Origin of the sequence: Dyadobacter soli (genome assembly GCF_900101885.1) — a bacterium.
Taxonomy (GTDB): domain Bacteria; phylum Bacteroidota; class Bacteroidia; order Cytophagales; family Spirosomataceae; genus Dyadobacter; species Dyadobacter soli.
Genome location: NZ_FNAN01000024.1, coordinates 1 through 57,671, shown reverse-complemented (window position 1 = coordinate 57,671; position 57,671 = coordinate 1). Strand labels below are relative to the sequence as shown.

The following is a 57,671-nucleotide window of genomic DNA, read 5'->3' as shown; positions in this document are numbered from 1 at the left end:
GGCATCTTTCTGCGTATGCTGCACCACGCCGGCAATGTCCTGATAGCCCAGGTTGACATACAGTTTCGCGGCCTCGGTCAGCACGGTCGGTAGCACGAGGTTCGGATTCACCGACTCCGGCGCAACGCCGTTCGGGTTTTCATTGAGCTCCGTCAGGTCTTTACACGAAAAGACCATGCATGCCAGCAGCAGCGGTATGATGACGAACTTGTTATGAAGTTTTTTCATGAGTTTATTTATATTAAATAGACTATATGATGCTATATCAGAAAGTTAAACCAAGCTTGAAACCAACCGGAATCACCCAGGGGGTCACGTTGTAGCGCTCGATACCCTGCTTGAACTGCGTACCCGCCTGCGCACCCGACTCCTGCTGGAATGCCTGCTCCGGATCGATACCGATTTTCGCTTTGGTCCAAAGAATGATATTACGGCTGTAAACCGCGACATTGGCATTTTGCAGGCCAAGGCGTTTCACGAATGTGGCCGGAAGGTCATAACCCAGCGATATTTCGCGCAGCTTGATGAAAGAAGCATCGAATGTAGCCGCACGGGTGAAGTCCCACGGATAGTTGTCGCCATAAGGAATGTACTTGGTACCCGCGCCGCCGAGGTTTTCGGTATAGCCGGTAATCTCGCCGTTTTCTCCGTAAGTCGCGATCACACCCGGGTTGAACACCGCGTAATCATAAGTATTGCCGCCGTATTCAAACGGGAAGCCTCCATATTCTTTGGTAGGACCGCCTACGATATTGAACTGGTTTCCGGTAACCGCCACTTTATTGTTGTTTACCAGGTAGTTGCGCAGCTGATCGCCGGTCATGCCATTCGGGTTGATGAGGTTATCCAGAAAGCGCTGCGATTTAAGATCGGATTCGCCGTAACGGTAAGTCTGTGACACGAAATCACCGCCCTGGCGCCAGTCGAACGACATATTCAGGCTGAAACCTTTGTATGACAGCGATGTTTGCAAGCCCATCAGGAAGTCCGGATTGAAGTTACCGATCTTGTTGCGGGTTTTGGAAGCCGCAATCGACTGCCACGAACCGTTTTCATCCAGAATAGGATATCCATAGTAAGGCGAGCTTTTGTCCGTGACGGTTACGAGCTCGTTATCGTAAATATCGCCGATCTTGTCACCTACGTAAGTCCAGGCTCCGCCTTTTGCATCGGTCCAGAGTGTGTAGAATTCAAGACCATCCGAAAGCGACTTGATCGTGGTCCGGTTTCTCGACCAGTTCGCATTGATATCCCAGCGCCAGCCATTCTTGTCGATCGGCGTTCCGCCCAGGGTTAATTCAAGTCCCTTGCTGACGAGCAAGCCTGCATTGATGTTTTTCGAAGTAAAACCGCTCGATCCTGGAAGCTTGGTAGGAATGATCTGGTTGCGGTTTTCCACCTGGTAGTAAGTGGCAGTCATCCGCACGCGGTTGTGATAAAGATTCAGGTCGAGCCCATACTCGTACGATGTCGCGATCTCCGGTTTGAGGTCGGGAAGCAATATCGAACCCGATTTCGACAGGCGGGTGATACCATCCCAGGCGCCTGAGTTACCCAATGTCGCCAGCAAATTGTACGGCTGGGTATCGTTACCCACCTGCGCCCAGCTTCCTCTCAGCTTGAACAAGCTTACCTGATTCGGCATCGGGATCATTTCGTTCAGCAACACACTCAATGAAGCCGACGGATAGAAGTACGACCGGTTGGCTTTCGGCAGCGTGCTCGACCAGTCGTTGCGGGCTGTCAAATCCAGGTAGATCATGTCTTTGAAACCAATGTTAGCCAATCCGTAGACGCTGAAAACCGCCCTTTCGGACAAGTAGCTGGAATACCGGATATTGGCCGGCGCGATGTTCGACAACGTGTAAAGTCCCGGAATCACTAGCCCCGTACCGTTTCCGCTCGCATTGTTCACATCCATATTCTTCTGGTAGCGGGTATTTCCACCGCCGGACACCGAGAAGCTGAAATGGCTGACATCGCGTTTGTAGCTGAGCAAGAAATCGGCGTTGCGCTCGAACCGCGTGAGGTTGATCAACCCGTAACCTCCGCGGCTGTCGTTGGTATAGCTGTTACCGATTTTGGTCTCGCGTTGCTCACGGTACGTATCGAGCGCATAGCGGCCCATCAGGCTCAAATGCGGGGTGATCTGCCAGTCGGCCTTCAGGTTACCGAAAACACGGTCGCGGACGAAGCTGTTGTTGACCTCATAGGCCAGGAACCAGGGGTTGTTATAGTCGCCGGGGCCTTGCGAGAGCTGCTGCAAACCTTCCTGACCGGGCACCCAATAATTGCGCAAATCGCGGATATCGATGTGCGGAGAAACGGCGTATGCCCATTGCAGCGGGTTTGTTCCCCGGTTGGTTGCGGGACGATTGTTGGAGTTGTTACGGCTGATATCGACATTCGTGCTCAATGTCAGCTTCTTGGAGAGCTTAACGGACGAGTTGATATTCAACGAATTGCGAAACAAATCCGAATTAGGAATGATGCCTCGGTTGGTCATATTCGAATATGAAAGACGGTAACTTACGAGGTCATTGCTGTTCGAAATCGCTACGCCGTTGGTGGTCGTGATACCGGTTCGCACGAAGTTCTTCACATTATCGGGGTGCGAAACGAGGTCCGTCGGGATAGGGTTTCCCTTGTCGTCTTTGGGGCTGTTCCATTGAATGGCTTTATAACCTTTGTCGAGCTCGGGGCCGACACCGCCGGCGGAACCCTCGTCAATCATCAGCACGCCGCCCGGATACGGATTGTTGTCCGGTGTAAAAGGAAGGATACCTGTCGCAAACTTGCTGTGCATGTTCAGGTATTTGTAGGGTTTCTCAAAAACGGTGTTGGAGTTGATAGAAACCGTCATTTTTTTCGACTTGGCACCGCTTTTAGTGGTAATCAACACGACCCCGCGGCCTGCGCGCGAGCCGTAAAGTGCCGCCGCGTTAGGTCCTTTCAAAATCGAAACATTCTCGATGTCATCGGGGTTAAGGCTTGAAATTGCATTACCGTAATCGACGCGGTTGTCGTTACCGATCTGGCTCACGTTGTTCAGCGTGTTGGCAATGGGCACGCCATCTACCACGAAAAGCGGCTGGTTGTCGCTGCTGAGGGAGGTTGCGCCGCGAATGATCATGCTCACCGACGAACCTGCGCCGCCTGTGGAACTGATGGTAACCCCCGGCACTCTTCCGGAAAGCGAGTTCAGCACGTTTTCCTGCGCTACGCGACTGATATCCTTCCCACTGACTTCAGCAACGGAATATCCCAGCGAGCGCTTTTCGCGCGACAGGCCCAACGCCGTCACTACGGTTTCGTTAAGCGTTTCGACACCCTCGACCAGCACCACATCGATTACCGACTGGCTTCCGACGGTAACCTCCTGGGTTTCGTGCCCGATGTAGGAAAAAACCAGAACCGGCTTGGAAGCTTCGTTGACGTTGATGGAATAGTTGCCTGAGGCGTCGGAAGAGGTACCTACCTGGCTGCCTTTCACGATAATGCTGACGCCGGGAAGCGCCGCGCCGTCGATTTTGGATGTAACCTTTCCTTTGATTGTCCTATCCAGATTTTTCCCCGCAAATGCCGGACTCACGAGAAAAACAGCCACAAAAGTGCATAAAAGCAACCTTCGCAGGCTAGCAGTAAAATTTGGATCCATAGTTTTTGTATTTAAGGTGATGGGCACTGTACATGATACTGGTAATTAGAGTTTTATGTTAAAAAATTGAACACGACAGACTTATATAATCCGTGTCAGCGGTATTAAATAACATGGTATCAGGTGAGTGGCGGATCACCCCGGTGCCATCAATCCTTCGGCCCGGCTTCCCCGTTTGGCCGGCTTTCCTTCAACAGGCGGTTGAAATAGATTTCGAGGGCGTCGGAGTACATTTTACCCCTTTCGTCATCGGAAATTCCCGCGAGCACCTCCGCCAGTTCGTCCTCGGATATCTTATTGCTGATTAGCTTGTTAATCAATATTTCAGCCCGGGAGAATGACATGGTGTTAGTTAGTTTTGGTATGTGACAAGGATACTTGCAAAGCATTGCAACAGACTATTCCCGCAGCACGGATTTTTCATACGGCTCCCCTCCTTTTTTCCAAAGCCCGCAACCCTGAAAATTTCCAGCTTTCGTTGGTGATGACCGAAAGCTGCATTATGTTTGTATTTTTATTTAGAATATTTACAAATAATATGAAAAAAGACTACCCACACCACGTAAGTGCCCTTCCACGTGTGATTTTTCTGGCAGCTATTTGGCTAATTTCGTTTCAATGCGCATTCGCGCTTGATCCCGACAAAGGCCGTGGTAATGTGCGCGGGCTTGTGCAGACTTCCGACGGCCAACCGGCCGGTTTCGTGAATGTATCTATCAAAGGCTCTTCCAAAGGCGCGCTCACGGGCGAGCAGGGAGAATACCTGATCCGGAATGTGGCCGAAGGGGCCCAGACGCTCGTCGTGCAGTTGGTCGGTTATGCGGCCGTTGAAGTGGCTATCCAGGTGTTGCCCGACGAGACGATCACCGCGCCGGTCGTGAGCCTGAAAGAGAACTTCAACCAATTGGAAGAAGTGCAGGTAAAAGGGAATATCAATCGCTTTGCCGACAAAGAAACGGATTACGTGGCACGCCTCCCACTCAAAAACCTGGAAAATCCACAGGTTTACAGCGCGGTCAACAAAGACCTGATCAGCGAGCAGGTGGTGACTGATTTCAAGGATGCATTGCGCAATGTGGCCGGCGTGGCACCGGTAAACAACCCCGCGGGCGGCACAGGCGCAACTATTCGCGGGTTTTCGGCCACTACCACCGTCCGGAACGGCATGGCGGTACAGATTTACCAGTCGGACCCGATTAACCTGGAACGCGTCGAGGTGATCAAAGGGCCGTCAGGTACATTGTTCGGTTCGAGCCTGGTGAGCTTTGGAGGGCTGATCAACCAGGTGACCAAAAAGCCTTTCGAGACATTCAAAGGAGAAGTTTCATACACGGCAGGCAGTTACGAGCTCAGCCGGTTCACAGCCGACGTTAACACGCCGCTCAATGCCGGCAAGACATTACTTCTGCGCGTAAATGCGGCTGCGCATTCGGAAGGTACCTGGCAGACTTTCGGCCATAACCGCCGCTATACCGCTACACCAAGCCTGCTTTACAAAGTCGATGACCGCCTGACGCTCACCTTCGACGCGGAACTGAATGCGACCAACCGCTCGACCGTCGCCTATTATCAGAATCTGAACAAAACTTCCTATACCAATTTCAAGGATATCCCCATCGGCAGCAAAACTTCACTGGGCGGTGAAAACATCGATGCCGATCTAACCGCATTGAACTACGCCCTCGGCGCGAGGTATACTATTAATTCCAAATGGACGTCCCAAACGAACGTTACCATCGGCAACAACCGCATCGAGCATAGCAACCAGATTTACCCTAACTGGATCAGCGACACGACTTTTAACCGCAACATTTCCAACTACGGACCACGGATTTTCACTTCTATTAATGCGCAACAGAACTTCACCGGCAACTTCAACATCGGGCGCCTGCGCAACCGCCTGCTCGTAGGGCTGGATGTGTACACATTCACGAGCCAGCTGCGCTTCACCGATGTGGGTACATATGATGTGGTGAGCACCAACAAGCCTATTCCGGGTATTAACCTCGACAAGGTGAATGCCATTCTTGCTACCAAAACCAATTCCAACAACCAGACGCGCCTGAGCACTTACAGCGCTTATGCTTCCGATGTGATCAACCTCACCGAGCGGCTGATTGTAATGCTGAGTGTGCGGATCGACCGCTTTGTCAACAATGCGACCATTACCAATGGTGTGAAAGGCGCCAACGACTACAAGCAAACCGCCGTTTCGCCGAAATTCGGTTTTGTGTACCAGGTCGCTCCCGAGCAGCTTTCGATTTTTGGTAATTATATGAATGGCTTCCAGAATGTGGCCCCGGTCGTTCAGCCCGACGGCTCTACCTCGACTTTCAAGCCATTGAATGCCAACCAGTGGGAGTTTGGTTTGAAAGCGGAAGCATTCAACCGTAAACTGACCGGTACCGTGAGCTACTACGACATTTCGATCAACAATGCGACCCGCGTGGAAGACAGCTTTACGATCCAGGACGGCCAGCAGAAAAGCAAAGGCTATGAGTTCGAAGTGGTGGCCAACCCGGTGGCGGGGATGAATATCGTGGCAGGTTATGCCAAAAACGATAATAAGGTCGTCAAAGCCGCTGCATTCGAAGGCAACTACGTGGCGCAGGTACCTACCGACTATGCCAACGTGTGGATCAGCTACAAGTTCACCGGCAAAACGCTGCGCAATTTCGGCCTCGGCCTCGGCGGTAACTATGTTTCCGACTGCTATTTCGAAGCGGCCAACCTGATCACTATTCCGGGTTACACGCTCATTAATGCTTCGCTCTTCTACGATCAGCCCAAATGGCGTGTGACGCTCAAAGGCAATAACCTCGCCAATGAGGTTACCTACTCCAACTGGGGACTGCCGCAGCCGCTCCGCCAGCTGGCCGGCTCGGTTACTATCAAATTCTGACCCGTTCGGGGCGCGTGCTGCGCCCCGATTCATTTTCATCACCATGATCACAGGAAAATCATCCGAAAAGCCCAGGCGTTCGCTGTTCAGGCGCATTAATGAATGGCTGCATCTCTGGCTGGGGCTCGCCTCGGGCATTGTCGTATTTGTAGTATGCCTCACCGCCGCATTGTGGGTGTTCCGGTACGAGGTTTGGTATTTTACGGAGCCTTACCAGCGCGTGGAGGCACAGAACCAACCATTTCTGCCACCTTCGGCATTAATGGAAAAGGCAGCTGCATTCGCGCAGATTAAAGAGGGTAAACCTGTCGAATTCACCGGCATTACTTACGGTACTTCCAAAAAATCGGCAATTGTGAACTACAAACCGGGCGAAGGCAAGTTTTACAGCATTTACGTTAACCCGTACGACGGCAAAGTACTTTACCACAAAACCGGTCCATCGCCGGCCGAGGCATTCTTCATATTTGTGCGGAGCGGCCATCGTTTCTTTTTCCTGCCGCAGAAAATCGGTAGCCCGGTGGTTGGCGCTTCCTGCATTATTTTCGTGATAACCCTCATTACCGGGCTGATCTGGTGGTATCCCAAAAAGTGGACGAAATCGATGCGCGACAAGAGTTTTAAAATCAAATGGAACGGCAACTGGAAGCGCGTCAACCTCGACCTGCATAATGTGCTCGGTTTCTATGCTTTCCTCGTAGCCATCGCATTGACCATCTCCGGCATTGTGTACAGTTTCGACTGGTTCGACAAAGGTTACCAATGGCTGCTTACCGGCAAAGCCACCGCCTCGCACGGCCATTCCGATCACCATCCGCATTCCGACACCACCATTACCCGCGCATTGTATTCCCAGCCGGCAGACATTCTCTGGCAGCGCATCCGCAACGACCATCCCGGAGAGCTCGGCCGGCTCAACATCAGCTTTCCCGAAGAAGCCAACGATCCCTACGAAATCGCGATCAATCCCGAGGACGGCACCATTTACAGAACCTTCAACCGTTTTTTTGACAGGAATACATTGAAGGAACTACCTTCCGAAGAATCGAGAAAGTTTGAAGAAATGTCGGCCGGTGAAAAACTCTACGCGATGAACTTTGACATTCACGTGGGCCAGATTTATGGCCTTCCGACACGTATTCTGGCATTTTTTGCGAGCCTGATTGGCGCCAGCCTACCTGTTACCGGGTTTATCGTCTGGTGGTTCAGGGGGAAAAAGACCAAAACCGGTAAAAAACGGAAACTGCCCGAAAGCCCAATTTCCGTTACGTGAATGTTGTCATTCTTCACGAACCCCTATTTTTGTTAAAATTTTATCATATTAACAGGAAGTATCGTTTCTATACCGAAACACGGACCGTGAAGAATGAACCCTAAGAAGTGCTGTCAGGAGTTTTACTTTCTGCTTTTTACCCTGCTGATCCCTTATTTTACCTCCGGCCAGACGGTCGTTGCCGATACAACCGGCAATGTGATCGTGGGCGATATCACGGTGGAAGGGAACCATCGTACCCGTACGGGCATCATCATGCGCGAGATGGCGATCCGCAGGGACGATACGCTTACGACCGAATCCCTCAAAGAAAAACTCGAAATCGACCGCAGGAAAGTCGTAAATACCAATCTGTTCGTGACGGTAGACCTGCTCACCAAGCCTAATCCCGACTCGGTCCATACCGATATCCGCATTGTCGTGAAGGAGCGCTGGTACTTCATTATGCTGCCCGTTTTCCAGCTTGCCGACCGGAATTTCAATGAATGGTGGTACGAACGAAAGCGGGACCTCTCCCGAACGACCTACGGCGTATACCTAAGCTACGGTAATGTCACGGGCCGCGCAGACAAGCTCCGTTTTCTAGCGGAATTCGGGTTTGTACCAAAGTTCGAGGTAGCATATACGTTACCTTACATCGATAAGGCGCAAAAGACAGGCATTACCATCGGCAGCTCGTACTCTATTAATAAGAACACTGCATTCAGGACCTGGCGCGACAAGCTGCAATATCTCAGCAGCGAGGATATTAACCGGAGGCGATTTTATACTTACGTCAGCCTCACGCGCCGCAACAAATACTACACCTTTCATTCCTTGGACCTTCGTTGGAGCTACCTGTCGGTGTCCGACACCATCGCGAAGCTCAACCCCAATTACCTGCTGGATGGGGATAAACGGCAACGTTATTTCCAATTAACCTACACTTACAGCTACGACAAGCGCGACAATGTTCAGTACGCATTGCAGGGCCAAACTGCCGGGGTGCAGATCTCGAAAACAGGCCTGCTGCCTTCCGATGACGTCAATACATTGTATTTGTACGGCTCGTACCGGAAATTTATACCATTGAGCAAGAAATGGTTTTTCAATACCAATGTCCGGGGACGGATTTCGTTTCCGAAGCGCCAGCCTTACACGCAAACAGTGGGCCTCGGCTACCGCAACGACCTCGTGCGCGGGTACGAGCTTTACGTGATCGACGGGCAGGATTATGCATTGGTCAAGAATGAATTGAAATACAAGCTGTTTTCGATTCAGAAGCATTTTTCATTCATACCTGTGAGGCAGTTCAATACGATCCCGCTGGCGGCTTATATCAATACTTTCGCGGATGCAGGTTATGTCAAAAACAGCTATCCGGAGTTCAGCAATACGAGGCTGGGTAATTCCACATTGTTCGGCGTCGGGGCCGGCGTTGACCTCGTAACGTTCTATAATATCGTCGCGCGGTTTAATGTCACATTGAACGGTTTGGGAGAACGCAGGTTCTTTTTTAACCTTGCAAGAGAGTTTTAAACGGATTTTGGGAAGTGATAAATATGTATAAATTGCAATGAAGCAACCGTCGAATTAGTTATAAGGCACGATAATTTCTCAACTTTATTTAAACCGAATGGTTCAACCTCTACGCTTATGAACACGCTGAAAAATGGGATCGCATTGCTTGTGATGGCAGTAATGGCATCGGCTTGCGACACTAAGACTAACGAAAAAACCGAGGCCGCGGCCGACTCCGTCGTTCTGCGCGAGCCTGCTCCCGCCGAGCTTAACAGCGACCAATCGGCATTGTTGAAAACGATCCTGGGCCCGGCCGAACAAAATCCGGCAGGTGTCGTTTTGAGGGGTATTGCATTCGGCGACGCGATCGCCAAGGTGAAAGCGACCGAGACCTTCGAAATGTTTGAAGAAACGCCCGACCACCTGGGTTATACCTCGGAAACGGCGCAGCTCGAAACGATCGACGTGCAATACTTTCTGACCCCCGAAAAAAAGGTAAATAAGATCACGATCGACGTTTATCTGAACAGTCCGGAAGCTACCAAACAGCTCTGGAATGCCAGCAAGCAGTATTTTAGCGAAGCCTATGCTGCTCCGAAAGAAGACTCCAAAAAGATTTCCTGGAACAACAAAACGATCCGGGTGAATATGGAGGATGTTTCGGAGGGTAAAGATTATGGCTTGAAATTTCAATTCTTCCCGGCCGACAAAAACGTTCTGGCCGCCAAATAACACCTATGAAAACCAAAAGATCGATTATCCTGGGCGCATTGTGCCTCATTGCGCTGAATGCTTTTGCACAAAAACCATCTAAAAAAGACGAAGTAATCACCATCGATACCGACAAGGGTACGATGCGCTTCATTCTTTTCGACGAAACACCGAAGCACAAAGCCAATTTCATCAAACTCGCCAAGGACAAATTCTATAACGGGCTGCTTTTCCACCGCGTGATCGACGATTTCATGATCCAGGGAGGCGACCCCGAGTCACGTAATGCCAAACCCGACGCTATGCTCGGCCGCGGGGATAACGGTTATAAAGTACCGGCGGAATTCAACGGCAAACTTTTCCACCAGAAAGGCGCATTGGCTGCCGCACGTGACAATAACCCGGCAAAAGAATCCAGCGGATGCCAGTTTTATATTGTAGAAGGCCGCAAATGGAGCAAAGCTGATCTGGAAAAACAATCGGCACGGGCAGCGCGCAAACTCACCGACGCCCAGAAGAAAGTGTATGAAACCGTGGGCGGCACACCCCACCTCGACGGCGCATATTCCGTTTTCGGACAGCTGATCGACGGCATGGATGTGCTCGACAAGATTGCTTCGGTAGAAAAAGACGAGCGCGACCGGCCGGAGAAGGATATTTCGATGAAAGTGTCCGTCAAAAAGATGAAAAAGAAGAAGATTACCCGCAAATACGGCTGGAAATACGAAGCTTAAATTGGAAAAGAAAAAGATCCTGATCACCGGCTCCAACGGGCTGCTGGGCCAAAAACTGGTGGAACTGCTGGTATCGAAAGCACACATCGAAACCATCGCCACGGCCCGTGGTGAAAACCGGTTACCATTCCACAAGGGTTACCGGTATGTTGAAATGGACATTACCGACCCGGCGGCGGTAGACGAGGTGCTCGGTACCGAGCGCCCCGATGTACTGATACACACCGCCGCTATGACAAACGTGGACCAATGCGAAATGGAGAAGGATGCGTGCTGGAAACTGAACGTCACCGCCACCGAAACGCTGGTCGCCGCCTGCGCGAAGTACCGGATATTTCTAGAACACGTATCCACGGACTTCATTTTCGACGGAACATCCGGCCCCTACCGCGAAGAAGACATCCCGAACCCGATCAGTTTCTATGGTTGGAGTAAATATGCAGCCGAGAAAGCCGTCAAATCTTCGGACATCGAATGGGCCATTGCGCGCACGGTACTCGTGTACGGGATCGCGCACGACATGAGCCGGAGTAACATTATCCTTTGGGTTAAGAAATCATTGGAAGAAGGTAAGGCCATCAAAGTCGTGACGGACCAGTTTCGTACTCCTACCCTGGCCGAAGACCTTGCATTAGGCTGCTTCCTCATCGCCGACCAGGAGGCGAAAGGCATTTACCACATTTCAGGCAAGGACTTCATGACGCCCTACCAAATGGCACTCGCCGCCGCGGATTACTTCGGGCTGGATGCTTCATTGATCTCGCCTACGGACGCTTCCGCATTCACGCAACCTGCACGCAGGCCTCCGCGTACCGGATTCAATCTGACGAAATCACGGAATGTGCTGGGGTATGAGCCGCATTCGTTTCGGGAAGGGATTGCTATTTTGGCTTCGCAGATTTAAGCTTTTAATGCATTCGTGGCATTCGTCACTTTTCTATTTCTGCTAAATTCAATACAAATCCAGGGAAAAGCGGCTCTCCGGAAAGCTGAATATCGAGGCTATCATATTGACGGATCGCACAGCCCGGCTCATATACATAAACCTTTTCCTTATACCGGTCGATCAACCAGCCCAGGCGACAACCATTGTCAAGGTATTCCTGCATCTTATCCTGCAAATAGCGCAGTGAATCCGATCGGGAGCGGATTTCGATTACAAAATCAGGACAGACATGACCGAAACGCTCCTGTTCATCCCTGGACATTGCATCCCAGCTTGTGCGGTTGACCCAAGCCACATCCGGTGATCGTACCGCGCCATTCGGAAGAGTGAAGCCCGCCGATGGCCCGAAGGCCTTTCCGGGAACCTTATTTTTGCGCAACCAGGCGGCGAATTCAGCGAAAATATCGCCATTAAAGCTATCAGAAAGCATTCCAGCAGGTGACATAAAGATAATGTTGCCTTCGCTGTCACGCTCCAAGTTGAGCGTATCGTTCATCTGGCAAAAACGAAAGAATTCGTCTTCACTCATGAGATCTCCCACAATGAATGTAACAGGCGTGTCCATAACTTAACGATGTCTTTGGAAGTCTTTCAATAATGCTAATCAAATGTAACGATTTTGCCTCAAAGGCAGAACGGCGGCCGGCAGTCACTTTTCATAGAACGGATTCAGAAGGACCAACTGTCAGCCGCCGCTATCGTGCGGGTGATTTTTTTTAGTTATACAACAACTCATAATATTCCCGCGCCATCCTATCCGAGTTGAATGGTTCGGAGACGTCGTTCATACTGTTCAAAACCATCTCCTGCCACTTCGCCGGTGCATTGTAGTAAGTCGGGATGACGGAACGTTCCAGGGTTTCCATCAGGTTGTCGCAATCCTGCTTGTTGATATCCTCGCCTTTGGCCACGGGCAGCAGGAATGCATTATGCTCATCCTTGGCGAACTCGCAAATCCAGCCATCGAAGGTGGAGAGGTTCAATGCGGCATTCATGGCGGCCGTCATGCCGCTGGTACCTGATGCTTCACGCGTCACGACGGGCGTGTTGAGCCAGATGTCCGCGCCGTCTTTGAGGAGTTTGGATAATGCCAGTTCGTAGCCCGTCAGCACGGCCATGTTGGGAAATAAATGGCTAAGATAGAACAGATGGTTGAATGTCCCCACGGCGCCTTCGTCTTTCGGATAAGGTTTCCCCGCCCAGATAACCTGAATAGGTTGGTTCACATTCGCCATCATCCGTTTGAACCGTTCGATATCCCACACAAGCATATCCGCGCGCTTGTAAGCCGCGAAGCGCCGCGCCCAGACGATCGTGAGTACATCCGGATCAAACAGCTTGCCGCTCTGATCGGCGACGGTTTTGAAAAGCACCTTTTTGAGCTCCTTCTTGCGTGCCACGATCGCCTCGACATTCTTTTCCACGCGTGCCTTTTCCAGTACCGGATCAACCCAGTAAGCATTGTTCTGCGCATTGGTAATGTGGCCGATCGGCGCGATTTTGGGATGCGCTTTCCACATTTTACGGGAAACCTCCCCATGCAGCTTCGAGACGCCGTTCGCTTTGTGGCTCAGACTCAATGCAGCCAGCGAGTGGTTGAATACCCCATCCCGGATGCCGCTGATTTTGCGGACCGTTTCCAGGTCAAGGCCGGAGAAGAAGCCAAGTTTATCGAGGAAATGAATGTCGTGTTTTTCATTACCCGCCTCTTCCGGCGTATGCGTCGTGAAAACGACCTTTTTCTGCACATCAGCGACTTTCTTGTATTTTTTGTACAAATGAAAAAGGGCGGATACGGCGTGCGCCTCATTCAAATGGTACACTTCCGGCTCATATTGCAATGCTTCGAGCAACTTCGCGCCACCGATACCCAGCACCATGCATTGCGCTACTTTATAGGTAACGTCGGCGTCGTACAATGAATAACTGATCGCGCGTGTGGCCTCGTCGTTGCCGTCGGTATCGGTGGTCAGCAGGAATAATGGGGCCGAGCCGAATGTCTCCGGATCAAGGTAATAGGCTGCTACCCACACGTTTTTGCCCATCATCGGGATTTGGAAGCGGATCTGGGTGTCGGTGAGAAAGGAATACATTTTCTCCCGGAACTCGGGCTCCATACTGCCGTCTTTCTTGCGGCCCTGGTCGTAGTAACCGTATTTCCACAGCATTCCAATCCCGACCAGGTTCTGTTTGAGTGCGTACACGCTGCGCATATGCGAGCCCGCGAGGAAGCCCAAACCGCCCGAGTAGATTTTTAATGCCTGGTCGACGGCGAATTCCATCGAAAAGTAGGCGACTGATTTTTTGTATTGACTATCCGCGACAAACGGGTGATGGTAGGGAAGCTTGAAAGTTTGTTGTGACATCAGTAGCAATTTTGGTTTAACAAAAAAACTGCATAAAAAACCCGGCCTGTTGGTAAAGGCCGGGTTGTATTGTTGGTGATTTTATTTGCCGAAAAGCCGTGCCCAGAAGCCTTTCGCCTTCGTTTTCGTCTCGCCGACTTTCTCCGAAGCCTCTTCTTTCAGTTCGGCTATTTCCGCTGTCGCCTTCGCTTTCAGCTCCGCGGCCTTGGCTTGTGCTTCGGCCAGTTTTTCGGCGGCTGCTTCTTTCGCATCTTCAAATGCTTCGGCGGCATCTTCCTTAATGTCCTCGTATTTGTCTGTCGCGACTACTTTGATATCTTCAAACTTCTCCGAAGCCACTTCTTTAATATCCTCAAATTTTTCGGTTGCAGCCTCTTTCAAATCCTCGAATTTCTCCGCTGCTGCCCCTGTGAAACCGGCAATTTTCGCCGCAAAGCCCGACTCCGCCTCTTCGGCTTTCTCCACAACTTCTTCTTTCACAGCTTCTACCTTCGCAGCCGCTTCTTCTTTCACTTCCGCTACCGTTTCTTGTGCCGCTTCCGCTTTTTCCTCGATCAGCGCTTCGGCTTCTGTGGCTTTGGTTTCGGCTTGCGCTTTCAGGTCGTCGAGCGTTTCGTAGACTTCGGTTTTAATGCCGTCCGCAGCGTCTGCCACCTCTTCCACTTTATCCTCCGCCTTGATTTCCAAAGCATTGGCTTCCTCTTTCACTACTTTCGCCGCCTCGTCCTTAATTCCCAGCGCCTCTTCCACGATCTCGTCTTTGGCATCTGTGGTAGTGGTTTTGAGTTCTTCCACTTTATTTTCCAGTGATTCTTTTGCGTCTTCTGGAGTAGGTTCGGTATTCTCGGCCATGGGGAATGCAGGTTTAAGGTAAAGGACAGTTGATTCGTTGAATGTGTAAGCTACAAATGTAATGCCAGGGTTGCAAGCAATGCAGTCAGCTTTGTACTAGGTTAACCTTCTAACCATCAAATTTTTAACCAACTCGTAAAACGGCTCGGGCTGTAATGTACGCCAATTGTTGAGGTGCAGCGTTCCCCCGAAATTGATGTAGTAATCGAGGCGGAATTTCTTCCATTGCTCCTCCACATGCTCCCGGAAATTAATCGCCACGATCCAGCCATCCTCCACGTCGTCGAACCATTCGGAATAGTAATCATCCTCATTGCCGCCGTGAAAATCCAGGACGTTTTCACCCAATAGAATAAACTGGTTAATACCCTCATTCACAAGCGGATCGATCACCTGTCGTTTCAGGAACATGATGTCGTTGTGCAGCGCATCGTTCCATTCCCCGAACATTTCGATGATTGCAAAACGCTTCTTATAGTCGGCAAAAAGGATTTTCACATACAATGTCTCCGACCCGATATCGTCCCAGAGCGGGTGGATATAGTAGCCGTAAATCGTATTCTCGTAATATTCCAGGTTGTAGGTACGGCCATAAAACGGCGAACGCTCGTCGTCACTGGCAATGTAATGTTTCTCCCAATTGTAGTATGGCTCTATTTCCTGCATGGGTTTAAAGTTCAGAGTTTAGAATTTAAAGTTCAGAGTTTAGAGTTTAGAGTTTAAAGTTTAGAGTTGGGAGTTTAGAGTTCAGAGTTTAAAGTTAGAGTTGGGAGTTTAGGGTTTAAAGTTCAAGATTAGAATCATAAGTCTCAACATTTAACGCTAACATTTAACGCTCTACTAAAATTCTAAACCTTACACTCTAAACTTTCAACTCTAAACCGTGAACTCTAAACCTTAAACTCTGAACCCTAAACTCCGAACTCCAAACTTTCAACCCTAAACCCTGAACTCTATTTGGACTTAATATAAATAGTATCGTAGCTTTGCGGCGGACATCGCTACCCTACCGCATTGGCCGATTTACACGAAAATACAGCCCCATTGCTCATTCAAACCGACAAGTCGTTTGAAGAACTCTACCATTTGCATTGGGAAAAAGTATTTGCGATATGCTACCAGGGCACTCGCGATACCGAACAGGCGGAAGATCTGATGCATGAGATTTTCCAGTCGCTCTGGGAGCGCCGGAGTGAACTGCGGGTGCAAGGCCCGGCAGCGCATTACCTCGTACGCGCCGCGAAGCTGAAAATCATGGCCCACCACCGCGATTCAGCTAACCGGCGGCAGATTTTTGATCAGGTAGTTGATAAAAAAGCGGGTTCGGAAGAGACCACTCAGCGCCAGGTCGACTACCACCTGCTTTCCGAACGCGTAACCGAGCTCGTGGCCGACCTGCCGCACCCCTGCCAGGAGGTTTTCGTGATGAGCCGGCAGGAAGGCTTGTCGAACAAGGCCATTGCCGCATCGCTCGTTTTGTCCGAAAAAACAGTTGAATACCACCTTACCCGCGCATTGCGCTTCCTCGGCAAGCACCTGGCCGAGTACCAGCATTAACTTTTTTCACATTCGCGCAAGGGTAGCATTCCGGTTGCGCAACAATATGGGCAGGGGCGCTATGTCCCGCATCAGCCCATGAACATTACACCAGAACTTTTACAACGTTACAACGCGGGAGAATGCACCCGAGATGAAATTCACGACGTGGAACAATGGCTGGACGATCCCGGCGTAGCTGCCGACGCCATTGCCGAAATACCCGAAGAAACGCGGCATGCCTCGGGCGCACGTGTGTGGGAACGCTTGCAGCCACGTGGCGCGGAGCCGTTCCGGATGCGCTACCGGTATTATCTGTCAGGAATGGCCGCCACATTGTTGCTGGTAAGTGGTATTGTCTGGTATTTAACTAAACACAATCCTTCCCGGGAAGCGCGTCCAATAGCTACTATTCAAACCATTCGCACCCAAAAAGGCGAAACCCGTCAGCTTGCATTGCCCGACGGGTCCGTGGTGATGCTCAGCTACGACAGCGAGCTTCGGTACCCATCCGCATTCAGCGATTCGGTGCGTCGTGTGGTGCTGATCGGCGAGGCGCAGTTCTCGGTCAAAAAGAATTCCAAACAGCCATTTATCGTCGAAACCGCCGCTGCGCAGACGCGCGTGCTGGGGACGGTTTTCGATTTGAAGGAATATCCCGGCGAAGGCAGCACTGCATTGCTGGTTACGGAAGGCAAGGTCAGGTTCTTGAATAAAACATCGGCAAAATCGGAGATCGTGACCGCCGGAAATGCGGGACTGATCGCAGGCAGGCAGTTAACTACGCGCGCTGTTTCGGGCGCGGAAGCACAGGTTTCGTGGCTAAACAATGCATTGCGGTTCGACGACATCCCGCTTACGCTAGTGGCGCGCGAGCTGGAAAGAAGGTACAATGTCACTATCGACGTGCGTTCGGACGCATTGAAAAAGGAGCGTTACACCGGCGCATTCAAAAACCCCTCGCTGAATGCGGTACTGGGCAGTTTGAGTATCGCGGTGGGCTTTCGCTACGAGGTCAAAGGAGAAAATATCAGTTTATATAAATAGTAACCCTATCAATTTCATGAATAAATCGCCCTAGCTGCGGAGGATGAAAAAACCCGATGCGCTGTCGCCAAACTTTACACCGGGTCAAATGCCAATCAATCGCAGATCAATCAACATTTAAACAAAAATATGCAGCTCCATTCTACTTCGCCCCAAACGGGCATTAAAAACTGCTTCACTCCCCTTAGAAAATGCATGGCCGCCGTGCTTTGCGCCACTGCCATCCTGAATGCCAACAGCGCGCACGCACAGGCTCCCGTACTCGCGAAAGCCGTTAATCTGAAATTGCACGATGTACGCCTTTCCGACGCCCTCGCGCGAATCGGCGATCAAACGGGCACTTCCATTTCGTATAGCAGCACACAGCTGAATGTAGCCAAAAAAGTGAATGCCAATCTTGCCAATGTACCTGTGAAAGACGCGCTGCACCGTGTGGTAGGCTCGGCCTTGAAAGAGCTGCACGTGCAGGAAAACGTAATTACCATCGAAGCTAACGAAGGCCGAGGCGCATTGCGTGGTACATTGAAAACCTCCGACGGAAAGCCTGCCGAGTTTGTGAACATCACGGTGAAAGGCACCGGAAAGGGTGCGCAAAGCGATGCCAACGGTCAATTTATCATCCGGAATATCCCTGCCGGCGAGCATAAGGTTGTGATCCAGTTACTTGGTTACGAGGCCATCGAGCGCGATGTGACGATCGAAGCGGATCAGACGGTGACATTCGAACCGATATCCCTCAATGAGGACAGTAAAGCATTGCAGGAAGTAGTGATCAGTGGGGATATCAATAAGTTTTCCAAAAAAGAAAGCGAGAATGTGGCCAAGCTGCCCATTAGCAATATGGAAAACCCTCAGGTTTACAGCGCATTATCGAAAACACTTTTCACCGAACAGCTCATTACCGATTTTTCAAACATCGTCAAAAATGCGCCGGGTGTTTACAAAATCCAGGCTAACCGAGGTATCAACTCGGATGGCGCGACATTCTACGCATTGCGCGGCTTCCGTACCGAATTGTCGGTGGTGGACGGATTACCCGTGCAAACCAACGGCGAGTTCGACCCGATTAATGTGGAAAAGGTGGAGGTGATCAAAGGGCCATCGGCGACGCTTTTTGGCAGTTCGGTAACCTCATTCGGCGGGTTAATGAATATTGTAACTAAAAAACCGGTTGAAATAGCGGGAGGTGAGATTGGTTATACTACCGGCAGCTTTGGTCTGCAACGGCTCACGGCTGACATTTACGGGCCTATTAATGCTTCAAAAAACCTTTTATTGAGGGTTAATGCGGCTTATCAGTACCAGGGCAGCTTTCAGGACGCGGGTTTCCGCAGAAGCCTGGTGATCGCGCCATCGCTGGAATACCGTGTAAATGAGCGGATGACGGTGCTTTTCAATGCAGGCATTTACCAGGGCGAGATGACGAGCCCATCGGCTGTGTTTCTCAACCGTACCCGCCAGTTTGTTGCCCACACGCCGCAGGAACTGGGCTTCGACTGGGAGAAATCCTACACCAGCAACGACCTGACGATGAAAACGCCGACCATTAATGTGTACGGTCAATTGAAATACAAACTTTCAAATAATTGGACGTCGCAAACCGCATTTTCGAGCAATACCCGCAAATCCGACGGTTTCTACCAATACCAGTTTATCCGCGGTACAGTGGCCGATACCTTGCTCGAACGCAACATTTCATTGCAAAACACGACCAACAATGCGATCGACATTCAGCAGAATTTTATCGGTGATTTCAAAATTGGCACATTGCGGAACCGCGTCGTCGTGGGCCTCGACTACCTGAACCGCACGGCGCATAACAACAACTCGCCCTACATTGTGTTCGACAATGTAAGCGGCATTCACAACGATCCGAATTACCTGAAAATTAACCGCACGTCTGTGGAAGCACGCCTGGCTGTGGACAATGGCGCGCCTACACGTAACTATAACTCCGGTAACGTGTACAGCGCCTATTTCTCCGACGTCCTCAATGTAACCGACCGCCTGCTCGCGATGATCAGTCTGCGCGTCGACCGTTTTGATAATAAAGGCACATTAAATCACGCCACGCGCACCTACGTCGCCAATACGCAGTTCAAGCAAACGGCAGTTTCGCCCAAGTTCGGGGTTGTTTACCAGCTGATCAAAGACCGCCTTTCGGTTTTCGGTAATTATATGAACGGCTTTTTCAATGTAGCCCCTGTAACCCAGCCGCTACCGGACATTTCGGGTGTTTTCAAACCTCAGCAAGCCAACCAGCTCGAAGGCGGTATCAAACTGGAAAGCTATCAGGGCAAGCTGAATATGACGGTCAGCTACTACGATATCAAGGTGGACAAAATCACGCGTACGGACGTTCTCGTTCGCGAGGGCAAGAACTACAATATTACAGTGCAGGACGGCACACAATACAGCCGCGGCATCGAGGTGGAAATCATCGCCAACCCTATTACCGGCCTGAACCTCGTGGCAGGTTACAGCCACAACGACAGCAAGCTCACCAAATCGACGGTAGCGCTGGAAGGCCGTCGCCCGGCGAATGCAGGCCCGGCGGACCTGGCGAATGCATGGGTGAGCTATGCATTGCCCGTGAGCAAGCTGAAAGGCCTGGGCGTGGGCATCGGGGGTAACTATATCAGCGAGCATTTGACGGCGAACTCGGCAGTGACGGGGATTTTCACGATTCCTTCCTACACCGTGCTGAACTCGACTGTTTTTTATAATACCAAAGCATGGCGCATCGGTTTGAAGTTCGATAACATGCTGGACAAGAAATATTTCGCCGGGCAGGGCGTGCTGACGCCGCAGATGCCGAGGAATTTCTCGGCTAATCTGGCGATTAAGTTTTAGTTAACGCTAGTGGATTATAATCAAAACGGGCTGCCTCATTTGAAGCAGCCCGTTTTTGCATTCTATATCTTCTGAAATCTTACAACTCGCGGATCCAGATGTTGCGGAAGCTTGTCGTATTGTTGTGGTCTTGCAATTTGATTGGACCTTTTCCGTGCGGCTCGATCGTCGGCTGACCTACGTATGGAGTCGTTCCCTGGATCATGGTGTGGTTTTGAACCAGTACGCCATTGTGGATCACGGTAATGTATGGCGGGTGGGTCATGTGGCCGTCTTTGTTGAAATGCGGTGCGGTGTAAACTACATCGTAAGTCTGCCATTCACCCGGGCCAACTGCCGCGTTTACGAGCGGCATAGTTTGCTTGTAGATCGAACCTGCCTGACCGTTGGAGTAAGTCGGGTTGTTATAGCTGTCGAGTACCTGCAGTTCGTAGATTCCCTGCATGAAAATACCGCTGTTGCCACGGCCCTGGCTGTTACCTTCTACTTTCGCAGGTGTACGCCATTCGATGTGCAGCTGGTAATCGCCGAAAGTTTGTTTGGTTTGAATGTCGCCTGATTTGGGAGCCACGGTCATCGCACCGTCGCCTACTGTCCAGGGCGCAGCCGACTTGCCGTCTTTACCGGAAACCCACTGATCGAGGTTTTTACCATCGAACAATACGATTGCATCGGAAGGAGCTGTGAAGCCTGAAACGGCCGGAGAACCTTTGCCTGGCGTTACAACACGGGGTACCGGATTCCACAATTCACTGGATTCGGGGGTTTGCTTCGCAGGTTGCAGTTGCGCGTGTGCGGCGAAGGCTGCTGCCATGCTGAACGCGGTAAGCATCAATTTTTTCATTTGAAAGGTAACAGTTTTAGTCTAATAACTCTTTGATATTATATCAAAACACAACATTAAGTAAAAAGCAGCAACAAAAAGGATTCTCATCTATATAAATGTAATTTTCCCGATTCTTATCACGTAATTTGCAGGGCTAAAGGCATTCCTGGCCTGATTGCTAATCTAAAACCGACTAAGCTTACCGCAAGTATGTTTAAAACCAACCGTTCACTTTTTCAATTAATCGCCTCTGGGGTAGCGGCTTTCGCTATGCATACCGCCTACGCCCAGCAGCCCATTCCTCTCAACGACCTCAGTGCTTTTACGACCAAATCCAGTGACTGGAAGATCGTCGGCAATGCATCGGCTGACCTCGCCAAAGAAAACGCGCTGACTACCAGCCCGGGCAAAGGTGTGCTGGCCTGCCTTCACGAAAAAGGCAAGTATGGCAGCGACTACGAACTGATTTCCAATTTCAAACATGGCGATCTCGACATTGAAATGGATTTCATGATGAGCAAAGGTTCCAACTCTGGAATCTATCTGCAAGGCAACTACGAAGTACAGCTTTTTGACAGCTGGGGTAAAAAAGGCGCTAAATACAACGACTGCGGTGGTATTTACGAACGCTGGAACGATTCCAAGCCCGAAGGCGAAAAAGGCTACGAAGGATATGCACCGCGCTTCAACGTGGCGAAAGCGCCGGGGTTGTGGCAGCATATCAAAATCTCTTACCAGGCACCGCGTTTCGATGCCAACGGCAAGAAAATCGCGAATGCGGTATTCCTTTCCGTGGTGCTGAATGGTATTACAATCCATGAAAACGTGGAAGTAAGCGGCCCTACCCGCGGTTCACTGACTGCCGAAGACGTGCCAATGGGCCCGATCCGTATCCAGGGCGACCACGGTTCGCTGGCGATCCGCAATATCGTGGTTAACAATTTTGACAAAAAACCTGCGACCCTTTCGGAGCTTACTTACAAGACCTATTACGGCGGCTTGTCGGAAACGGAAGACCTTTCAAAACTAACCCCTGCGGAAACCGGCAAATCAGAATCGCTGAACTGGGAGATTTTGAAAGAAAACAACAACTATTCTTTCGTTTACAACGGTCGTTTCAATGCAGCCAGCGAAGGCGAATACACTTTCCGTTTGCAAGCTTCGGGTAATGCTTACCTGAAAATCGATGGCAAAGATGTGATCAAGCCGGAGTGGAAATCGAACAACGAATTCCGCGTGGCCAAAGTAAACCTGACTGCCGGCGATCATAAACTCGAATTTTTCAACAACAAAAAAGACGGCTGGATGCGCCCGGTACTGGGCCTCTGGATTAGCGGACCCGGTTTCCGTGAAATCGCTTTCCATTCCAAAAGCTCGTCAATGGGCGGAAATTCTACCGACCCGATCCTGATCCAGGCATCTACCAACACCATTACCCGCTCTTTCATGGATTTCCGCAAGGACGAAAAAGCGAAAAGAACCCGCGTGGTACACGCAGTTTCGGTGGGTAGCCCTGCGAGCCTGCATTATACTTACGACCTCGACAAAGGCGCCATCCTGCAAGTTTGGCGTGGCGAATTCCTCGATGCTACCCCAATGTGGCACGAACGCGGTGACGGTTCTTCCCGCCCGCGCGGCAGCGTAACGTTGCTCGGCGACGATATGTTTTTGGGTAAATCAGGTAAATCTAAATGGGAAGCAGATACGACCGGCAGCGGCTACCGTCCGAAAGGATACGTACTGGACGATACCGACGTACCTACATTCCAGTACCAGGCATACGGCTCGGCGATCACCGACTACATTTCCGTTGTGAACAACCAGTATTTCGAGCGTATTTTGAAGGTAAATAATCCTGCAAAAGACCTCGTAGCACGCCTGGCAGACGGTTCTTCTATCGAAAAAATCTCGGAAGGACTTTACGCGGTAGACGACAAATCGTACTACATCCAGCTGGCCGACAAAAAATTGAAACCAGAAATCAGAGGCGCCAAAGGCGAGCAGGAACTCATCGTGCCTGTTACCAACGGCGAAGTGAAGTATTCTATCCTGTTCTGATTTTAACCTTATTATTTCTGATTGACAATGAAAAAACTTGCTCATATAGCATTCGCTCTTTTGGCCTCCCTGTCTACGCTTAAAGCGCAGGAGTCTCCGAAAGAAGAAGATTTTTACAAGATCGTTACCCCACCGATTCCTGAGGGCATTATCCTCGAAGTAGGTGGTTTGACAACCATGCCGAACGGTTCACTGGCGATTTCAACGCGTCGTGGTGAAGTCTGGATCGTGGATAACCCTACCAGCCGCACGCCGTATTTCCGCAAATTCGCGACAGGCTTGCATGAAATCCTCGGTCTGGCTTACAAAGAGGGCGCATTGTACTGCGCACAACGTGGTGAATTGACCAAGCTGATCGACAAAAACGGCGACGGCAAAGCTGATGTTTACGAAACAGTTTACGCATGGCCATTGTCGGGTCACTACCACGAGTATTCGTTCGGCCCTAAACTGGCTCCGGATGGCAGCTTCTTCGTGAGTGGTAACGTAGCATTCGGTGACGAAGAATGGTGGAGAGGCGAAAGCCGTGTTCCTGGTCGTGGCTGGATTTTCCACATTACCAACGACGGCAAATACGAACCTTACGCAACCGGCGTGCGCTCCCCTGCGGGTATCAGCATGCTGAACGGCGAGCTGTTCTACACCGACAACCAGGGCGACTGGATGGGTACCGGTGCGATTTTCCAGGTTAAAAAAGGCGGCTTCATGGGCCACCCCGCAGGTTTGAAATGGGCCGGACTACCTAACTCACCTGTGAAACTGACCGAAAAGCAATTCTTCGCTGAGCGTGACAACCGCCAGCACCGCAATGCACAGGACCGAGCGATCAAGCCTGAAAACACAATGGGTGAAGAACCACAGTTCTTGTACCAATTGAAACAGAAATACGATATGGTACAACTTCCGGCAGTATGGTTGCCTTACGGTGTACACGGTGTTTCCACATCTGAATTAATCCTCGACAATACACAAGGCAACTTCGGTCCTTTCACAGGCCAGGTTTTTGTAGGTGACCAGGGACAAAGCAACATTATGCGCGTTGTTCTGGAAAAAGTAAAAGGCGAATATCAGGGCGCTAGTATCGGTTTCCGCAGCGGATTCCAGTCTGGCGTATTGCGTATGGCGTTCGACAAGGACGGATCGATGTTCGTAGGTGAAACCAACCGTGGTTGGGGATCGGCCGGTGATGCCAACCAGGGCTTGCAGCGTCTGGTTTGGAATGGTAAAATGCCTTTTGAAATGTATACTGTGAAGGCTCAGCCAGACGGTTTCGAAATTGAGTTCACCATGCCAGTTGACCGCAAATCGGCGGAAGACCTGGATTCTTACAAAGTGAGCAGCTACCTCTACAAGCATTACCCTGTTTACGGTAGCCCGCAAATCAACCTGGAAGACGTAAAAATCGCTGGTGTGAAAGTATCCGACGACAACAAGAAAGTACGCATTGTACTCGACGGCATGAAGCAGTATTATGTTCACAAAATCTCCCTGGAAGGCGTTCGCTCATCTTCAAACAGCTGGTCGCTCGTACACCCGGATGCATATTACACGTTGAACAACATCCCTGACGGTGAAAGATTGAAGGTTTCTGACCTGAAAACGACCCGTTCGGGCAAAGCACAAGCTTCGGTTTCAACTGAGCCTGTAAAAGAGCACGTTTCTCCAGACGGCAAAGGCAAAGCAACCCCTGCGAAAGCCGGAGCTGCTGCGAAAGCGCCAACCTGGGAAGAAGTGAAGCCTTTGCTGGCGAAAAACACCTGCCTTGCGTGCCACGCGCCTGACAAGAAAGTGGTAGGTCCTTCGTACGCCGATGTTGCAAAACGCAAATACAGCAACGAGAAGATCGTAGAACTGATCTACGCGCCGAAGCCTGAAAACTGGCCTGACTACGCGACGCCAATGGCGCCAATGCCTCAGGTTCCGAAGGCAGAAGCTGCTAAAATCGCGGCGTGGATCAATTCACTAGCGAAATAATTGCTTCGAAACGGGCTTTGCCCTGCCAATAGCTTCAAAAGGCTGCTTCCATGTCGGAGGCAGCCTTTTTAGTTGACCGTCAGCCTGTCCGGAATACATTTTAATACATTATATTCACATAACGAACCGGAACTAATGCAGCGCAAATCGCACGTTTTACCATTGAAAATGCGTTAGTTACTATTGAATGTGACTCAAAACTATGTTTACTCTGCGTGGCCCGTCTTTCTTGAAATCGGTAAAAGGAAAAGTCGTCGTAGGCTTTTTCATTGCCTCTCTGGCTCTTGCGGCATCCTGGTTTACCAGCAAGGTAGCATTTGATAATATGCTCACCACGCTGGATACCCTTTCCACGCCGGACGACAAGATGCGGCTGGTAAACAAGATATTCCAGGACATTCTCACACTCGATCACCTTCAGAACGAACGCAAACTCAAAGGAGAAGAGCTTAACGACGAGGTACTCGCCCAATCCGTGGAATTGATTGCCACGCTCGATTCGCTCAGCATTATGAGCATTGAGGATCCCTTGCAGGTAATCCGGATCGATTCCATGAAAAAGATCCTTAAAGAGCGGGAGAAAATTTATGGCGACTACGTCAAGGTCCGAACGAAGCTCGTGAGTAACAAGGCACTGGAAGACGAAGTAAAGTCGATTTCCGGGCTGATCACTACGAATACGAAGGTTAAACCCGATAGCACGGTTGTAAAAACCGAAAAACGCACTACTACCACCACCGTTTATACCGAAGTGCCCGACACAAGCCAGAAGGCCACTGCAAAAAAAGGCTTCCTAAGCAGGGTATTTCGCGGAAACAAAAAGAATCAGCCGCCGGTAAAAGAGCCCACCAAGCTTGTCCAGAAGCAGGAAGTAAATGTACAGGTAGATACGATCCGTGTCGCCAAACAGGATAGCACCATCGAAAAGGTGGGTGAAGCTGTCCACGCCATCGAAAAATCACAGAAAAAACGTGCAGTAACCTTCGTCGACCGCGAACAGGAGCTTGCAACGGCTGGTAATTCGCTGGTAAAGCAATTACTGGGTGTAATGCAAGACGTGCAGAGAGATGTCTTGAAAGATTCCAATGAGAACAATGCACGGGCAAAAGGAATGGTGGAAGGCAGCGTCGATCACCTCGAATGGATCATGCTCGGCTTCCTTTTCCTGACCGCCGTAATGGCCTATTTCATCTTCACCGACATTGCAAAAAGTAACGACTACCGCCACCAGCTTGAAGAGGCGAAAGAAGAAGCGGAATACCATAGCATGGCGAAACAACGCTTCCTGGCCAATATGAGCCACGAGATCCGCACGCCGCTGCAATCCATCATCGGTTATGCGGAAGCGTTGAAAAACGAGGAAAAACCCAAGAAGCAAGACCTCGAAACGCTGCATTCGGCCTCGGAACATTTGCTGTACCTCGTCAATGAAGTGCTCGATTACAGCCGCATTATTTCCGACCGCTTCACCTTCGAAGACCGGGTATTTTCCATTAATCCGCTGTTAAATGAAGTAATACAGGTGCTCAGGCCCAATGCATTGGCCAAAGGATTAGTACTAAGGCTTGATAATGCCCTCAAACCAAATCTGTACCTGCACGGCGACCCGTTCCGACTGCGGCAGGTTCTGTACAATTTGCTGACTAATGCAATAAAGTTCACCGAAAACGGTGAGGTGGTTCTTAAAGTGGCCGGCCATGAAAGCGGTAATCTTGCCAAAATCGAATTTCAGATTTCGGATACGGGTATCGGGTTATCGAAAGAGCAGACGGAACGCATTTTTAACCAGTTCGAGCAGGCAGATCCGTCTATTCAACGGCGGTATGGCGGTACGGGACTCGGTCTCAGCATTGTAAAAGCATTGGTGGAAGGCATGTCGGGCAGTATACACGTTAACAGCAAGCAGGGAGAGGGCACGACTTTTTTTGTCACCACCAGTATGAAAAAGGCAGACACACTGGAATTGGCAGAGGAAGCGCCGGAAAAAAGTTATCAGATCAATGGCAAGGTCTGGCTGGTGGATGATGACGCCTTCATCCTCAAATGGTGCTCTTCCGTGCTCGAAATGAACGGCATTCAGCATGCGGCATTCTCCTCGGCGGAGGAAGTTCTCAACCGGCCATGGAACAGTGAAGTGAAGTTCGTGCTCACAGATATGCGTATGTCGGGCATGAACGGGGCCGAGCTCGTGAAACGCCTGCGCAAATCGGCACCGGCCGACGTTAAATTCTTTGTGCTTACCGCACAGGCATTGCCCGAGGAACGCAAAAAACTCCTGGGTATGGGCTTCGACGGTTACCTCATGAAGCCATTTCATTCCAGGGATTTGCTGGAACTGCTCGAATCGTCCTCTGCGCCAGCAACAACTCAGCCGGAAATTGTATCGATTTCACCAATCGAAGAGGTAGCTGAAAACGACCATTCGGCCCACAATCTCGATTTCGATTTTTCAATGCTTACCGAAATGACTTTCGGCGACGAAAGCCTGCTGCGCGAAATTCTTGACCAGTTTGTGAAAGATTGCCGAACGGACATCGATTCGCTACGTCACCATATTGCCGCCAACGAACCCGACCATACCCAGGAGCTCATGCACCGCATGGCCGGCCGCACGGGCCAGATCGGCGCACGCGACTTGTCGGCGCGGTTCAGGAACATGGAAATCGCATTGCGCGAAAACGCTTCTGAAGTGTCGGAAAAAGAAATGACGCAGGTCGTAAACGACGCTGCGTCAGTGATTGAGCAAGTGGAGGAAAAAGCGCTCTCCTACTCGATATGATATTTCTCGATTTTGTAATATAAAGTCTTGCGGTCGATGTTAAGCAGCTTCGCGGCCTTACTTTTGTTGTAGCGCACTTCCTGCAATACCTTTTCGATCATTTCTTTCTCGTGTGTTTCCTGTAATGCCTTCAAATCGGAGCCGGGAGCGGGTTTCTGCTGATCTTCCATAGCCGTGATCATTTCCGTGGGCAATGCGCTCAGGGTCGCCACTTCTTCTTTTGAAAGGAGCACCAGGCGTTTGATCACATTATTCAGCTCGCGCAGGTTACCCGGCCAATCGTATTTCTGGAAAACATCCATTACCTCTTTTGAAAGCTCCCGCACGTTGCGTTCGAGCTCTTCATTGGCCTTATCCACAAAATGCTGTACGAAAATCGGCAGGTCCTCACCGCGCTTGCGCAATGCAGGTACTTCGATTTTAAATTCGTTCAATCGGTGATAAAGGTCCTCGCGGAAATCACCGGTAGCGGCATTGGCGATCAGGTCTTCATTGGTTGCCGCGATGAGGCGTACATCCACTTTCACCTGCTGCGTACTGCCGATAGGCACGATAATGCGCTCCTGCAATGCACGAAGCAGCTTGATCTGCACATCGTAGCTCAAGTTACCGATTTCATCGAGGAACAATGTACCACCGTCCGCCGCTTCGAACTGACCGATTTTATCCTGCAATGCACCAGTGAATGCACCTTTTTTGTGCCCAAACAGCTCACTCGCTGCCAGGTCTTTGGACAACGAACCGCAGTCGATCGCCACGAATGGGCCATCGGCCCGCTTGCTGAGGCGGTGGATCGACTTCGCCACGTGCTCCTTACCCGTGCCGCTTTCGCCCTGGATGATCACCGACATATCCGTAGGTGCCACCAGCCGCACATATTCGAAAAGTTGTTTGGCAACTTTACTTTTTCCTTCAATATAATCGAGCGATTGTTTCTCTGCTTTCGAGTTACTTTTGGCCTTCGGCGCAGTTTTCACGCTCGTAACCTCTCCCTTATTCAGCGCTTCTCTCAGTACCATAAGCAATTCTTCCGGGTTCACCGGTTTAGTGATATAGTCGAAAGCCCCGATTTGCATGGCGGTAACCGCAGTCCTTACATCATGAAAACTCGTCATGATGAATGCCGGTGTGCGGTTGCCTTCGCTTCTGAGTGTTTTAAGAAAATCCACAGAATTGCCATCAGGCAGGCGGTAATCGAGCATAAGCACTTCAAACGGGCCTTCCGGATTGTTCTTCCCGAGCGCTTCTCTTGCCTCTTTAATGTTTGTACAAACCCTTACCTGATGACCATGCTTGCCGAGAAAATTGGTGAGCAATTTTGAAAATGTAGAATCGTCTTCAACGAGGAGCAGATGAGCCATGGGTGATACTATTTCTAAGAAAAATAAATACTGTTAAACGAGTGGGTATTATGTAAAAGTACAAAAAACAAACACCAAAAAGCCGGAGAAGTCTCCGGCTTTTCATTATGAGCCTGTCAGACGCCGGGAACGACGATTTGCTAGTCGATCTTCTTCCCGTACTTGTCCAGATTGAGTGTAGATGTTTCTTCCGCCCGCTTGATATTTACTTCATAATACTGTGAGTTATCGTCCCTGGTGACCAGGTAAGCGCTGGTTACTTTCCATTCGGCATAGGAGCCGGACAGCGTGCTTTTGACAGGTTCCGGCAGGTCTTCCGGCCGCACTGCAACCTTACTTTGTTCGGCATTAACGGTCATGTTTGTAGAAGATTGTACAGACGCGTCAACATCCGGTGTAACAGCTGCAAGTATGAGGGCGATGGCTATCGGGGTTATTCGCATGATGGGTCGGGCATTTGATTTTTAATATAAACTGAAAGAGATATTCGTGCCAATGGAAATATGTTACAAAAAAAGTTGATAATCAGATATTAAACAATTTTTATTCACAACTGTGTAACCGGAAGGAACGGGAGCTCTGCCTCAGGTTGTGGAATTTCACACCAGCTATGTGAAATTTAATAACCACTTTGCCCATATACTCGTTTCTTATTACCTGAACTAAAAAAAATTCAAAATTTTTTAAATTTTATTGTTTGGTTAAAATCATATTCCCTTATATTTGCGTAGAAATTATTTACAAGTGAAAAGTAGCACAACTACTACACACCGCTAGAGACTTAACGCTATACATTCATTCTATTGAATTATATCTCAGGCATTATTTACTCAACGTTATTTAAGAATACCATCGGTTCAGTCTGAAACATCAAGAGTCCCCACCCGGGACTCTTTTTGTTTTTACCTCTGTCCTCCCATTCTACATTCTCCATTCCTCCCTATCTTCCATCCTCCCTTCCTCCCTTCTCCTTTTTCAACCCCATTGATCTAAAGTAATCCGCACCGCGTAGGTCTGTCAGAACTCCTGCGACACACGGGGAGCGGCTCAATAACCTTTTATTGCTATGATCAAACACACAAACACGAAGCACAGCTCCGGCAATGCAGACAGTGAAATCACCGTCGTGAACAGACGCCTGTTTTTGCGCTCCGCCGGATTAGCCACATCATTGGGAACGATCATTATCGCGGCCGGATGTAGTAAAGACGACCACCCGATGATCCCGGGAGGGGAAGAAGTAAACCTGGGTTCAGGCGACATAGGTGTGCTCAACTATGCATACGCGCTGGAACAATTGGAAGCGGCATTTTATGCAAAAGTGGTTGACTCATTCTATTCCGGTGCCACCGATGCTGAAAAAGCGATCCTGACCGACATTCGGGACCACGAGATCGTACACCGTGATTTTTTCAAGGCTGCTTTGGGCAGTAACGCTATTAAAGGACTGACCCCTAACTTCGACGGCATCGACTTCGGCAGCAGGGCCGCGGTACTCGGTGCGGCAAAATTATTCGAAGACACCGGCGTAGCCGCCTACAACGGTGCAGGAAGACTGATCAAAGATCCTAACTACCTGTTGCTTGCAGGAAAGATCGTTTCCGTGGAGGCACGCCATGCCGCTGTTATCCGTGACCTGATCAACCCGAAATCCATGGATTTTGCCGGTGACGACATTATCGACATGAACGGAATGGACAAAGCTGTTGCGCCGGGCGACATTCTCGCGGCGGTTAAGGGCTTCGTGAAGGACATGATCAATGGCGCCAACGTAGGTAAATAATCATTCACACTTATTAGGATCAGACACAATGGATATTTTCAAAATCATAGATAAGTTTCAGCAAATCGACGGCGACGCCGTGGGGAGACTTGAATACGCGTCACGCCGTCATTTCATGAACAAGGTGGGGAGCAAGCTGGCTTCCGTCGCTATACCGACAGCCTTTGCGGCCGTCGTGAACAAGGCATTCGCACAATCGGCAGCGGCCGTGGATGTGCTCAACTACGCATTGACGCTCGAATACCTCGAAGACGAGTTTTACAAAGCCGGCCTTGCGGCTGCCAACCTGATTCCGGCGTCGGACAAAACGATTTTCATGCAAATCGGTAAGCACGAATCGCAGCACGTTGCATTCCTTGTGAAAGCATTGGGCGACAAGGCTATCAAGAAGCCGACTTTCGACTTCCAGTACGGAGGCGCTTTCGGTGATGTATTTACCAATTACAAAACGTTCGTAACCGTTTCGAGCGCATTGGAAGACACGGGTGTGCGTGCATACAAAGGACAGGCGGGCGTATTGATTGGCGATCCGCAAATCCTTGAATACGCATTGCAGGTGCATTCGGTAGAGGCACGTCACGCTGCCGTAGCACGCCGCCTGGCTGCCACGTTGCTCGGCTTGCCTGCCATGAAGGGCTGGATTACCGGTAAGGAAGGTGCAGTGCCCGCGATTTATGCCGGGGAAGATAACATGACCCAGGGAGGTGTAAATATCAAAGGCCTGGCTTCCAAATCGGACGCTGCTGTTACCGAAGCGTTCGACGAGCCATTGACCAAGCAGGCGGTTCTGGACATCGCCGGGCCGTTTATCAAGGCTTAATCTGCGTAATTAACGTAAACTTTCCCTGTTAGACTTTATACATGCACTTTTGGTGAGCCATGCTCCGGGTGCCCGGTTACACACTATTATGAATCAGGAGGTTACTGGCGACGGTAGCCTCTTTTTTATAGGTAAACTGCCCGAAATGGCGCGATATAATGGTTTAAGCCGCGTGGTTTATGTAAATTTGGAAATAATGTTTTACAAGTTTTCCTGAACCAGTTGATGAATTCCGATTTTAACAGAAGAGATTTTCTCCGGCAGGGCAGCCTCACCGCGCTGGCTACCGCAATGGGCAGCCAGATCGTTTTCGCAAACAAAATGCCGGCAGGTTACCGACCCATTTTCCTTGATGAAAAAGATGCATTGAAAGGCAAAAGCACGGAAATGATCGTGCAGGGCGACAAACCCTGGAACGTGGAAACGCCGTTGCATTTGCTCGACGACCGCATTACCCCGGTGGAAAACATGTTCATCCGCAATAACGGCCTCGTTCCGGAGAAGATAGATGTTGCCAACTGGACGCTCACCATCGACGGCGAGTCGGTGAAAGCGCCGAAAACCTACTCTCTGGCCGATCTTAAAAAGAAATTCAAACAATATACTTATCAACTCGTGCTCGAATGCGGCGGTAATGGCCGTTCGGGTTACCAGCCTCAGGCTTCGGGCAACCAATGGGGCCAGGGTGCGGTGCATTGCGCGCAATGGACGGGCGTGCGGTTGAAAGATATTCTGAACGATGCAGGCATTAAAAGCGACGCTGTATATATAGGTTACCACGGCAAAGACCTTCACCTGAGCCGCGACCCCAAGAAAGAATCTATTTCGAGGGGTGTACCTATCGCGAAAGCACTGGAAGACGAAACGCTCGTCGCCTGGCAAATGAACGGCAAAGACATTCCCGAGTTCCACGGTTACCCGTTGCGGCTCGTGATCGGCGGCTGGCCCGCGTCGGTTTCAGGAAAATGGCTGAGCGGTATTTCGGTGCGTAATAAGGTGCACGATGGCGCGAAAATGGAAGGCCACAGCTACAAGCTGCCCCGCAATCCGGTAGCGCCCGGCACAGAAATTCCCGCTACCGATGAATATTACAAAATCATCGAGTCGATGCCTGTAAAATCGCTGATCACCTATCCTAAGACGGGTGCAATGCTCGATCCCGGCAAGGAGCTCGCATTGCGCGGGCACGCGTGGGCGGGTGACCATTCGGTGAAAAAGGTGGAAGTTTCGATCGATTTCGGCGCTACCTGGAAGGAATGCAAGCTGGAAGCACCTGCGAACAGGCTGGCGTGGCAGCATTGGAATACTAACATTAAATTTCCGGTGAATGGCTACTACGAAATTTGGGTAAAAGCGACCGACGATAAGGGCAATGCACAGCCAATGCTGACACCTGCGTGGAATCCCGGTGGATATTTGAACAATGCCTGTGAGCGAATCGCCGTCAAGGTAGGATAATGTACATTCCCGCCTCCGGGCCAATCTGATATTTTATGAAGACCCTATTGATTGCCATGCTCGGCGCAGGTATTGTATATCAAACCTTGCCCGAAACCTCGGCCACATATAATAATGTAAATGCGGCGCTCGCTGACACCACGAAAACCGACCCTGAAACGGGCCTGATCGTGGACGAGAACCTCTATATGGTGAAAGCGCAATGCACCAACTGCCATTCTACCAAACTCATCACCGCCAACCGCTTCACGCGCGACGGCTGGAAGCAGAAAATACGCTGGATGCAAGCCAACCATAACCTGTGGGAGTTGGGCGACGCGGAAAAACCCGTGCTCGATTATCTGGAAAAAAATTATTCGCCAACTGCCTCAGTGGCAAGGAGGGCGCCATTGAAGGACATTAAGTGGTATAAGCTGGATCAAAACTGATCGGAAACAATACCTATCTTTGGCATTCAAACTTTATGAATATTCCGCGTGCCTGATTTCCGCTTCCTGATTTCCCGATTTGCATTTTCCAGCCTGCTGTTCCTCGTTCTCACAAGTGCCCCGACCATGCTCGCCTCGTGCGCGCTGACATCGGAAGAAGGCCAGCAACTACGCAGCAACAGCGATTTACCCAACCCGCTCAAAGCAGAAGTGATTGGTATCCAGGACGGTGACACGATTGAATTGAAGTATATTTATTCGGGTAAAAAAGCGGGACGCCGGATGGGCAAAAATGTGCGGATACGCTTTTTGCATATCAACTGTCCCGAGCGCGGCATGCCTTTCTACAATAATGCGAAGCAGTTTACGAGCGAGAAATGCTTCCGGAAGATTGTCAGCATTCGCCACAAAGGCGAGTTCGATAAATATGGCCGACTGCTCGGCGAAGTAGTGCTGTCGGATGGTAAAGTTTTGAATAAGGAATTGGTCAAAAAAGGGCTGGCCGTGCATTTCAAGAAATATTCCAAAGATCAGGAATATGCCAAACTTGAAATAGCCGCCCACAAACAGAAAATAGGTATCTGGACCCAGCCGGGCATGGAACTCGGGCATCTATAATAACTAATGGAGCATTCGTCGGCAGCACTTTTTCAGATCCTTTACCAAGATGAAACCTTGTTTCAGCTGGAAGACTACGTGCTTGCGGCAACGCCTTCTGTCGAGTCGGTCGAGCAAATCGAGCCGCCCATACCCGCTCCCGCGACCGTACAGGCGGATACGCCCACGCTGCATGCGACACCGGCAATACCTGCGTCTGTCGCACAGCCAACACCCGGCGCGCTGGCTCAGTCGGCATTGCCGCCCACCCCGGCCATTCCTGCGCCGCCCCCCGCGCCGGAACCTTTACAAAAAACAGCTCCCGCATTCCCTGCATTAAAACATAAAGTACTCGTCCTCACCGACGAATCGAAGCAAAAGGAAATGCTCATGTCCGAGGCATTATTCCTCGACAACATCCTCAAAGCCGTGGGACACTCGCTGGAAACGAGCGATGTTTTGAATTTCAGTTTCATGCCCGGGCAAGATGCACGCACGGTGCTTGCCGGTAAAAAAACCAATTATTTTATCTCCTTCGGCGTACCGCTGATCAAGCTCCATCTTGATCTCTTACTCGTTCCCTACACGCCCAAAAATCTGGAAGGAATCTGGTTCCTGCTCGTGGATCCGCTGGTTGTCATCGAGGCCGACCGGAATTTGAAGAAAAAACTCTGGCAAGCATTACAGAAGATGTTTGAAATGTCCTAATCCCCAGCGCCTTACCTTTTTTAATGGCCGGTCATCACAATATAATAGCGATTTTGTTTGTTTTCATGGATAATCGCAGGCTAACCCATGAAAACTATGGCCAAACTGACTGAATTAATTGCCGGCTGGTTTCGTCCGAGAGAGTCCGACGAAAACGATTTTTACGATGATGAGCCTGTTCAGGCGAACGACACCCCTACCCAATCAGTGGAACAAAATCCAATCACGCAAACAACCGTTGCCCAAACCAGGCAACCTTTAATGGCTGCTGCGCCACAGCCCCAGCAACCCGCATTTCAGGCGCCTGTACAGGCAGCGCCGATGCAGGCCGCATCTCAGCCGGGCGTTTACCAACAAGCCACGCCTGTGCAGGTCGCGCCTATGCAGGCCGCGCCCCAATCGCTTCCAGAGCTGGAAAAAGTGGAGGTAGCGATCCCCTACTGGCTGGAAGACGAAGACACATTACGCGATGAGGGCGTACTGTTCGGCCTTTCGGAATCGGACCCGAACGAGAAAACCGACATTATCCACAAATACTTCTCGAACCTGGCCGCGTCGCATATTGCCGGCATCGAGCAGCATAACGAGCGCATCCAGGAGCTGAACCTGTTTATCGGCCAGAAACAAAACCGCATCGACGAGTTGCAGGAGCGTTTGAAAAATCCGGGCGCGCGTACGGAAGGCGAGCATCACCTCCCGCGTACGCTCATAGGCATTACGTTATGCGCGGCCATGTGCGTGGGTAACTTTTTCCTGATACGCGAATCGCTGAAACCGGCATTTGCGGATAACTCATGGATCGCGTTGGGCGTGTTCCTCGCAGGTATGTTCAGCCTTTTCGGCCGCATTTCGCTTTTCCACGATACCGATTCGAAAGTAACCTGGAAATCGCTGCTGGAAGAAATAGGGTTGCCATTTGCGGCTGCGTTGTTCGTGTTTGCGAATGTGATCACTTACCAAACCTGGTGGCAGGCATTCGCGCTGTTCGTTTTTGTGTTTTTCCTCTTCCTTTTTGCGGGAAAACTGCTGCTCAGTAACATTACCGTACTGCGCAATGACCTGAAAATCTGGTTAAATATTCGTCGCGACCGTCAGGATTTTGTTGAAAATAACTACAACTGGGAATCGGAATGCCAGACGTTGCAGGAGGAGATCGACGACCTCCGTGTAAAAAAATGGCAGGTACTACGCGAGCAGAGCCACGCCGAGACCGAGCGCGACCGCCTTTTTGCCAAAAGGGACATGCTTATCAAGCTTTTTGAGAGCGAATTCTACCTCGCACGCCGCATGAAAAACGAACTCACCACCCGGCAGCTCAACCTGATCCAGAAGGGCAAATAGTGGCGGAAAGATGATCAGGAAATGCGCTGATGGCGCGGTTTTTTACCCAAAACTAATATTCGATCAACCCTAAACAGGACCATGAACGAGCAAAATCCAAATGAAAACGGAGATTACCAACACGGTTACACGCGTGGAATGGAAGGTATCGACCGTGAAGTATATGAAAACTATTTGTCCAGCAATGTAAACCACGGCTGGATTCAGGACCGGCTCAATGAAAAGAAACAGGAGCTGTCTGAAACAAGAGGCAGGAACCAGCAGGCGCTGGCCGAGCACAAAACTGCGTACGGCAAATTGCAGAATGAGGTAATGGGCCTTAATAATGCAGCCACGCAAATGAAGGACATGGAGCGCTCGATCAACGAAATCGACGCACAGACCGGGGAGTTGAGGGAGAAACGTGCGGAAAAAGCGCCTTCCTACTCGCTCATTGCCGGTTTGATCTTCCTTGCGGCGGGTATTTCCTTCATCGCCGGTGACTTGATCATTTCGCACGAAATCGTTGCCTACGCGCTGAATATCCGGAATTCTAACGAAGCCTGGGCATTCGCCATCGGTTTGGCGATGCTGTCGGTGCTGTTGAAACCGGCTTATGACCGGCTGGTGGAAGAGCCTTATCACAAAGAGGATTCACCCAAAGCGAAATCGCGGTATGCAGGTTTCAAACTGGTATTATCGATTTTCGCGATCGTCACGTTGATCGTGCTGGGCTGGTTCCGTTACGAGGCCTACCGTACCGACAAGCTGAAAGAGGCGATCAACAAATCGGTAAAAAACCTGCAATTGAATGCCGTCGACCCGCTGACTGGCGCGCCGGTGGATAGTCCTGCATTGACCAAGAAAATCGAGCAGGCATTACAGAACTCCGATCAGCTGAACCTCGACCTCGTCAATAGTCCATGGGCATTGCTGTCGTTCGTATTGAGCGGTGTGCTGTTCGCAATCGCGGGTGCGGTGTCACTGGGTATGGCGCTGCCGGTGCTGCAAGGTTTCTGGTACCGATGGTTGCAAATCGACCCGAAACTGGCCCGCCTACGCAGGAGAAGAAAGCGGATTTTGAAACAAATGGAGCCGCTGCAATTGCTGGTAACACAGCATATGACGCAAAAAACGGTTCTCGAAAACGACATCGAGCTTTTGCCTAAATTGGAAGAGCTGAAAGCGGAAGAAGCCAAAATCAGGGCGGAAATAGAGGCACTCGAAAACGAGCGGAAATCTGCATTGACCGACAGCCGCGTACAGTCGTTCGGCGACGGTTATGCGCACGGGCAGGTAACCCGGGACGTCATGAACGAGGAAGAATACGACGCCTGGCGCAATAGCCATCTGACGGTTTCGAACCTCGCATTGCGCGCCAAATCGAACGCCTCGGCCGATCGTGCCGTGCCTCGTACGCGCAGTACGGGAATGCGCCCGCACCAGGCCATCCGCAAGGCAATTACCGACCGTTTTGACGAAAACAATTTATAGTTCTTAAATTGGGGGGCTCATTTCCAATATTATGATTCTGACCCCCCATTTAAGAATTATCTCCTGCGACGATACACTTTACGACGCTATCCGCATGGGAAACAATACATTAGCCCGCGTTATGGGCGTAAACGTCCCCAAAAAGTGGACGGAATTCCGCGATACTTTCACACCATCTTATCACCGTTGGAAAGCCCACCCGCCGCTGCGCGACTGGTGGGTTTATCTCATTATACACGTCCCCGATAACATGCTCATCGGCTCGTGCGGCTACAAAGGAGAGCCCGATGCGAATGGCATGGTAGAGATTGGTTACGAGGTCATTCCATCTTATCGCGAGAAGGGATTAGGAACCGAAACCGCCAAAGGATTACTGGATCATGCATTTCAGCATGCGTCCGTGCGCAAAGTAATCGCGCATACGCTGGCGGAAGAGAATGCTTCCGGGCACATTCTGGAAAAATTGGGTTTTGCACAGACGGAGGATATCAACGACCCCGATGAAGGTTTGTTATGGCGTTGGGAAATTAGCCGCCGGTAATCGTATTGTCTGCGATTTAACACAAATTCGCAAGATTTTAAGGTCAAAAATAAATTGGACTGGTTCGATATTTTTTTGGCTTAATTGATTACCTTAATTCACAAATCTTCGTTCTTACCCTTTGCTCTGAAATTATGACCTCGATATCGAAGGATACCTATCCATGGCTCAAAAACTACCCGGAGGGCATTCCCTATGAAATAAATCCGGATGCGTACTCGTCGCTGCTCGAAATGATGGAGGCGAGTTTCCGGGAGCACGCTGATAAGCCAGCCTACACCAACATGGATAAAAAGCTGACTTTCGGGCAACTGGATGAACTTTCACAGAATTTCGCGGCATACCTGCAAAGCGTCGGCCTGAAACAGGGCGATCGCATTGCCTTGCAAATGCCCAATCTCCTTCAATATCCGGTAGTAATGATGGGTTCGCTGCGTGCTGGCCTGACGATCGTGAACACGAACCCGTTGTACACCCCGCGTGAAATGCAGCATCAGTTCAAGGATTCGGGGGCGAAAGCGATTGTGATACTGGCCAACTTCGCCGTTAACCTCGAAAAGGTCATTGCCAACACGAATATCGAGCATGTGATCATTACCGAAATCGGTGACTTGCTGGGCTTTCCTAAAAAGCTGATCGTGAATGCGGTGGTGAAATATGTGAAGAAAATGGTGCCTGCCTACCACCTGAAAAACACCGTTACGCTCGCGCACGCGCTGTCGATTGGCTCAGGTATCACCTATCAGAAACCAAATGTTTCGGGCCTCGATCTAGCGTTCATCCAATATACCGGCGGTACCACGGGAGTCTCGAAGGGAGCGATGCTCACGCACAGGAACCTGATCGCCAATGTGGAAGGTATTAACGAATGGCTGATGTCGAAAATGCGGACCTCGGAGACAACCGGGCAGCTGACGCTCATCGCCGCATTGCCGCTGTACCATGTTTTCGCAATGACTATCAATGGGTTATGCGGTATCAAATGGGGTGCATTGAATGTAATGATCACCAATCCGAAAGACATTCCTGCATTCATCAAAGAACTCAAAAAGCATACATTCCATATTTTCCCCGGGCTGAACACGCTTTTTAACGGCCTGCTGAATAATTCGGAATTTGCCTCGGTGAACTTTTCGAACCTGAAAATCACCATCGCCGGCGGTATGGCGCTGCAAAAGATCGTAGCCGAGCGCTGGGAAAAAGCCACAGGGTGCCCGCTGGTGGAAGGTTACGGACTTTCGGAAACGTCACCCGTGCTTTCGGTGAATCCATTGAATGGCAAACATAAGCAAGGTACCATCGGCCTGCCTTTTCCGAGCACGGAAATGCGTATCCTCAGCGAGGACGACAAATGGCTGCCGATCGGCGAGCGCGGAGAAATCTGCGCGAAAGGGCCACAGATTATGCTCGGCTATTACAACCGCCCCGACGAAACCGCCAAAGTGATCCTGGAAGATGAAAGTGGTCGCTGGTTCAAAACGGGCGACATTGGTATCGAGGACGCCGACGGCTTTTTCAAGATCGTGGACCGGAAAAAGGATATGATCCTCGTTTCGGGTTTCAATGTTTATCCCAATGAAATCGAAGACGTGGTAGCCCAATGTCCCGGCGTCGCGGAAGTGGCTTGTGTGGGTGTTCCTGATGAAAAATCGGGGGAAATGGTAAAGATTTTTGTAGTCAAAAAAGACCCGGAACTAACTGAGGAAAAGGTGAAAGCATTCTGTAAAGAGAACCTTACCGGCTACAAATGCCCGCGTCAGATCGAGTTCCGGAAAGAGCTGCCCAAAACCAATGTAGGCAAGATACTCCGGCGTGCGCTGCGCGAGGAGGAAATGGCGAAAGTTGCCCATTAAGGCCGAAAAACGGAGGAAGGTTTAGTATATTTAGGCAAACAAGTTCTCAACCTTGAATGCAAATCTATATGAATCTACACCGGAAAACTTTGGTACTATTACATGGGCATGGCATAGATGACACGATTTGGGACAGCCTCGACGCTGCGATCAATGACACTTACACGGTAGTGAGGCCCAACATTTCACTCCTTACCTCCTGCCAGTCGGTGGAAGAATATGCCGACGAGTTGCATCGCCTTTTGACCAATGCCAATATCCAGAAATGCACATTGATCGGCCATTCGATGGGTGGTTACATTTCCCTCGCATTTGCCGAAAAATACCCGGATATGCTCGAAGGTTTCGGGCTTTTCCATTCCACCGCCTACGCCGACGATGACTCCAAAAAGCATCAACGCGGCCAGATGATCGACCTTCTTCGCACTTATGGGACAGAGTCTTTCGTGAAAAGTACCGCCGCAAATCTTTTCGGTGACCGCTACAAGGAACTCTACCCTGAGCGCATCAAAGAACATATCGCGCACTTCGGGAAGTTGCCCGCCGAAGCGTTGATCGCCGGTATCAACGCCATGCGCAACCGCCCCGATCGCACCGCAGTACTAGCCAGCCTGCCCTTCCCGGTTCTGTTCATTATCGGAATGCAGGACAAGCTGATTCATTTTGAAAGCGTCATCGAACTCGCCGAATATCCGAAAAAGAGCTATCCGCTGATCTTCGCCGAGGCCGGGCATATGGGCATGGTGGAGCGTCCGGATTCCACTGCCAGGATGATCAACTGGTATATGAGTAAAATTTAACAGAAGAAAAAAGCGAAAACATCATCAAAAACAGGCCATTATGCGTTACTACCGATATACTAATGGCCTGTTTTTCTTTTAGCTATGCAAAAATCTATCCCTGCCCTATCCTTCCGGTACCTTGGCTTCCTGCTCATATGGAGCTTGCTGATCCTCAATTCATGTAAGGAAGATGAGCCTAAGGTAGTACCGCCTGCCGAGGAGAATGTCTATTTAAAGGAAATTACTGCACTCAAAACGCTGACCAAGGAACAGATCCTGCAACAGGCGTCGGCGTTCGGGCCCCTGGCGGCTCTGTATGTGAAGAATGGGGTGAAGGTTTACAAGATCACTTACAAAACGAAAAATACCGACGGCGCGGAGATTACCGCTTCCGGTGCATTGATTTTGCCGGTTGCAGCCGGACCCGTGTCGATGATCAGCGTACAGCACGGCACGATAACCGATCAGGACCAGGCCCCTTCCGTATTCAAAGACGGGTCCGAGGGCTCATCTTTCGGTTCGCTATTCGGTGCGATGGGCTACATTATCGCCTACCCGGATTATATTGGTTATGGTGCTTCCAAAAACCTCCCGCACCCGTACGAGCACCGCGCGAGCCTCGCCTCGGCGTCTCTGGATATGCTGCGGGCTGCGAAAGAATTTCTCAGAGGTCAGAATGAAGTGAAATGGGACGAAAAACTTTATGTAGCAGGCTATTCAGAAGGTGGTTATGCGACCATGTCGCTCCAACGGAAGATTGAAGAAGAAGCCTCTTCGGAATTTAATTTGCGGGCGTCGAGCTGCGGAGCAGGCGCTTATGATAAGACCGCATTCATGAAGCACATCATCAACGATAAAACAGACGGCATTGCAGGGTATAATTCGCTCTATTTGTGGGTATTGCTTACCTACGACCGCATTTACAAGCTGAACAAGCCCGCTTCCTATTATTTCACAGAAAAGTACGCTTCTAAAATTGCTGCGTCGGGGCAAAACGTATCCATCGCCGAAAGCTTCCATCTGGCTCTGAACGATTCATTCAAAAAAGCGCTCAACGACGGTACCGATAAAGGTTTCATCGACGCCATTGCCGATAATGACGTGTACAATTTCAAGCCTAAAACCCCTACCAGGCTTTATCACGGCACAAAAGATCCGCTCGTTTTTTTCTTCAACTCCGAAAACGCTTACAATGCAATGCAAAAGCTGGGAGCTACCAATGTGAGCTTTGTCAAGGTTGCCGATGGCACGCACAGCAACTCGGTTTTGCCGTTCCTGGTGGGCACACAGGCATTTTTTGCCGAAACCCTGTAAATAATGTGGTATATTCGCATCCCACTAGTTTCATAGGGTAAATATGCTTTCTACTTCCAAGTTTACTATATTTTCTTCCCGGCGGGCATTCTTTCAGCCTGTTCGATGTTGTTGATTTACGCTTTCCGGAGAGGCCGCATGGCCGGTAACTCTTCATTCACGTACCTTTTTTGAATCACAACATCCCGAATACACCATGTCATCATTACTGGATCTGGTAGGCAATACACCCCTGGTTGAATTACGAAAAGTTAATCCCAATCCCAAAGTCCGCATTTTCGGCAAGCTGGAAGGTAACAATCCCGGCGGCAGCGTGAAAGACCGTGCGGCTTACAGCATGATCAAAGGCGCGCTCGAACGCGGCGAAGTAAAGCCGGGTATGAAGCTCATTGAAGCTACGAGCGGCAACACCGGCATTGCGCTGGCCATGATCGCCCGGCTCTTCGACCTTGAAATCGAGCTGCTGATGCCGCAAAGCTCCACCCGCGAGCGCGTACTGACTATGGAAGCATTCGGTGCGAAGGTAATCCTAACTGAAACAATGGAAAGCGCCCGCGACCTGGCGGAGGAAAAGGCAGCAGCCGGAGAGTATTTCATGCTCAACCAGTTTGCAAACCCCGATAACTGGAAGGCACATTACCGCACCACGGGTCCCGAAATCTACCGTGATACCGATCAAAAGATCACGCATTTCGTGTCTTCCATGGGCACCACGGGCACCATTATGGGTGTTTCGCGCTATCTGAAAGAACAAAACAGCAATATCCAGATCGTCGGCTGCCAGCCTAACGACGGTTCGAGCATCCCCGGCATCCGTAAATGGCCGGTGGAATATCTTCCAAAAATATTTGAAAAAGAGCGTGTAGACCGCGTTATCGAAGTTTCTCAGAACGATGCAACGCTTACTACCCGACGCCTGGCCAACGAAGAAGCCATTTTTGCCGGAATGAGCAGCGGAGGCGCCGCCTGGGCCGCCATAGAACTGGCGAAAGAATTGGAAGAAGGCGTGATCGTGTTCATCATCTGCGATCGCGGCGACCGGTACTTGTCGAGCGAGTTGTTTGGGTAATGCGGCTTCGCCGCGACGGAGAACGAAAAAGACGGCCGACCGCCGACCACTGACCGCCGATCACTTGTGCGTCATACACACATACGATCGGCGGTCAGCGGTCGGTCGTCGGCCGTCAAAAAATCAAAACCACCCCGATCCCAAATTCCTGAACGGCCAGGGAATAGCAACAAGGATAATGATCAATGCCAATGCGTAGAAGTACAGTACCGTCCGGTGCTTGTCGGGACCGGAGAATTTCTTCGAGCGTACTCTTCCTACGGTAATGAGCACGATGGCTATCAGCATCATGAACACGTGTTCGATTGAATAAAAACGAAATACTTTCTCGCTGATCAGATCGAAGTTAACTTTGGGGCTCATGAAATACAGCACCAGCCCGATCAACAGCTGTGTGTGGGTTGCAATGAGGGTAAACAGGTACAGCTTGCTGTCGTCCTGGCTGCGCTGTTGCCATTTGGAGTATGCGGTAAAAACTGCTGCAATTAAAAGTCCTAACACCACATAACGGAGGCCCGAATGGGCGTGTAGAAGAATATTCATGATTATACTGGTTACGGTGAATAAGTATATGCATGCAAATGTAACTCGCAAACATAAATTTTTATTAAATGATCGTCTATAACATCACAGTCAACATCAGCTATCAGGCAGAAAAGGATTGGCTGCATTATATGAAAACGGTGTATATCCCCGAAATCCTTGCGACGGAGCTGCCGCTGGAATGCAAGCTGCTCCGGCTGCTGACCGAAATCGAGAACGAAGGTTCTACTTACACTACCCAGTTTATATTCAGGACAATGGAGGATTTTCTGGCCTACCAGACCCATTTCCAGCCCGACTTGCAGGAGCGCCATCACGAGCTTTTCAACGGACAATATGTCTCTTTCAGGACACTTTTGGAGGAGGCTTAAAGTTGTAGCGGGAGATTTTTTGCACAAATAATTGTACCTCAAAAACCACGCTTTTTACTTGACATTAACTTAATATTTCCTTTTATTTAATCTACCGTTAAGGCAGATTTGACCAGGAGATCAGCCCGGATAGATTGGGTTTTTATAACTATCCGAAGATGAATAAACCTCCGGTACGAAAATCGCAAAGACGGTTGGAAATATGTTTTACTTTAAAATGATGTGTGCTTATGAGACTGCAGATGCAAGCAATTCACTTTGATGCCGATCCCAAGTTACTGACTTTCATTCAACAAAAATTGGATAAACTGGATACGTTCTACGACCGGATCACCAGTGGAGAGGTATTCCTTAAGCTCGACAGGAATGATAATACCAAGTTGCATACCAAACTCCTTGAAGTGAAGCTCTACGTGCCCGGCGGGACGATGTTTGTGAGGGAGCAGGGAACCACCTTTGAAGAAGCAACCGATTTAGCAATAGATACCCTGAAAATGCAGGTTAAAAAATTTAAAAATAAAAGGAACAAAGCCAGGGCTCCGAAAAGCCTTGACGGACTCTCCGAAGACAACGGGGTAGTCGTGCTGGCCGAGGACATCGAAGAATAGGCCAGTTTTCATTTCAGACAAGAAGCCGCCTACCGCCAGGCGGCTTTTTGCGTTTTAAATGTATTTTTGAGACTACATTTTAAGTAAATCACCCGTTTATGCAAATAGAACCCATTGTCGACGCCACTTTCGACCATCTTTTCAAATTCACCCAGGAGCAGGTACAGGCCTTCGCCGATCTGACCGGCGACAATAACCCGGTTCACCTTGACGCCGAATATGCTGCCACCACGCAGTTCAAAAAACCGATCATTCACGGCATGCTGGGCATAACGGTTTTCACGAAAGTGCTCGGCACCCAGTTCCCCGGCTTCGGCTCCATTTACCTGAAACAAACCGTGGAGTTCCTGCGCCCGATGTTCGTGGATACGGAATACCGCGCCGTTTTCAAGATCGTGTCCATTAACCCCGCCAAACACATCGCGGAGATATCCACCGAGATTTACGATGCCACTACTAAAAAGGTCACCGTCCGCGGCATTGCCACAATGGTGAACGAGGAGAAATTCTAAAAAGGAAAAGCCCCGGCGAATGTCGCCGGGGCTTCGAAAATCTTCCGTGTGCTTCGTTATTTCTCGCCTTCGTTCTTCTTGTTCTGAACTTCTGCGCGAATGTCCTGAGCCAACGTCTTCAGGTCCTGCATACCTTTACGAACACGTGTTCCGGCAGCCTGGTTACCTTTGCTATAGAACTTATCAAAATCGCCTTCCAGAGAAAGAATCAAGTCCTTTACTTCATCGAATCTTGCCATGTTTTCTTCGTTTTTTAGTTTTTTAAAAATGCCTCTCACACGCTAAAAACGCATGTTTTGACCGAAATTTAGTAATTAAAACCATTTAAGCAACCCAAAAAACAAAAAAAAACACTTCTAAAATACAATTAAATCCCGTAAGCAGTTTAATGACCTGAATAACAATAAGTTAGACATTTAAAGTTTTATTGTCCGGGAGTAAATAAAAAAGAGGGCTCTTAAAAAAAAGCCCTCTGCACGCATAAAAAGCGGTTTTATAACTATTCCACGACTTCTTGTACGGCGTCGCTCTGGTAAACCCGGTTTTTGAGTTTCTCGGCGAGCGTCGTGAATGCATTCAGCGTATATTCCACATCTTCGAGTGTATGTGATGCCGTCGGAATGATGCGGAGCATGATCTGTCCTTTTGGTACCACCGGATAAACGACGATCGAGCAGAACACACCCATATTCTCGCGCAGGTCGCGTACCATGCGGGTAACTTCCGGAACGCCACCTTCGCTATGAAGGAAAACCGGTGTTACAGGCGACTCGGTTTCACCGATATTGAAGCCGCGGCTGCGCAGACCATCCTGCATTGCCTTCACATTTTCCCAAAGCTTCGCACGCAGCTCCGGCATTTGCTTCACCATTTCCAGGCGTTTGCGGCAGCCTTCCACGTAAGGCATCGGAAGTGCCTTGGCGTAGGTCTGTGACCGCATGTTGTATTTCAGGAACATGATGATCTCAGGGTCATTCGACGCGATAAATCCGCCGATAGCCGCCATCGACTTCGCGAATGTCGAGAAATACAGGTCGATTTCGTCCTGAACACCCAGCAACTCGCCTACTCCGGCGCCGGTTTCACCCATTGTTCCAAATCCGTGCGCATCGTCCACGAGCAAACGGAAGTTGTATTTCTTTTTCAACTCGGCAATGGCTTTCAGATCGCCTACTTTGCCCGACATACCAAAAACACCTTCGGTGATCACCAGCACGCCGCCGCCTTTTTCTTCGGCAAGTTTGGTCGCACGGATCAGGTTCTTTTCCAGGCTCACCATATCGTTATGGTTGAACTTATAGTATTCGCCCAGCTTGGCTTTGTGCAGACGGATACCGTCGATCAGACAGGCGTGCGATTCGGCGTCGTACACGATCACGTCGCGGTGGTCGCAAAGACATTCGATCGCGGACATCACGCCCTGGTAACCGTAATTAAGAAGGAATGCATCTGTTTTACCGACAAACTGCGCCAGTTCCTTTTCAAAAATCTCGTGCAGGGTTGAATTCCCCGACATCATTCTTGCACCCATCGGGTACGCAAGGCCCCATTTCGCAGCAGCCTCCGCATCCGCCTGACGGACTTCCGGATGATTGGCCAGACCCAGATAATTGTTGAGACTCCAGTTCAGCACTTCCCGTCCCATAAACCTCATGCGCGGACCAAGCTCTCCTTCCAGCATCGGAAATGAAAAATAATGGTGGCTGTTCAGCATTTTGGCCGGAGTTCCGATCGGACCTGAGTTGTTACGCAATTTCTCGAAAATATCCACTCGCTCTTTTTTTATGTGGGTAACTGATGATTTAAATGTTAGATAAATGCAAAAATAAAAAATTTACATTTAACTTAAAAAGACCGTTGTCATTGCAACCTATGGTAAGTTAGTAAATTAATAAAAACTGTGCCTTTAATCTGCACGTCGTATCCCAAACCTTACCACCATTTTTTATGCCCCAAATCCGAAAAATTCTAGTCGCCAACCGGGGCGAAATTGCATTGAGAATCATGCGTACCGCACGTGAAATGGGCATCGCGACGGTGGCAGTGTTCAGCGAGGCGGATCGCAGGTCCCCGCATGTGCGCTATGCGGACGAGGCTGTATGCATAGGCGCGGCGGCGTCTGCGGAATCGTATCTGAATATTGAGAAAATATTGAAAGTATGTGAAGATCTGGGAGTTGATGCGATCCATCCGGGTTACGGATTTCTTTCCGAGAATGCAGGGTTTGCGAAAAGCGTAAGGGAGGCGGGACTGATTTTCATTGGGCCCTCGCCGGAATCCATAGAAGTGATGGGTAGTAAACTCGCAGCAAAACACGCAGCATCCAAATACAACATCCCGATGGTACCCGGCACGCCCGACGCTATCGACGATCGCGACGAGGCCAAGCGCATTGCCAACGGCATCGGATATCCTATTCTCATCAAGGCAAGCGCTGGCGGTGGGGGGAAAGGAATGCGCGTGGTCGAAAACGAGGCGGAACTCGACGAGCAGATGGACCGTGCCGTGAGTGAGGCACAGGCGGCATTCGGCGACGGCTCCGTTTTTATCGAAAAATACATTACCTCGCCCAAGCACATTGAAATCCAGGTACTGGGCGATCATCACGGCAACATTATCCACCTTTTCGAGCGCGAATGCTCGATTCAGCGGCGGCACCAAAAAGTGGTGGAAGAAGCGCCGTCGATCTCCATTACGAACGAAATTCGGGAAGAAATGGGGAGATGCGCGGTGGACGTGGCGCGTTCGTGCAATTACTATGGTGCCGGAACCGTGGAGTTCATTATGGACGAGAGCAGGAATTTTTACTTCCTGGAAATGAATACGCGCTTGCAGGTAGAGCATCCGGTGACGGAAATGATCACCGGCGTGGATTTGGTGAAAGAAATGATCGCGATTGCGGAAGGACAACCGCTCGGCATTGCCCAGGAAGACCTGCAAATCCGCGGTCATGCCATTGAAGTCAGGGTATACGCGGAAGACGCGGCCAACCATTTCCTGCCCGACATCGGCACATTGAGCACTTATGTTAAGCCCGACGGCAATGGCGTGCGGGTAGACGACGGCTTCGAGCAAGGCATGGAAATCCCGATCTATTACGATCCGATGATCGCCAAACTCATTACGTACGGCGAGGACCGCGAAATGGCGACCCGGAAAATGGTCCGGGCGATTGACGAGTACCAGATTACCGGCGTGCAAACCACCCTTCCGTTCTGCCGGTTTGTGATGCAGCACGAGGCATTTGTAAACGGTAGCTTCGATACCAATTTCGTCGCCCGGCATTTTCACCCGGATGTGTTAAGTACAAAAACGGATGAGCAAAGCGAAGGCCTCGCAGCGCTGATTTCGGCGCTTCTGACCGATACTTCTCCGGAAGCTAAACCGGTTCAGAATGAGGAAGTGACCGTTCAGGCGTCCAAATGGAAGGCAAGGCGTTTTGCAGCACATTAAAACTGACGCATTTATTGAAATTTTTTAAAAAAATTCCTACTTTTGCGGTCTTATTTTAGATAAGGGCTGACTATACAAATTTTTTCGGCAATTTGAAACGGCTGCAAGTATTACCGGTAGCAAATTTTCTTTGAAGGTAAATGCTTATCTGGTTTATAATTGCTATAATTCAGTTGTAATAAGTGCCGGAATCCGCCAGAAATCGGGGTTTATCCTTTTTCCAGACATTATCTACGACCAAAGAAATTCACAGAATATCCAGCTATGAAGCTATCCGAATTTAAGTTTGATCTTCCCCAGAGTTTAATCGCACTTCATCCTTCCGACCGTGGCGAATCGCGCCTGATGGTCGTTCACCGGAAAACAGGAGAAATTGAACATAAAACATTCGCCGATGTGATCAATTATTTTGACGACGGCGATGTAATGGCTATCAACGACACGAAAGTATTTCCTGCACGTCTTTACGGCCAGAAAGAAAAAACCGGCGCGAAAATCGAGGTTTTCCTGTTGCGCGAGCTGAACCGTGAAATGCGGCTCTGGGATGTCCTGGTTGATCCTGCGCGTAAAATCCGTGTGGGTAACAAACTGTATTTCGGCGACAGCGACCTGGTAGCCGAGGTAATCGACAACACCACTTCCCGCGGCCGCACGATCCGTTTCCTTTACGACGGCGACAACGACGCGTTCATGAAGCTGGTCGATGAGCTGGGCGAGACGCCGCTTCCTCCGGAAATTATCTCCCGCCGCAAAGTCGAGAGCGCCGACCGTGAGCGTTTCCAGACTATTTTTGCCGAGCACGTGGGTGCCGTAGCCGCTCCAACCGCGGGTATGCACTTTACAAAAGCCATTATGAAGCGCCTTGAAATCAAAGGCGTTAGCTTCGCCCCGGTTACATTGCACGTTGGTCTTGGTACCTTCCGCACAGTAGACGTGGAAGATTTGACGAAACACAAAACCGATTCGGAGAACTACCGCATTACACAAAGTACTGCCGAAGTTGTGAATAAGGCGATCGATGGTAAAAAACGCATTTGCGCGGTTGGTACCACTTCGTTGCGGGCTATCGAATCGTCGGTTTCGGCGAGCGGCCACTTGAAACCCGTTGAAGGCTGGACAGATAAATTCGTGTTCCCTCCGTACGATTTCAAGATCGCCAATGCATTGCTATCGAATTTCCAGTTGCCGGAATCGATCCTTTTGATGGCCGCATGCGCCTTCGGAGGTTTTGATCTGGTAATGAAAGCTTACGACATCGCTATCAAGGAGAAATACAAATTCTTCACATACGGCGATGCAATGCTGATCATTTAATATACAACCCTGAAATCCAATGGCCATTTATGATCAGCGACGCATGTCCTGAGCCGTAAATGGCCATTTTATATTAGTCCTGAATCCGAATGCAAGAATACGTTATCATCGTAGCCGGCGGCAGCGGAAGCCGCATGAAAAGCGATATCCCGAAACAGTTTCTGCCTGTAAATGGCTTGCCGGTACTCATGCACACGGTTCGCGCATTTGCCGGGTATTCCAGAAACCTGCGTATTATAGTAGTGCTACCATCCGAACAGTTTGGTTTTTGGGAAGAATTGTGTAAAAAACATAGTTTCAACATCGCCCATCAACTGGTAGCAGGCGGCGAAACACGCTTTCACTCTGTTAAAAACGGGTTGAATTGCATTGTGGAGAAAGAAGAATTCCTCGTGGCTGTTCACGACGGGGTACGGCCTGTAATCTCCCGCGAAATCATTGCCGACAGCTTCAAAACGGCCGCTTCGCATGGCGCCGCGGTCGTGAGTGTGCCATTGAAAGACTCCATCCGGATCATAGGCCAGAATGAAGGCAACAAGGCCATGGACCGCACGCTGTTCAGGCTTATTCAAACGCCCCAGACTTTCAAGTCGTCCTGGATGCGGGCCGCATTTGCCGCCGATTACCACGAATCGTTCACGGATTGCGCCAGCGTGCTCGAAGCATGGGGATACCACATCCAGCTGATCGACGGCGCTTACGAAAACATTAAAATCACGACGCCCGAAGACCTGCGCTGGGCAGAGATTTACCTCAAAGCCACTTCCTGAACCATTCGAATGCTTCTTTCTGCATGTCGGCGTCGAACTTGTGAGGCCCGTCGTAAAAACTGGCTTTGTACTTGTCCGGCGCACCCGCTTTTTTGAAAACCTCGGTCAGAATAGCGTCTGCCTGCTTCATTTCCGGCAGCGTGTAAAGTTCGTCCTGGTTATTGTTCAAAACCAATGTGGGTAATGGAGCCCTGAGACCTAAAATTTCTGGAAAATCGAGGTATTTCGGCAGCAGTGGCGTGTAGGTCATCCAGGTATGGTTGAATGATTTATTCAAAATCAAATCCTTCCAGGTGGTCATAAAACCGACGCAAACGGCACATTTAATGCGCGGATCGAGGCCGGCCAGGTAAACCGTACGCAAACCGCCTCCCGAAAGCCCTCCGCAGCCGAGGCGCTTGGGATCTACTTCTTTTCTGTCCGCCAGAATGTCCAGCGCAACCTGATCTTCCATCAGAAACACTCCCGGCCAGGTGGTACCGGCCGAAAACAGCGATTTGGACATCACATGCTCGTGCTCCGACGACCACGCATTGTACGTCCGGATGTTCTCCGATTTTTCAGGGTCGGCGTCCGATTTACCTTCGGTACTCACTGCACCCCAATTAAGCCCTTTTGTATCCTCATAATAGACCCTGCGGCTACCGAATGCATAAGTATCGTGCACCAGCACCACATGGCCCAGCTTTGCGATTTCATTCGCCCATGCACGGCCACCGTAATCTGTTTCCTGATGCTCTTTCAGTATCGGATGCAGCTCGTCGGAGGTTTTTACAATTTTTCTTAACCCAAAATACTTCATACCGGCGTGGTCGTGAAGCCCTAGAATGCCAGGCAATGGCTTGGTAGCATCTACCGGTTTGAGCAATACCGCTTCGGTAGCCCGGCCATAAGGCAATTGCCACGTAAGCTCTTCAATTTCCAGTCCGTCGTAAGTATATTTTTTCTTGACAGTAACCTTCGGCAATGCAGGTTTCGCAGGCGCCGACACGAGTTCCTTTGTTTTTTCCAAAGCCTCCTTCCGCCAGACGTCGATATTACTCCACTTATTATTACGAAAAGAAAGGGGAGGCTGCGCCGGAAGCAATGAGGCCGCCCAGGGGCCATAAGCGCCGATAAGGCTTTTTTCTGATGCCATAGATAAGGAATGGATACTGTCTGCATTAAAAACTGGCGCCGCCGAAGTTACCGAAACACCGCCAGCCACCGACAGTGCAACGGTGCCTGCGGTGTTTTTCAAAAAGGCTCTTCTCGATATTTCACCAGCATTGCGGTCCGTGTCGACGGTTTTCATAAGCTATACTTTAACGAATATTTTCTGACGATACAAAAAGTAGAGGAACAGCCAAACCAGCACAAACCCGCCCAATGCATTGTAAACCTCGTGCCAATTTTCCGGCGCATGTTTATAAATGCCCGCAAAAAGTAACCGCGACGAATGATTGAAATCTACAAACCGCACGGCCAGGTAAATCACCAGCGAGTTTAGCCCGATCACCCGAAAGAAAAACGCCCATTTGTGATGCCCCTTAATGTCGATAATCCAGTAAAAGGCCGCGAGCAATGCGAACGCCATCCCGGAAGTAAGCAAAATGAAAGAGCTCGACCAAAGGTGCTTGTTAACAGGGAATACATAATTCCATAGTAAGCCGATGGCAATGCCAGCAGATGCGAACAGGAAAAGCTTTCCGATCTTCGGCCCGGCATCGCTTTTATGCAGCAGCACATCACCAGCCACAGTACCGAAAATTGTCAGGCATATGGCCGGGAACTGCGTCAGTAATGCGAGTTCGTCGTAAGTGCCTTGCTTCAAAATACCCGGCATGAAATTGCGGTCGACCCATCCCACGAGGTTACCTTCGAAAGAGAGATCTCCGGCACCAAAACCGGGCACGGGAATTAGTATCAATGTCAGATAGTACGCGACGAGAATGCCCGCAGCAATGTACAACCGTTGATTAGTCCCGAATTTCATATACAAAATAGCCGAAATGAACGTCGCGAGCCCTATACGCCCGAGCACGCTCCCGTAACGTATATGCGCAGGATCGAAAATGTCCATCGGCGCATTCTTGTCGAGGATGCCCAATGCGATCAGGATCAGCATTCGCTTGAATACCTTATTCCTGATCACGGATTGCGGAATGCCTTTTGCTAACCCACCCGTGACGCTGAATGCAAGCGATGTACCGGCCAAAAACAGGAACAGCGGAAATATAAAATCATAGAATGTAAAGCCGTTCCAGGCGGGATGCTCGAACTGCGCTGCGACGGCGTCGATGAACGGGATGCCTGTTTTTCCGCCCAGCGTGGCGATAAACTGGCCGCCACCGGCGATCATCAGCATATCAAAACCCCGCAATGCGTCGATCGAGGCCAGCCGGCCCGGCGCATTGGATTGCTTTACTTCCTTTTGAGCGACAATAGACGGTGCTTCCATGGGTTTAGGATAACTGTTTGGAATAGAAGTAACTGTACCACTGCTTTTTACCCGAAACGGCAGGGATTATTTCGGTATTTCAATGTCCTTATCTGCCGTTTCGATGGCTGTCAGCAAGCTGGCCGAATCTCTGTCCAGAAAAAAGGCACAATGCGGGTGCAACTGCAAAATGCTCGCCGGAAATGCATTGCTTACTTCGTTTTCGAGGCTGTCTTTCACAGCTACTGCCTTACGTTCATCAGGAACCGAGCAAATAATGTGCGTAGATTTCAATATCTGCCGCACCGACATGCTGATCGCCTGCAACGGCACTTCGTCCAACGATCCAAACCACCCCTCGCCCATCTGCTGGCGGCGGCATGGCTCGTCGAGATTGACGACTAAATAGGGCGAGTCGGTTTCAAAATCAGCCGGCGGATCATTGAAAGCCAAATGGCCATTTTCGCCAATACCTACCAATGCGACATCGATCGGGTGCGCACCGATATTCCGGGCCAGATATGCCAGCTCTTCTTCCAGGTTACCTTCTCCATTGATCAGATACGAGGCTCTCAAAGCAGGTACGCGCGACAGAAAACGCTCCGACAAATATTTCCTGAAACTCGCCGGATGGGTGACGGGAAGGCCTATATACTCATCCAAATGGAACATCGTAACTTTCGACCAGTCGATATCCTTTTCTTCAATTAGTTGGTTCAATGTTTCAAACTGGCTCGTTCCGGTTGCCAGGATCACATTCGCATATCCCTGCGAGGTAATCGTATCCCTGATCAGCATGGCCGCGTAAGCCCCGGCACTTTGCCCCAACTCCTCCTTTGTCTCCGAAATAATAACTTTCATCCTCGTTATGATTTTACTTCCGTATTACCGCCCTCTTTCAATGCAATGTCCACCGGCTTGTTTTTCTTCCATGAACCATTGGTAAAGTCAGGCACATCGACTGAATTCGACCTGTTGGCCACCGACCATTCTGTCAGCGGTATGATCACGCTCCATGACGCTGCATCATATACGTCCTGATCCAGTGGCAGGCCATTGCGCAGGCAATCTATCAATCGCCAGTCCATCAGGAAATCCATTCCGCCGTGTCCGCCAACTTTCTTCGCCAATTCTCCTACCCGCTTCACGATTTCCGGTTGATATTGCTGTTCAAGCGCTTTGAACTCATCCGGCTTGATCCACTCATGCCCATGTGAAATGCGGCCGGAAGTTCCGTCCTCGGGTAACGGATATTTTTGCGCAGCGCCCTTAGTTCCGCTGATCAAATGCAAACGTGAGTAGGGGCGGGGAGAGGAAACGTCGTGTTGCAGCATGATCGTTTTTCCCTTATTGGTCTTGATCGTGGTCGTATTCATATTGCCGCGGTACGATTTCCCCGCGTACTTTTTGAAATCGGGGTCTTTCGCGGCCAGTTCGTTCGCTCTGGCTTGCAGCATGTAATCGTTGCTGCTCATGGACACCAGGTAATCCATCTTGTCGCCGCGGTTAATGTCCAGGATTTGGGCAATAGGGCCTAAACCGTGCATGGGGTACAGGTTGCCGTTCCGCTGATTTTCTTTCAGGCGCCACAAATCGTAACGCTTGTCTTTTTGGAAAAGCGATTCAAAAATATCGTGAATATAAGCGCCTTCCACGTGCACAATTTCGCCAAAGAAGCGCTGCCGGGCCATATTCAATGTGAGTAATTCAAAAAAATCATAGCAGCAGTTTTCCAGCATCATGCAATGCTTCTTGGTACGCTCGGACGTTTCGACGAGCTTCCAGCAATCTTCCACTGTGAGCGCCGCCGGAATTTCCGTTGCAACGTGTTTGCCATGGTCCATCGCGTACAATGCCATGGGCGTATGCAGGCTCCACGGTGTGCAAATGTAGATCAGGTCGATATCGTCCCGCTCGCACATTTTCTTCCAGGCATCCGGTGAACCCGAATAGGCGTCGGGCGTATGTCCGGCATCCGTGAGCAATTTCTTCGCGTTATTCGCTTTTTCAGGCACAATGTCGGCGACACCTTTCACCTGCACGCTGCCCATATGCACAATGCGCTTGATCGCCCCGCCGCCGCGGTTACCCATACCGATGTATCCTATACGCACAACATCGATTTTAGGTGCAGCGAAGCCGCTCATGTTAAAAAGCTGCTTTTTATCGCCGGGTACCACAATCCCTGGTGCTCCGGTAACCGCCGTGCCGGCACCAGCCATCCCGAGCGTGCCTAAACCGGCTATTTTTAAGAATTCCCGCTTTTTCATTTGCTTTGAGTCGTTGTACAATCCAAAAAAACGTTTGCAATCGTACAATTTTACAATGTTTTATAGCGGCATTCCAGATATTTGCTTTAAATAGTAGCGAGAACGTTATCGAAACCAGAATTTCATTCGATGCCATGAACCGGTCAGTTTAATGACAAGAAGATTAACGACGATTAAAGACATCGCCAAGGCGCTTGGCATATCGGTGGCAACCGTCTCGCGCGCGATGCGGGATACTTACGATGTGAGTGCCGAAACGCGGAAGCTGGTGTTGGATACCGCCACAAAAATGAATTACCGGCCCAACTTCAATGCAACGGGGTTGGTTAAGAGCGGGACGCATAAGATCGCCGTAATCATCCCGGCCATTACTAATTACTACTTCTCAACGGTAATTACCGGCATTCAGGAATATGCATTGGAACATAATTACCAGGTAATGTTGTATTTGACGAACGATTCGGCTTACTGGGAAACGAAAGTGGTGCGTGAATTATCGCTGAGCAGTGTCGATGGACTGCTTGCCTGCATTACCTATGAAACAACCGATTTCAGTCATTTTGAAGAGCTGGTAGAGGTGGATATGCCATTGGTATTCTTTGATCGTGTGCCAGAATCTATAAAAACGTCTGCTGTCGTGCAAGACGACTATACCGGAGCCTGCATGGCTACCGAGCATTTGATTGCACAAGGTTATTCCAAAATCGCCCATCTGGCAGGCCCCCGTGGTCTGAACCTCACGCAGCAACGACTCCGTGGCTATCTCGATACCTTGAAGAAGCACAATCTTGAATCTTACGGGGTCATCCATTCGGGTTTTAGCGATGAAAATGGCCGCGAAGACATGGTTACATTATTCGATAGCCCTTTAAAACCGGACGCAATCTTCTCTGTCAACGATCGCAAGGCATTCGGCGTCATCTTGTGGCTGCGGGAGCACAACATACGGGTTGGTGAAGAAGTGGGTGTGATAGGCTTTACCAATGATCCTACGTCAAAAATCATCTCCCCGTCGCTCTCTACAATCGCAGAGCCAGCATATGAAATCGGGCGAAAAAGCTGCGAAGTACTCATCCGGCATATTCAAAAGCAAACCTATCCCCGCCAGGAAATTTCGTTGCCTACCGAGCTTGTCGTAAGGGAATCCACGCGCAGGTAGCATATGTGAAATGGGGGTGATTCTTGTGTAAGAATAAAAGTTGGTAAATGAGTATTATGAATAACTTCATGCCGGTAAACGCAAAAAAAGCATCCCTTCTGAGGATACTTTTGTTTTAATAATTGTGGCGACTAGGCTGCGCGCCCCGCCTACGCGGCCCGGCCTACTTTACCAGGTTTGAACGGGGACACCCAGTCCAAGCCTACGCGGCGCGATATCATCGGCGACACGGTCCAAGCCAAACTGTCATAAAACGCAAAAAAGCATCCCTTTTGAGGATGCTTTTTGGATTAATAATTGTGGCGACTACCTACTTTACCAGGTTTGAACCAAGTATCATCGGCGGAACTGGGCTTAACTTCTCTGTTCGGGATGGGAAGAGGTGAACACCAGACCAATAGTCACCAACAAGTTCGTCGTTGGGTTTTGTTCGCTATGGGAAGGAGGTGAAGCGAATCGTCGCACCGTCCAGACCAATAGTCACCAACAAGATCTTTGAGTTTTAGGAGGAAGGAGTATGGAGGAAGGGCATTCCCTTTCGTCCTTTTTTCCATTGTCCCTTTTGTCCTTTTCATGTCATATTGGAAGTAGAAGAGATGAAGATAAAGATTAAATGTGCAAGCTGTTGGGTAATTAGTACTGCTCAGCTGAGTGTATTTCGACACGTATACCTGCAGCCTATCAACGTCGTAGTCTACAACGACCCTTA

The 57,671-nt window shown here is 50.1% G+C and carries 49 protein-coding genes and 2 rRNA genes (1 of these 51 running past the window's edge); 32 read left to right on the top strand and 19 right to left on the bottom strand.

The window, feature by feature from the left end; translation table 11 throughout:
* The 3 genes from BLQ88_RS31235 to BLQ88_RS31225 all read right to left on the bottom strand — a co-directional run.
* Positions 1-228: the start of a SusD/RagB family nutrient-binding outer membrane lipoprotein gene (locus BLQ88_RS31235; RefSeq protein WP_090156950.1), read on the bottom strand. 1,416 nt of this gene lie to the left of the window's left edge; 228 of the gene's 1,644 nt are visible here — the first part of the coding sequence; the start codon lies at positions 226-228; its stop codon lies beyond the left edge, outside the window.
* A 37-nt stretch (positions 229-265) separates the two neighbouring features.
* Positions 266-3,658 (bottom strand): SusC/RagA family TonB-linked outer membrane protein, encoded by a 3,393-nt coding sequence (locus tag BLQ88_RS31230; RefSeq protein WP_229212946.1) that lies wholly within the window; start codon positions 3,656-3,658, stop codon positions 266-268.
* Between the two features lie 149 nt (positions 3,659-3,807).
* Entirely contained in the window at positions 3,808-4,002 is a 195-nt protein-coding gene (locus tag BLQ88_RS31225) for a hypothetical protein (RefSeq protein ID WP_090156948.1), read from the bottom strand.
* A 194-nt stretch (positions 4,003-4,196) separates the two neighbouring features.
* Between BLQ88_RS31225 and BLQ88_RS31220 the strand changes: the two genes are divergently transcribed.
* The 6 genes from BLQ88_RS31220 to BLQ88_RS31195 all read left to right on the top strand — a co-directional run bounded on the left by BLQ88_RS31220 (position 4,197) and on the right by BLQ88_RS31195 (position 11,682).
* Positions 4,197-6,560 carry a TonB-dependent receptor gene (locus BLQ88_RS31220; protein WP_176885165.1) on the top strand — a complete coding sequence of 788 codons (2,364 nt, stop codon included), beginning with the start codon at positions 4,197-4,199 and terminating at the stop codon, positions 6,558-6,560.
* A gap of 43 nt (positions 6,561-6,603) precedes the next feature.
* Complete coding sequence (locus BLQ88_RS31215) at positions 6,604-7,833, top strand: PepSY-associated TM helix domain-containing protein (RefSeq protein WP_176885164.1); 1,230 nt, start codon at positions 6,604-6,606, stop codon at positions 7,831-7,833.
* Positions 7,834-7,926: 93 nt separating this feature from the next.
* Positions 7,927-9,351 carry a BamA/TamA family outer membrane protein gene (locus tag BLQ88_RS31210; RefSeq protein ID WP_090156945.1) on the top strand — a complete coding sequence of 475 codons (1,425 nt, stop codon included), beginning with the start codon at positions 7,927-7,929 and terminating at the stop codon, positions 9,349-9,351.
* Between the two features lie 117 nt (positions 9,352-9,468).
* The gene (locus tag BLQ88_RS31205; protein ID WP_090156944.1) at positions 9,469-10,065 is read left to right on the top strand and encodes a hypothetical protein; all 597 of its coding nucleotides are present in this window, start codon (positions 9,469-9,471) and stop codon (positions 10,063-10,065) included.
* Positions 10,066-10,070: 5 nt separating this feature from the next.
* Positions 10,071-10,778, top strand: a complete 708-nt coding sequence (locus BLQ88_RS31200) for a peptidylprolyl isomerase (RefSeq protein ID WP_090156943.1) — start codon at positions 10,071-10,073, stop codon at positions 10,776-10,778.
* 1 nt (position 10,779) lies between these two features.
* Complete coding sequence (locus tag BLQ88_RS31195) at positions 10,780-11,682, top strand: SDR family oxidoreductase (RefSeq protein WP_090156942.1); 903 nt, start codon at positions 10,780-10,782, stop codon at positions 11,680-11,682.
* 25 nt (positions 11,683-11,707) lie between these two features.
* On the opposite strand, the gene BLQ88_RS31190 is transcribed toward BLQ88_RS31195, so the two are convergent.
* The 4 genes from BLQ88_RS31190 to BLQ88_RS31175 all read right to left on the bottom strand — a co-directional run bounded on the left by BLQ88_RS31190 (position 11,708) and on the right by BLQ88_RS31175 (position 15,608).
* On the bottom strand, positions 11,708-12,289 hold the full coding sequence (locus tag BLQ88_RS31190; RefSeq protein WP_090156941.1) for a Uma2 family endonuclease: 582 nt from the start codon (positions 12,287-12,289) through the stop codon (positions 11,708-11,710).
* Between the two features lie 151 nt (positions 12,290-12,440).
* Positions 12,441-14,090, bottom strand: coding sequence for an alpha-glucan family phosphorylase (glgP, locus tag BLQ88_RS31185; RefSeq protein ID WP_090156940.1), 1,650 nt, complete (start codon positions 14,088-14,090; stop codon positions 12,441-12,443).
* 81 nt (positions 14,091-14,171) lie between these two features.
* Positions 14,172-14,942, bottom strand: coding sequence for a hypothetical protein (locus tag BLQ88_RS31180; RefSeq protein WP_090156939.1), 771 nt, complete (start codon positions 14,940-14,942; stop codon positions 14,172-14,174).
* A 96-nt stretch (positions 14,943-15,038) separates the two neighbouring features.
* A complete protein-coding gene (locus tag BLQ88_RS31175) occupies positions 15,039-15,608 on the bottom strand; it encodes a hypothetical protein (RefSeq protein ID WP_090156938.1) in 570 nt (189 codons plus the stop codon).
* Between the two features lie 348 nt (positions 15,609-15,956).
* Here BLQ88_RS31175 and BLQ88_RS31170 point away from each other — a divergent pair, with 348 nt between their 5' ends.
* The 3 genes from BLQ88_RS31170 to BLQ88_RS31160 all read left to right on the top strand — a co-directional run bounded on the left by BLQ88_RS31170 (position 15,957) and on the right by BLQ88_RS31160 (position 20,378).
* Complete coding sequence (locus BLQ88_RS31170) at positions 15,957-16,499, top strand: sigma-70 family RNA polymerase sigma factor (protein ID WP_229212945.1); 543 nt, start codon at positions 15,957-15,959, stop codon at positions 16,497-16,499.
* A 78-nt stretch (positions 16,500-16,577) separates the two neighbouring features.
* On the top strand, positions 16,578-17,525 hold the full coding sequence (locus BLQ88_RS31165; protein ID WP_090156937.1) for a FecR family protein: 948 nt from the start codon (positions 16,578-16,580) through the stop codon (positions 17,523-17,525).
* Between the two features lie 129 nt (positions 17,526-17,654).
* Positions 17,655-20,378, top strand: a complete 2,724-nt coding sequence (locus BLQ88_RS31160) for a TonB-dependent receptor (RefSeq protein WP_090156936.1) — start codon at positions 17,655-17,657, stop codon at positions 20,376-20,378.
* A gap of 79 nt (positions 20,379-20,457) precedes the next feature.
* Here the strand turns inward: BLQ88_RS31160 and BLQ88_RS31155 are convergent, their stop codons facing one another.
* Positions 20,458-21,222 carry a 3-keto-disaccharide hydrolase gene (locus BLQ88_RS31155; RefSeq protein ID WP_090156935.1) on the bottom strand — a complete coding sequence of 255 codons (765 nt, stop codon included), beginning with the start codon at positions 21,220-21,222 and terminating at the stop codon, positions 20,458-20,460.
* 192 nt (positions 21,223-21,414) lie between these two features.
* Here BLQ88_RS31155 and BLQ88_RS31150 point away from each other — a divergent pair, with 192 nt between their 5' ends.
* From BLQ88_RS31150 to BLQ88_RS31140, 3 genes are all read left to right on the top strand, one after another.
* Entirely contained in the window at positions 21,415-23,262 is a 1,848-nt protein-coding gene (locus BLQ88_RS31150) for a 3-keto-alpha-glucoside-1,2-lyase-like domain-containing protein (RefSeq protein ID WP_229212944.1), read from the top strand.
* Positions 23,263-23,289: 27 nt separating this feature from the next.
* Positions 23,290-25,236, top strand: coding sequence for a c-type cytochrome (locus tag BLQ88_RS31145; protein WP_090156934.1), 1,947 nt, complete (start codon positions 23,290-23,292; stop codon positions 25,234-25,236).
* A 202-nt stretch (positions 25,237-25,438) separates the two neighbouring features.
* Complete coding sequence (locus BLQ88_RS31140) at positions 25,439-28,015, top strand: hybrid sensor histidine kinase/response regulator (protein WP_090156933.1); 2,577 nt, start codon at positions 25,439-25,441, stop codon at positions 28,013-28,015.
* Here the strand turns inward: BLQ88_RS31140 and BLQ88_RS31135 are convergent.
* Together BLQ88_RS31135 and BLQ88_RS31130 are read right to left on the bottom strand one after the other, a co-directional pair.
* On the bottom strand, positions 28,003-29,376 hold the full coding sequence (locus BLQ88_RS31135; protein WP_090156932.1) for a sigma-54-dependent transcriptional regulator: 1,374 nt from the start codon (positions 29,374-29,376) through the stop codon (positions 28,003-28,005). The two genes, BLQ88_RS31140 and BLQ88_RS31135, sit on opposite strands and share 13 nt — an antisense overlap.
* A gap of 140 nt (positions 29,377-29,516) precedes the next feature.
* On the bottom strand, positions 29,517-29,819 hold the full coding sequence (locus BLQ88_RS31130; RefSeq protein WP_090156931.1) for a hypothetical protein: 303 nt from the start codon (positions 29,817-29,819) through the stop codon (positions 29,517-29,519).
* A 623-nt stretch (positions 29,820-30,442) separates the two neighbouring features.
* Here BLQ88_RS31130 and BLQ88_RS31125 point away from each other — a divergent pair.
* From BLQ88_RS31125 to cysM, 13 genes are all read left to right on the top strand, one after another.
* The gene (locus tag BLQ88_RS31125; protein ID WP_090156930.1) at positions 30,443-31,159 is read left to right on the top strand and encodes a ferritin-like domain-containing protein; all 717 of its coding nucleotides are present in this window, start codon (positions 30,443-30,445) and stop codon (positions 31,157-31,159) included.
* 28 nt (positions 31,160-31,187) lie between these two features.
* Positions 31,188-31,979 (top strand): ferritin-like domain-containing protein, encoded by a 792-nt coding sequence (locus tag BLQ88_RS31120; RefSeq protein ID WP_090156929.1) that lies wholly within the window; start codon positions 31,188-31,190, stop codon positions 31,977-31,979.
* Positions 31,980-32,204: 225 nt separating this feature from the next.
* Entirely contained in the window at positions 32,205-33,437 is a 1,233-nt protein-coding gene (locus tag BLQ88_RS31115) for a sulfite oxidase (RefSeq protein WP_090156928.1), read from the top strand.
* 35 nt (positions 33,438-33,472) lie between these two features.
* A complete protein-coding gene (locus tag BLQ88_RS31110) occupies positions 33,473-33,865 on the top strand; it encodes a hypothetical protein (RefSeq protein WP_090156927.1) in 393 nt (130 codons plus the stop codon).
* A 48-nt stretch (positions 33,866-33,913) separates the two neighbouring features.
* Positions 33,914-34,483 (top strand): thermonuclease family protein, encoded by a 570-nt coding sequence (locus BLQ88_RS31105; protein ID WP_229212943.1) that lies wholly within the window; start codon positions 33,914-33,916, stop codon positions 34,481-34,483.
* Positions 34,484-34,489: 6 nt separating this feature from the next.
* Complete coding sequence (locus BLQ88_RS31100) at positions 34,490-35,170, top strand: hypothetical protein (RefSeq protein ID WP_090156926.1); 681 nt, start codon at positions 34,490-34,492, stop codon at positions 35,168-35,170.
* A gap of 96 nt (positions 35,171-35,266) precedes the next feature.
* The gene (locus BLQ88_RS31095) at positions 35,267-36,511 is read left to right on the top strand and encodes a hypothetical protein (protein WP_090156999.1); all 1,245 of its coding nucleotides are present in this window, start codon (positions 35,267-35,269) and stop codon (positions 36,509-36,511) included.
* An 81-nt stretch (positions 36,512-36,592) separates the two neighbouring features.
* Positions 36,593-37,984 (top strand): hypothetical protein, encoded by a 1,392-nt coding sequence (locus tag BLQ88_RS31090; protein ID WP_090156925.1) that lies wholly within the window; start codon positions 36,593-36,595, stop codon positions 37,982-37,984.
* Positions 37,985-38,015: 31 nt separating this feature from the next.
* On the top strand, positions 38,016-38,525 hold the full coding sequence (locus BLQ88_RS31085; protein ID WP_090156924.1) for a GNAT family N-acetyltransferase: 510 nt from the start codon (positions 38,016-38,018) through the stop codon (positions 38,523-38,525).
* A gap of 134 nt (positions 38,526-38,659) precedes the next feature.
* The gene (locus BLQ88_RS31080) at positions 38,660-40,378 is read left to right on the top strand and encodes an AMP-binding protein (protein WP_176885163.1); all 1,719 of its coding nucleotides are present in this window, start codon (positions 38,660-38,662) and stop codon (positions 40,376-40,378) included.
* A gap of 89 nt (positions 40,379-40,467) precedes the next feature.
* Positions 40,468-41,178 carry an alpha/beta fold hydrolase gene (locus BLQ88_RS31075; protein WP_229212942.1) on the top strand — a complete coding sequence of 237 codons (711 nt, stop codon included), beginning with the start codon at positions 40,468-40,470 and terminating at the stop codon, positions 41,176-41,178.
* Between the two features lie 84 nt (positions 41,179-41,262).
* Positions 41,263-42,474, top strand: coding sequence for an alpha/beta hydrolase family protein (locus BLQ88_RS31070; RefSeq protein WP_090156921.1), 1,212 nt, complete (start codon positions 41,263-41,265; stop codon positions 42,472-42,474).
* 196 nt (positions 42,475-42,670) lie between these two features.
* On the top strand, positions 42,671-43,543 hold the full coding sequence (gene cysM / locus BLQ88_RS31065; RefSeq protein WP_090156920.1) for a cysteine synthase CysM: 873 nt from the start codon (positions 42,671-42,673) through the stop codon (positions 43,541-43,543).
* Positions 43,544-43,666: 123 nt separating this feature from the next.
* Here cysM and BLQ88_RS31060 read toward each other — a convergent pair whose 3' ends face one another.
* Positions 43,667-44,086 (bottom strand): cytochrome B, encoded by a 420-nt coding sequence (locus tag BLQ88_RS31060; protein WP_090156919.1) that lies wholly within the window; start codon positions 44,084-44,086, stop codon positions 43,667-43,669.
* A 68-nt stretch (positions 44,087-44,154) separates the two neighbouring features.
* Between BLQ88_RS31060 and BLQ88_RS31055 the strand changes: the two genes are divergently transcribed.
* The 3 genes from BLQ88_RS31055 (at position 44,155) to BLQ88_RS31045 (ending at position 45,577) form a co-directional block, all read left to right on the top strand.
* The gene (locus BLQ88_RS31055; protein WP_090156918.1) at positions 44,155-44,457 is read left to right on the top strand and encodes a DUF4286 family protein; all 303 of its coding nucleotides are present in this window, start codon (positions 44,155-44,157) and stop codon (positions 44,455-44,457) included.
* Positions 44,458-44,687: 230 nt separating this feature from the next.
* Positions 44,688-45,065 carry a ribosome hibernation-promoting factor, HPF/YfiA family gene (gene hpf, locus BLQ88_RS31050; RefSeq protein ID WP_090156917.1) on the top strand — a complete coding sequence of 126 codons (378 nt, stop codon included), beginning with the start codon at positions 44,688-44,690 and terminating at the stop codon, positions 45,063-45,065.
* A 98-nt stretch (positions 45,066-45,163) separates the two neighbouring features.
* A complete protein-coding gene (locus BLQ88_RS31045; RefSeq protein WP_090156916.1) occupies positions 45,164-45,577 on the top strand; it encodes a MaoC family dehydratase in 414 nt (137 codons plus the stop codon).
* 56 nt (positions 45,578-45,633) lie between these two features.
* On the opposite strand, the gene BLQ88_RS31040 is transcribed toward BLQ88_RS31045, so the two are convergent.
* Together BLQ88_RS31040 and BLQ88_RS31035 are read right to left on the bottom strand one after the other, a co-directional pair.
* Positions 45,634-45,816 carry a BF3379 family histone-like protein gene (locus BLQ88_RS31040; RefSeq protein WP_090156915.1) on the bottom strand — a complete coding sequence of 61 codons (183 nt, stop codon included), beginning with the start codon at positions 45,814-45,816 and terminating at the stop codon, positions 45,634-45,636.
* Positions 45,817-46,076: 260 nt separating this feature from the next.
* Positions 46,077-47,348 (bottom strand): aminotransferase class I/II-fold pyridoxal phosphate-dependent enzyme, encoded by a 1,272-nt coding sequence (locus BLQ88_RS31035; RefSeq protein ID WP_090156914.1) that lies wholly within the window; start codon positions 47,346-47,348, stop codon positions 46,077-46,079.
* A 176-nt stretch (positions 47,349-47,524) separates the two neighbouring features.
* On the opposite strand from BLQ88_RS31035, the gene accC reads away from it, so the two are divergent.
* The 3 genes from accC (at position 47,525) to BLQ88_RS31020 (ending at position 51,114) form a co-directional block, all read left to right on the top strand.
* Complete coding sequence (gene accC, locus BLQ88_RS31030) at positions 47,525-49,030, top strand: acetyl-CoA carboxylase biotin carboxylase subunit (protein ID WP_090156913.1); 1,506 nt, start codon at positions 47,525-47,527, stop codon at positions 49,028-49,030.
* Positions 49,031-49,294: 264 nt separating this feature from the next.
* The gene (gene queA, locus BLQ88_RS31025; protein WP_015812717.1) at positions 49,295-50,344 is read left to right on the top strand and encodes a tRNA preQ1(34) S-adenosylmethionine ribosyltransferase-isomerase QueA; all 1,050 of its coding nucleotides are present in this window, start codon (positions 49,295-49,297) and stop codon (positions 50,342-50,344) included.
* An 89-nt stretch (positions 50,345-50,433) separates the two neighbouring features.
* Positions 50,434-51,114 (top strand): 2-C-methyl-D-erythritol 4-phosphate cytidylyltransferase, encoded by a 681-nt coding sequence (locus tag BLQ88_RS31020; RefSeq protein ID WP_090156912.1) that lies wholly within the window; start codon positions 50,434-50,436, stop codon positions 51,112-51,114.
* Here the strand turns inward: BLQ88_RS31020 and BLQ88_RS31015 are convergent.
* The 4 genes from BLQ88_RS31015 to BLQ88_RS31000 form a co-directional block, all read right to left on the bottom strand.
* Entirely contained in the window at positions 51,098-52,408 is a 1,311-nt protein-coding gene (locus BLQ88_RS31015; RefSeq protein ID WP_090156911.1) for a dienelactone hydrolase family protein, read from the bottom strand. The two genes, BLQ88_RS31020 and BLQ88_RS31015, sit on opposite strands and share 17 nt — an antisense overlap.
* A 3-nt stretch (positions 52,409-52,411) precedes the next feature.
* Positions 52,412-53,554: an acyltransferase family protein gene (locus tag BLQ88_RS31010; protein ID WP_090156910.1), complete on the bottom strand. Its 1,143-nt coding sequence runs from the start codon at positions 53,552-53,554 to the stop codon at positions 52,412-52,414.
* Positions 53,555-53,620: 66 nt separating this feature from the next.
* Complete coding sequence (locus BLQ88_RS31005) at positions 53,621-54,394, bottom strand: glucosamine-6-phosphate deaminase (protein WP_090156909.1); 774 nt, start codon at positions 54,392-54,394, stop codon at positions 53,621-53,623.
* 5 nt (positions 54,395-54,399) lie between these two features.
* Positions 54,400-55,803 carry a Gfo/Idh/MocA family protein gene (locus BLQ88_RS31000; RefSeq protein ID WP_090156908.1) on the bottom strand — a complete coding sequence of 468 codons (1,404 nt, stop codon included), beginning with the start codon at positions 55,801-55,803 and terminating at the stop codon, positions 54,400-54,402.
* 151 nt (positions 55,804-55,954) lie between these two features.
* On the opposite strand from BLQ88_RS31000, the gene BLQ88_RS30995 reads away from it, so the two are divergent.
* The gene (locus BLQ88_RS30995) at positions 55,955-56,962 is read left to right on the top strand and encodes a LacI family DNA-binding transcriptional regulator (protein WP_090156907.1); all 1,008 of its coding nucleotides are present in this window, start codon (positions 55,955-55,957) and stop codon (positions 56,960-56,962) included.
* Positions 56,963-57,259: 297 nt separating this feature from the next.
* Here BLQ88_RS30995 and rrf read toward each other — a convergent pair.
* Positions 57,260-57,371 (bottom strand): 5S ribosomal RNA (rrf, locus tag BLQ88_RS30990).
* A gap of 203 nt (positions 57,372-57,574) precedes the next feature.
* Positions 57,575-57,671 (bottom strand): 23S ribosomal RNA (locus tag BLQ88_RS30985); the annotation flags it as partial.

Bases quoted from the DNA above. Each gene is read 5' to 3' on its own strand.
- BLQ88_RS31145 (WP_090156934.1), top strand. From the start codon at position 23,290: ATGAAAAAACTTGCTCATATAGCATTCGCTCTTTTGGCCTCCCTGTCT.
- queA (WP_015812717.1), top strand. From the start codon at position 49,295: ATGAAGCTATCCGAATTTAAGTTTGATCTTCCCCAGAGTTTAATCGCA.
- BLQ88_RS31045 (WP_090156916.1), top strand. From the start codon at position 45,164: ATGCAAATAGAACCCATTGTCGACGCCACTTTCGACCATCTTTTCAAA.
- glgP (WP_090156940.1), bottom strand. From the start codon at position 14,090: ATGTCACAACAAACTTTCAAGCTTCCCTACCATCACCCGTTTGTCGCG.
- accC (WP_090156913.1), top strand. From the start codon at position 47,525: ATGCCCCAAATCCGAAAAATTCTAGTCGCCAACCGGGGCGAAATTGCA.
- BLQ88_RS31215 (WP_176885164.1), top strand. From the start codon at position 6,604: ATGATCACAGGAAAATCATCCGAAAAGCCCAGGCGTTCGCTGTTCAGG.
- cysM (WP_090156920.1), top strand. From the start codon at position 42,671: ATGTCATCATTACTGGATCTGGTAGGCAATACACCCCTGGTTGAATTA.
- BLQ88_RS31005 (WP_090156909.1), bottom strand. From the start codon at position 54,394: ATGAAAGTTATTATTTCGGAGACAAAGGAGGAGTTGGGGCAAAGTGCC.
- BLQ88_RS31070 (WP_090156921.1), top strand. From the start codon at position 41,263: ATGCAAAAATCTATCCCTGCCCTATCCTTCCGGTACCTTGGCTTCCTG.
- BLQ88_RS31135 (WP_090156932.1), bottom strand. From the start codon at position 29,376: ATGGCTCATCTGCTCCTCGTTGAAGACGATTCTACATTTTCAAAATTG.
- BLQ88_RS31090 (WP_090156925.1), top strand. From the start codon at position 36,593: ATGAACGAGCAAAATCCAAATGAAAACGGAGATTACCAACACGGTTAC.
- BLQ88_RS30995 (WP_090156907.1), top strand. From the start codon at position 55,955: ATGACAAGAAGATTAACGACGATTAAAGACATCGCCAAGGCGCTTGGC.
- BLQ88_RS31220 (WP_176885165.1), top strand. From the start codon at position 4,197: ATGAAAAAAGACTACCCACACCACGTAAGTGCCCTTCCACGTGTGATT.
- BLQ88_RS31205 (WP_090156944.1), top strand. From the start codon at position 9,469: ATGAACACGCTGAAAAATGGGATCGCATTGCTTGTGATGGCAGTAATG.
- hpf (WP_090156917.1), top strand. From the start codon at position 44,688: ATGAGACTGCAGATGCAAGCAATTCACTTTGATGCCGATCCCAAGTTA.
- BLQ88_RS31190 (WP_090156941.1), bottom strand. From the start codon at position 12,289: ATGGACACGCCTGTTACATTCATTGTGGGAGATCTCATGAGTGAAGAC.
- BLQ88_RS31115 (WP_090156928.1), top strand. From the start codon at position 32,205: ATGAATTCCGATTTTAACAGAAGAGATTTTCTCCGGCAGGGCAGCCTC.
- BLQ88_RS31165 (WP_090156937.1), top strand. From the start codon at position 16,578: ATGAACATTACACCAGAACTTTTACAACGTTACAACGCGGGAGAATGC.
- BLQ88_RS31150 (WP_229212944.1), top strand. From the start codon at position 21,415: ATGTTTAAAACCAACCGTTCACTTTTTCAATTAATCGCCTCTGGGGTA.
- BLQ88_RS31130 (WP_090156931.1), bottom strand. From the start codon at position 29,819: ATGCGAATAACCCCGATAGCCATCGCCCTCATACTTGCAGCTGTTACA.
- BLQ88_RS31200 (WP_090156943.1), top strand. From the start codon at position 10,071: ATGAAAACCAAAAGATCGATTATCCTGGGCGCATTGTGCCTCATTGCG.
- BLQ88_RS31080 (WP_176885163.1), top strand. From the start codon at position 38,660: ATGACCTCGATATCGAAGGATACCTATCCATGGCTCAAAAACTACCCG.
- BLQ88_RS31230 (WP_229212946.1), bottom strand. From the start codon at position 3,658: ATGGATCCAAATTTTACTGCTAGCCTGCGAAGGTTGCTTTTATGCACT.
- BLQ88_RS31140 (WP_090156933.1), top strand. From the start codon at position 25,439: ATGTTTACTCTGCGTGGCCCGTCTTTCTTGAAATCGGTAAAAGGAAAA.
- BLQ88_RS31125 (WP_090156930.1), top strand. From the start codon at position 30,443: ATGATCAAACACACAAACACGAAGCACAGCTCCGGCAATGCAGACAGT.
- BLQ88_RS31120 (WP_090156929.1), top strand. From the start codon at position 31,188: ATGGATATTTTCAAAATCATAGATAAGTTTCAGCAAATCGACGGCGAC.
- BLQ88_RS31110 (WP_090156927.1), top strand. From the start codon at position 33,473: ATGAAGACCCTATTGATTGCCATGCTCGGCGCAGGTATTGTATATCAA.
- BLQ88_RS31155 (WP_090156935.1), bottom strand. From the start codon at position 21,222: ATGAAAAAATTGATGCTTACCGCGTTCAGCATGGCAGCAGCCTTCGCC.
- BLQ88_RS31040 (WP_090156915.1), bottom strand. From the start codon at position 45,816: ATGGCAAGATTCGATGAAGTAAAGGACTTGATTCTTTCTCTGGAAGGC.
- BLQ88_RS31160 (WP_090156936.1), top strand. From the start codon at position 17,655: ATGCAGCTCCATTCTACTTCGCCCCAAACGGGCATTAAAAACTGCTTC.
- BLQ88_RS31095 (WP_090156999.1), top strand. From the start codon at position 35,267: ATGGCCAAACTGACTGAATTAATTGCCGGCTGGTTTCGTCCGAGAGAG.
- BLQ88_RS31000 (WP_090156908.1), bottom strand. From the start codon at position 55,803: ATGAAAAAGCGGGAATTCTTAAAAATAGCCGGTTTAGGCACGCTCGGG.
- BLQ88_RS31180 (WP_090156939.1), bottom strand. From the start codon at position 14,942: ATGGCCGAGAATACCGAACCTACTCCAGAAGACGCAAAAGAATCACTG.
- BLQ88_RS31055 (WP_090156918.1), top strand. From the start codon at position 44,155: ATGATCGTCTATAACATCACAGTCAACATCAGCTATCAGGCAGAAAAG.
- BLQ88_RS31085 (WP_090156924.1), top strand. From the start codon at position 38,016: ATGATTCTGACCCCCCATTTAAGAATTATCTCCTGCGACGATACACTT.
- BLQ88_RS31020 (WP_090156912.1), top strand. From the start codon at position 50,434: ATGCAAGAATACGTTATCATCGTAGCCGGCGGCAGCGGAAGCCGCATG.
- BLQ88_RS31175 (WP_090156938.1), bottom strand. From the start codon at position 15,608: ATGCAGGAAATAGAGCCATACTACAATTGGGAGAAACATTACATTGCC.
- BLQ88_RS31100 (WP_090156926.1), top strand. From the start codon at position 34,490: ATGGAGCATTCGTCGGCAGCACTTTTTCAGATCCTTTACCAAGATGAA.
- BLQ88_RS31010 (WP_090156910.1), bottom strand. From the start codon at position 53,554: ATGGAAGCACCGTCTATTGTCGCTCAAAAGGAAGTAAAGCAATCCAAT.
- BLQ88_RS31060 (WP_090156919.1), bottom strand. From the start codon at position 44,086: ATGAATATTCTTCTACACGCCCATTCGGGCCTCCGTTATGTGGTGTTA.
- BLQ88_RS31210 (WP_090156945.1), top strand. From the start codon at position 7,927: ATGAACCCTAAGAAGTGCTGTCAGGAGTTTTACTTTCTGCTTTTTACC.
- BLQ88_RS31225 (WP_090156948.1), bottom strand. From the start codon at position 4,002: ATGTCATTCTCCCGGGCTGAAATATTGATTAACAAGCTAATCAGCAAT.
- BLQ88_RS31015 (WP_090156911.1), bottom strand. From the start codon at position 52,408: ATGAAAACCGTCGACACGGACCGCAATGCTGGTGAAATATCGAGAAGA.